Genomic DNA, 55,350 nt, shown 5'->3' with positions numbered 1-55,350 from the left:
GGCGCTGTTGCGGATGGTGCGCAGGGCGCTGGCGAGCACCTCCAGGCGGTTGCTGGTCTCGGGCGTTTCCAGCCACAGCAGGGCCATGCGGGAGAGTGCCGAGATCTCGGCACAGCCTTGCTGCACCAGGCGGTCCACCTCGGTCACGACCTGGGTGAAATGCTCGGCGCTGGGTGGGGGTCTGGGTGTCATGGCTCGGCTCTCCATGCAAAGGTGAGGCGGGCCATCGAGATGGATGCGATGTACATGGTTCCGTGCTCCTATTCGAGACTGAACCACCAGGCCGGGTTTTCAAGCACAGCAATGGTGGACGGGATGTTGAAAACACGAGAATAGTCGTGCGGGCAGCCTTGCGGTGAGCCCCATCCCGTCCCAAACCGTTCGGATGCAGGCAAGCGCCCACGATCCAAGCAAATCAGACGTGACAAGGCCTCGCTATCGGGGAGGCCGCTCCGCTATTCTTCAAAGGTGTTTTCAAGCACCGGCCCCGTGACAGGGGGCTGGTGCGGATTGTGGCATAGCGACTGGAGTTGCTCCAGCGGGGCTGGCATGACCTGGCAGGTCATGGACGCGGGGGGCGGTGGCGGCGGAGCATCGGCAGGGCCGGCTTGCGAGGTGCATGCCCGGCAATCCACAAGGAGTGCTGATGCCGATGTTTTCCCATGCCCGTTTCCTGCCCCGCACCCTGTGGGCCGACGCCATCTGCTGTGCCGCTGCCGGTGCTGTGCAACTGGCCTTCGCGCAGCCACTGGCCGTTGTCACGGGGTTGCCGCAGGCGCTGCTGCTGGGCACGGGGTGCTTCTTGCTGGCCTGGGCTTGCGTGGCTGGCTGGGGCGCGTGCCGCATGCCGCGCAGCCGGGGGCTGGTGGCCATTGCCGTGTTCGGCAACTTCGGCTGGGCCCTGGCCTGCGGGGTTGTGCTGTACAGCGGCGTGCTGGAGCCTGCGCCCGCAGGCTGGGCATGGGTGCTGGGCCAGGCGGCCATCGGCGTGGCGCTGGGCGATCTGCAGTGCGCGGGGTTGTGGCGCAGCAGGGCTTCGCTGGCCGGTTCGATGACAGCCCTGTGAAAGCCTGCCGCTTTTTCCGCGCGGACAGCGTTGTCCGCGTGTGACTATCGCCAATGGACCACAGCATCCGCGGGCACTTCTGGGCACAATGGAAATCAGAGTCTTGGTGCATGCCCAGCAGCCCGGAAAAAAAGGCGGCGCGCATGTGCCTTCCCAGAGTTTCATCCAGGAGTCTCACGATGCGCCACGAATATGAAAACACCCTCAAGACCTTTGCTGCGGCGGGGGGCAAGAAGGGCAAGTTCTTTTCCCTGCCTGAACTGGCAAGGCAATATCCACAGGTCCGGCGATTGCCCGTGTCGTTGCGCATCGTGCTGGAGTCCGTGCTGCGCAACTGCGATGGCAACAAGGTGACGCGCGAGCATGTGGAGCAGCTGGCGAACTGGAAGCCCCAGGCCGAGCGCGTGGACGAGATCCCCTTCGTGGTATCTCGCGTGGTGCTGCAGGATTTCACGGGCGTGCCGCTGCTGGCCGACCTGGCCGCCATGCGCAGCACGGCCGCCAGGCTGGGCAAGAAGCCCAAGTCCATCGAGCCGCTGGTGCCCGTGGACCTGGTGGTGGACCACTCCATCATGGTGGACTACTTCGGCACCAAGAAGGCGCTGGACCTGAACATGAAGCTGGAGTTCCAGCGCAACAAGGAGCGCTACCAGTTCATGAAGTGGGGCATGCAGGCCTTCGACACCTTCGGCGTGGTGCCTCCGGGCTTCGGCATCGTCCACCAGGTGAACCTGGAGTACCTGGCGCGCGGCGTGCACAAGACCAAGGACGGCGTGCATTACCCCGACACCCTGGTGGGCACGGACAGCCACACGACCATGATCAACGGCATCGGCGTGGTGGGCTGGGGCGTGGGCGGCATCGAGGCCGAGGCCGCCATGCTGGGCCAGCCCGTGTACTTCCTCACGCCCGATGTGGTGGGCTTCGAGCTGTCGGGCCAGCTGCGCGAGGGCGTGACGGCCACGGACCTGGTGCTGTCGGTGACCGAGATCCTGCGCCGCGAGAAGGTGGTGGGCAAGTTCGTGGAGTTCTTCGGCGAAGGCACGCGCACCCTGGCGCTGCCCGACCGCGCCACCATCGGCAACATGGCGCCCGAGTACGGCGCCACCATGGGTTTTTTCCCCGTCGATGAAAAGACCATCGACTACTTCAGGGGCACGGGCCGCAGCAAGGCCGAGATCGAGGCCTTCGAGGGCTATTTCCGCGCACAGGAACTGTTCGGCGTGCCGGCCGCCGGCGAGATCGACTACTCGCATGTGGTGCGCCTGGACCTGGGCACGGTGGCGCCCAGCCTGGCCGGACCCAAGCGCCCGCAGGACCGCATCGAGCTGGGCAATGTGTCGTCCAAGTTCGATGAGCTGTTCAGCGCCCCTGCTGCGCACAACGGGTTCAACCAGCCGATCGAACGGCTGGGCCGGAGCTTTCCCGTAGGCGGTGGCGGCGAGGGCGAGGTGGCGCCCGAGACGCCGGCCCATCCGCCGGGCGCGCAGCGCTCGCTGGCCGAGATGGAGGCCAACAAGCCCAAGCTGGAGGCCGCCCACAGCGAGGCGCCGGTCGATGCCCCAACGCCACCCAAGCGCCTGAGCATCGCCAACGGCGACGTGCTGATTGCCGCCATCACCAGCTGCACCAACACCTCCAACCCCAGCGTGATGCTGGCCGCCGGCCTGCTGGCCAAGAAGGCGGTGAAGGCCGGGCTCACGGTGCAGCCGCACATCAAGACCTCTCTGGCGCCGGGCTCGCGCGTGGTGACCGAGTATTTGACCGAGGCCGGCCTGCTGCCCTACCTGGAAAAGCTGGGCTTTGCGCTGGCCGGCTACGGCTGCACCACCTGCATCGGCAACGCGGGCGACCTCACGCCGGAGCTCAACGAGGCCATCACCAGCAACGACCTGGTCTGCGCGGCCGTGCTGTCGGGCAACCGCAACTTCGAGGCGCGCATCCACCCCAACATCAAGGCCAACTTCCTGGCCAGCCCGCCCCTGGTCGTGGCCTATGCCATTGCCGGCACGGTGCGCCGCGACCTGATGACCGAGCCCGTGGGCCAGGGCAAGAACGGCCGTGACATCTACCTGGGCGACATCTGGCCGACCAGCGAAGAGATCCACGCGCTGATGAAGTACGCCATGAACGGCAAGGCCTTCCGCGAGAACTACGAGAAGGTGCGCTCCGAGCCCGGCAAGCTCTGGGAAAAGATCCACGGCGTGACGGGCGCCACCTATACCTGGCCCGAGAGCACCTACATTGCCGAGCCGCCGTTCTTCGACGGCTTCCGGCTTGAGCTGGAAGCGCCTGCCGCCGGTGCTGCCGGCGCCGAGGGCTCCAACCCCTACGTGGTGCACGGCGCGCGCGTGATGGCGCTGTTCGGCGACTCCATCACCACCGACCACATCTCGCCGGCCGGCTCCATCAAGGAAAGCTCGCCCGCAGGCCAGTGGCTGCTGGCCCACGGCGTGCAAAAGGCCGACTTCAACAGCTACGGCTCGCGGCGCGGCAACCATGAGGTGATGATGCGCGGCACCTTTGCCAACGTGCGCATCAAGAACCTGATGATTCCCGCGCAGGCCGATGGCTCGCGCGAGGAGGGCGGCCTGACGCTGTACCGCGACGGCACGGGCCAGGTCACCAAGATGCCCATCTACGACGCGGCCATGAAGTACCAGGCCGAGGGCCGTGCCACCGTGATCTTTGCAGGCGAGGAATACGGCACGGGATCGAGCCGTGACTGGGCCGCCAAGGGCACGCAGCTGCTGGGCATCAAGGCCGTGGTGGCGCGCAGCTTCGAGCGCATCCACCGCTCCAACCTGGTGGGCATGGGCGTGTTGCCGCTGCAGTTCCTGGGCACGGACAGCTGGCAGACCCTGGGCCTGACGGGCGAGGAGTTCGTGGAAGTGATTCCCGCCGCCGACCTGGCACCGCAAAGCGAGGCCCAGCTGGTGATCACGCGTGCCGACGGCAGCAAGCAGACCGTGGTGGTCAAGCTGCGCATCGACACGCCCATCGAGGTGGACTACTACCGGCACGGCGGCATCCTGCCGTACGTTCTCAGGCAGCTCCTGGAATGAAGTTGGAAACCCCGTGAGCCGCTATGCGGCTTCCCCCTGCAAGGGGGACGACACCCTGGCGGCGGGGCGGCCCTTGCTCGGTGTCCCTCGCTTTTGGGTCACGCCGGTTTTGGACAGAGTGAACTGAGCAAGGGTGTGGCGTTTAGGGCTGCTGCCCCAGCCTGCCCACGCTGTCGCGCAGGTGGGCCAGCAGCGATTCGACCAGGGGCTGCACATGGCCCGGGTGCCACATGGCCTGCATCTGCGACTGCGGGTGCCGGCCCTGGATGGGCACGAAGGCCAGCCCCGGAAAGCCCACGCGCTGCAGGCAGGACGGAACCAGGGACACGCCCTGGCCCAGCGACACCATGGACAGCACCGACAGCCAGTGCCGCACCTCGTGGTGCAGCTCGGGCGTGAAGCCCTCGCTCTGGCAGATCTGCCATATCTGCTGGTGGTAGTCGGGCGAGACCTGGCGCGAGAACAGCACCATGCGTTCGCCCGCCAGCTGGCGCACCTGCAGCTTGCGCAGTCCGGCCAGCGCGTGGCTGTCCGGCAGGCAGGCCATGAACGGCTCGCTCACCAGGGTGTGTGATTGCAGGCCTGGCGCGGGGCGCGTGGCGTGCAGCAGGCCCAGGTCCAGCCGCTCCTGCTGCAGGCCGGCGATCTGCTCTGCGCTGTTGAGCTCCAGCATGTCGATGCGCACCAGCGGGTGCCGGGCGCGAAAGCTCTCCAGCGCCTCGGGCAGCCCGCGGTAGATGGCCGAACCCACAAAGCCCAGCCGGATGCGGCCCTGCACGCCGTCGGCGATGGCGCGCATGTCCTGGCGCACGCGCTGGGCCTGCTCCATGATGTCCTGGGCCTGCACGCGCAGGTGCTTGCCGGCGGCCGTGAGCCGCACCTCCTTGCTGGTGCGCTCGAACAGCTGGGCGCCCAACTCCTCCTCCAGCTGGCGGATGGCCACGCTCAGCGGCGGCTGGGAGATGGACAGGCGCTGGGCTGCGCGGCTGAAGTGCAGCTCCTCGGCCAGCACCAGAAAGTACCTCAGTTGTCTCAGCTCCATGGCGTTCTATCCGGTTTGACTATTGATCAATACGTTATCGATATTTGACTCGAATAGAACTGTTTCCAAGAATGGGGGCATCCCCAAGACCCGGAGCCCATGCGCCCGGGCCCGGTTCCCGCACAGGAGACAGACCATGAACCCCGAACCGCAGGCGCTGGCCGCCATGCAGTCTTCCCCCGCCCAGGCTTTCCAGGCCGTGCCCGACCGCCACGGCAGCAACCTGTACACCACCGATTCGCAGTTGCAGCCGCTGTTGGCGCTGTACCTGCCGCCCGAGGTGAACGCGCACCTGCAGCCCCATCTGGAGCGCATGGGTGCCCTGGCCGGCCGCGAACTCGATGAATGGGCGCTGACCGCCGACCGCAACCCGCCCGAGCTGGAGCACCGCGACCGTACGGGGCGCGATGCGCAGCGCATCGTCAAGCACCCGGCCTATGTGGAGATGGAGCGCATTGCCTATGGCGAGTTCGGCCTGGCCATCATGTCGCACCGCACGGGCGTGCTGGGCTGGGATGGCAAGCTGCCGCCGCTGGCCAAGTACGCGCTGACCTATCTGTTCGTGCAGGCCGAGTTCGGCCTGTGCTGCCCGCTGTCCATGACCGACTCGCTGGCGCGCACGCTGCGCAAGTACGGCGAGCCGGCCCTGGTCGAAAAGTACTGGCCGCGCATGACGCAGCTGCGCTTCGAGGACCAGGCCCAGGGCGCCATGTTCATGACCGAGCAGGCGGCCGGCTCCGACATCTCCAACACCCAGACGCTGGCTCGCCCGGCCGCCGACGGCAGCTGGCGCCTGTCCGGCGACAAGTGGTTCTGCTCCAACCCCGATGCCGACTTCGCCATGGTGCTGGCGCGCGTGGAAGGCGCGCCAGCGGGCATGAAGGGCATCTCGCTGTTCCTGCTGCCGCGCCGGCTGGACGATGGCTCGGCCAACCACTACCGCATCGTGCGCCTCAAGCACAAGCTGGGCACGCGCTCCATGGCCAGCGGCGAGATCGTGCTCGACGGCGCCGTCGCCTACCTGGTGGGCGAGCAGGGCCGGGGCTTCGTGCAGATGGCCGACATGGTGAACAACTCGCGCCTGTCCAACGGCGTGCGCTCGGCCGGGCTGATGCGCCGTGCCGTGGCCGAGGCCGAGTACGTGGCGCGCGAGCGCCGCGCCTTCGGCAAGGCCCTGCAGGACATGCCGCTGATGCAGCGCCAGCTCGACAAGCTGCGCATCTACTCCGAGCAGGCCCGCACCATGGTGCTGCAGACGGCCCAGGCGCTGCAGCGTTCGGACGCAGGCGAAGACGGCGCCTACGCGCTGCTGCGCATCCTCACGCCCATGATCAAGTTCCGCGCCTGCCGCGACGCGCGCAAGGTCACGGGCGACGCCATGGAAGTGCGCGGCGGATGCGGCTACATCGAGGAATGGAGCGATCCGCGCCTGGTGCGCGACTCCCACCTGGGATCGATCTGGGAAGGCACCAGCAACATCGTGGCGCTGGACGTGATCCGCGCCATCAAGCGAGAAGGCTCGCTGCCCGTGCTGTGCGACCACGCGGCCCAGCTGCTGGCCCAGACCGAGGCGGCCACGGAATTCAAGGCCGCGCTGTCGGCCAGCATGGACAAGGCTGCGGCCCTGGCCCTGCGCGCGGCCGAGGAGGGCGGTGACCGCCTGGCGCGCGCCGCCGCCTCGGGCCTGTACCACTGCTTCACGGCCACGGCCATGGCCTGGGAGGCCTCGTGCACCGGCAGCGCCGAGCGCATGCGCTGGGCCCAGCTGGTGCTGCTGCACCGCGTGCTGCCGCGCGACCCGCTGGCGGCAGGCGACCTGCCCGAAGGCTGGACACGCTGAGCCCATCGACCGCACCGACCCAGAACACACATCCCGTCCACAGGGATGACCGCACAAGTACCGGAGACAAACACCATGCCTTGCACTGACCCGAAGCCGTCCTTCCAGAAACGCCGATTCCTGTGCGCCTGTGCGCTCGCCGCCACCGCCGCGCTGCCGGCCGCCGCACTGGCCGAGCGCTTTCCCGAGCGGCCCATCAGCTTCGTCGTTCCCTTCCCGCCCGGCGGGCCTACGGACGCCATGGCACGCGTGCTGGCCACGGCGCTGACCGAGACGCTGGGCCAGAGCGTGATCGTGGAGAACAAGGCCGGCGCAGGCGGCAACATCGGCGCCGACTTCGTGGCCCGCGCCAGGCCGGACGGCTACACCATCATGTTCGGCACCTCGGGGCCGCTGGCCATCAACAAGCACCTGTACCGCAAGATCAACTACGACCCGCAGACCAGCTTCGCGCCCATCATCCGCGTGGGCCACCTGCCCAACGTGCTGGTGGTCAATCCGGCGACCAAGGCCACCACCGTGCAGGAGCTGATTGCGCAGGACAAGGCCAAGCCGGGCAGCCTGGACTATGCATCCTCGGGCAACGGTGCCTCCTCGCACCTGGCCGGCGTGCTGTTCAACAAGATGGCCGGCACCTCGCTGCAGCACATCCCCTACAAGGGCACGGGCCCGGCGCTCAACGACCTGCTGGCGGGGCAGGTGAACATGACCTTCACCGACATCCTCACCGCCATGCCCTACATCAAGGCCGGCAAGTTCAAGGCCATTGGCGTGGCCACGGAAAAGCGCTCCCAGGCCATGCCCGATATTCCCACCATCGCCGAGCAGGGCCTGCCCGGCTACGACGTGAGCGTGTTCTTCGGCGTGGTGGCACCTGCCGGCACGCCGGCCGACCGCATCGAGACGCTGAACGCGGCCTTCCGCAAGGCCCTGGGCAGCGAGCGCATCCGCAAGACCTTTGCCGACCAGGGGCTGGAGCCGGCTTCCGATCTTTCGCCAGCGGGGCTGTCGACCTTCATCGCGCAGGAAGTGACCAAGTGGAAGGCCGTGGTCGATGCCTCCGGCGCCAAGCTCGACTGACGAGAGTATCCCCATGAACACAAATCAACGGGCGGGAGCGCTCCAGGGCATCCGTGTCCTCGACCTCTCCCGCATTCTTGGTGGCCCGCTGTGCGGCCAGATCCTGGGCGACCACGGCGCCGACGTGCTCAAGGTGGAGCCGCCGCAGGGCGACGATACGCGCGCCTGGGGGCCGCCGTTCCAGGACGGAGTGTCCTCCTACTACCGGGGCCTGAACCGCAACAAGCGGCTGCAGTTCCTGGACCTGTCCCTGCCCGAAGGCCAGCAGGCCGTGCTGGCGCTGATGGGGCAGGCCGACGTGGTGGTGGAGAACTTCAAGATCGGCACCATGGAAAAGTGGGGCATTGGCTGGGAGCAGGTGCGCGAGCGCTTTCCGCGCCTCATCTGGTGCCGCGTCAGCGGCTTCGGCGCCGATGGTCCGCTGGGTGCCTGGCCCGGCTATGACGCGGCCATCCAGGCCATGACGGGGCTGATGAGCGTCAACGGCGAGGCCGGCGGCGATCCGCTGCGCGTGGGCCTGCCCGTGGTGGACATGGTCACGGGCATGAACGGCGTCATCGGCGTGCTGCTGGCGCTGCAGGAGCGCCAGCGCAGCGGCCTGGGCCAGCTGGTCGATGTCTCGCTGTACGACAGCGGCATCTCGCTGCTGCATCCGCATGCGGGCAACTGGTTCATGAGCGGCAGGACGCCAGGGCGCTCGGGCAACGCCCATCCCAACATCTATCCCTACGACAGCTTTGCCACGGGCACCACGCCGGTCTTCCTGGCCGTGGGCAACGACCGCCAGTTCCGCCTGCTGTGCGAGCACCTGGGATGCCCGCAACTGGTGGCCGACGAGCGCTTTGCCACGGCCGGCCAGCGCTCGCACCACCGCGATGCGCTCAAGCCGCTGCTGGAGCAGGCCCTGCAGTCCTGCGACGGCCCCGCCCTGGCCGATGCGCTGATGGCCATCGGCGTGCCCGCCGCACCCGTACTGGGCGTGGACGCGGCGCTCAACCACCCGCATACCCTGCACCGCGAGATGGTGGTGGAGATGGAGGGCGGCTACCGGGGCCTGGGCGCGCCCGTCAAGCTCAGCCGCACGCCGGCCAGCTACCGGCATGCGCCGCTGGCCGAGGGCGACAGTTTCGAGTGATTTGCGTGGTGCGCTCAGGGCACGATGGGGCGCAGTTGCGCGTCAGCCATGCCCACCAGCAGCGCACGCCCGTCGGGTTCCACGCGGAACTCGCCGTAGCGGGCCTGCTCCCAGCGCTGGCCATCGCCTTCGCGGAAGTACCAGGCATCCGTCACCAGCGTCCACCGGCCGCCGCGCGGGGTGAGTTCAAAGCGCTGTTCGCCGGGCGCCAGCGGCTCGCTGGCCGTGCCGGTGCGCAGCCACTGCACCACGCCCTGCTCATCGAGCTTGCCGATGGCGTAGAGGCGTCCGCTGCGCAGGTTCTCTTTCTCCACGTCCCTGTCCTCGGAAGGCAGGCGGAAGTTCAGGCGCATGTAGTCGCCCTGCATCAGGGAGCGCGGGTCCACCGGCGCCAGTTCCACGAACACCTTGCGGCCCTGGGCGATGGTGCGCTCCTTCTGCGCAATGCCGATATTGGCCACCGCCAGCGTGCAGGCCGCCGTCAGCACCACCAGCCACGGCGCCCAGCGCTGCAGGGGCGCCGCGCCCGATGCGGCGGCGGTCTCCGCGCTGCCCGGCAGGACTGCGGCGCGCGGCCCTGCCCAGGCCAGCAGGCCCAGCAAGGCGCCGCAGCCGGCCAGCACCAGGGCCTTGGTGGCCAGTGGCCAGGCCAGCTGGTAGTAGAAGCTGCCCACGATCCAGGCCGCAGCCAGGGCGGCCGCTGCGGCCTGCCGCCAGCGGCCGCTGGTGCCGGTCACCGCCAGCGCCAGCAGGCAGGCGCCCAGCCAGGGCAGGAAGGCACTCAGCACGGCCAGCACCACGGCAGCCACGGCGGCGCGCGGCTGCCGCAGCGTGGGCCATGCGCGCTGGGCGAACCAGGCGGCTGCCAGGGCCAGCACGGCCGAGCCGGCCTGCGTCAGAACGCCCATGGAGATGTTCGGGGCGGCTTCCTGCGCCAGCTCGCCCGCCAGGCCGCCGCCCAGCACGCCGGCCACCATGAAGCTCCTGCCGGACAGAAAGGCCAGGCCAGCCAGCACCGCCAGCAGCCAGCCCGTGGCAAAGGGCTCCAGCGCCGCCGCCATGCGGGTCTGTGCCGCAGACTGCCCCAGCGCGCGCCACTGGGCTGCCAGCAGCATCCAGAGCAGCAGTGCCGCATGCACGATGACCCAGGTCGGCAGGCCTGCGTACAGGGTGGATGGATCGTTGTCCGGCCAGAGCATGGTGCAAAACAGCAGCGCGCAGGCGGCGCCCAGCAGCACGCGCAGCCAGGGCCTTGCAATGGCGGCCGTGCAGGCCAGCGCAATGGCCAGGCCTATCGCGGCCGCAGCCTGCCCCGACAGGTCGCGCGCCAGGCCAAAGCCCAGCAGGCCGGCGCCGGTCAGCATGGCAGGCAGGGCCAGCTGCTCCAGGAAGACGGGCAGCTCCTCGGCGCGCAGCACGGCCACGGCTGCGGCCAGCATCATGGCGCCGATCACATAGGTGCCGGCGCCGCGCTCTATCCAGTCGGACAGGGCAAACGCAAACAGAATCAGCAAGGGAAGAAGGGCCAGCCAGGCGCCCAGCGCCGTGAGCAGCACCACCGCCCAATGGCGGTCGTTGGCGGCAGGGCGGCGGTCCTGCAAGGCGGCAGGCGGCAGGATGCCCTGGTCCACGGCCTGGCGCAGCAGGGTGTCGTGTTCGTGGCTCATTGAAGGCCTCCTTCCGCGTTGCGTGACATTCGAAGCACCAGGCTGACCGTGGCCGCCAGCAGGCACGCAGCGCCCAGGCCGACGAGCAGCAGCATGCCCGTGAAGTCCGCCCCCAGTTTTTCCAGCAGCAGATAGACCAGGCCGCACACCAGCAGCACGTTCAGGCCCAGCGCCGCACCGCTGAGCAGGAAGATGTCGAAATGCCTGCGCAGGCCCGCCAGCGCCGCCGCGCCTGCCAGCAGCACCAGCCCCAGCGGGTACTGCGGCGCCACCGTGCTGTGGAACAGCCCGCTGATGGCGGTGGAGGTGATCATCGCCAGCGCCAGCGCGCCCGCGCCGCGCAAGGCCCACAGCCCCGCGCCCGTGAAGCGCCGCAGGGCCGGTGCCATGACTGCGGTGACGGCAAGGGCGGCGCCCAGGGCCACGGCATGCACGCCCAGGTCGCGCGACTCCACCTCCCAGAACTGCGGCGTATGGGCCTGCGCCCACAGCGCGATGCCCGTCATGGCAACCACCACCCAGGGCACCCAGACGCCATCGCTGCGCGCCGCCAGGGCCAGCGGCAGGGTCAGCGCTGCCCACAGCGCAAACAGCTGCCAGGGGTCCGCTCCCGTCTGGTAGGTCTGCCCGAAAAAGGCGAACAGCGCACCCGTGCCCAGCAGCGCCAGCACGGACAGCGGCACGCGCGCCGCCGCGCGCCATGCCGCGCCAAGACACATCACGAGCACGAAGCCCTGCAGCAGGGCAAAGCGCTGCATGCGGCCCATGCTCTCCCAATTGGCGGCAATCCACAGCACGATGCCCAGCCCGCCCAGCGCCGCGCCCAGCAAGGCCACCACGGGCCACAGGCGGGTTCTGAGGGCGGCCGGTTCCTGCTCGAATCCCGCCAGTGCAAACAGCTGCACGGCGGCCTTGCGGTCCAGGCCATGCTGGCGGACAAGCTCATGCAATAGGGGGCGCAGGTTCATGGTGTGGATGTTCCTTGGCTTGAAGATGCGGATGCCCGACTTTGCCAGAACCTGTCCGGGATGGATTGCAACGCGGCAGCCCGGTGCCGGTGCAACCTGCTATCTTCCTCCCACTCTCCGGAACACTGCCGCCATGCATCCTGCGCCTGCCCCTTTTTGCCGACCTCGCATGTACCCCGCCAAGCCGCTGGCATGCCCTCTGAACGCAACGGCGTTGCTGGCGCCATGAAGCGCGGCGCAGACCTCGAGGATTCCGACGACCCGGTCGAATGGACGCCGGTCACACGCCCTGCCGCCATCGCGCTGACGGCTTTCGGCGCCTGGATCATCTGGGGCCACTTCTTCAGCGAGGACCGCTGGCTGATGCTGCTGGACAACGCCAACCTCGCGCTGCACGAGGCCGGGCACCCGCTGGTGGCCCTGTTCTCGCAGCATCTCTCGGTCTACGGCGGCACGCTGTTCCAGTTGCTGTTCCCCGCCCTGTTCATGCGCCATTTCCGCAGGCAGGGCCAGCGCACGGGCTGGATCGCCTCGCTGATGTGGCTGGGCGAGAACCTGATGAACGTGGCCCGCTACATGAAGGACGCGCGCGCCCAGGTCCTGCCGCTGGTGGGCGGCGGCGACCATGACTGGACGGAGATCTTCAGCCGCTGGGGCGTGCTCCAGGCCGATGTGCGCATTGGCACGCTGACGTCGCTGCTGGGGCTGTGCCTGGTGGCGTGGGGGTTGCGGCTGGCGGTGCCGCGTCTTCGTGCTCCCCAGGCCTGAAGCTCCATCTGATACGGTCGAATTCACCGCATCTGCTGCTACCCGCGGAGCAGGGCGCTGGGCATAGTCCAGGCAGTCCCCGGCAATTCATGACAAGCCCGCATCACGGGCGCACCGGCCGGGGCGAAGGCCCCGCATGTCAGAACGACCGAAACCGCTTCCCGATGAAACCGCCGCAGCCCCCCGGCCGCGGCCCGCGCCGCGCAAGGTGATTCCCATCGCCGACGCCAGCGCGGATTCCCCGCTGTTCGAGTCACGCCGCAAGATCCAGCCGCGCTCCATCTCGGGGCGCTTCGCCAACTGGCGCTGGGCCATGGTCTGGCTCACGCAGCTGTTCTTCTACGGCATACCCTGGCTGCAGATCCACGGCCGGCAGGCCCTGCTGTTCGACCTGGAGCAGCGGCGCTTCTACATCTTCGGCTGGCTGCTGTATCCGCAGGATTTCATCTACCTGGCCGTGCTGCTCATCGTCTCGGCGCTGGCGCTGTTCCTGTTCACCACGGTGGCGGGGAGGCTGTGGTGCGGATTTTCCTGCCCGCAGACGGTCTACACCGAGCTGTTCATGTGGGTGGAGCGCCTGCTCGAAGGCGACCGCAGCGCACGCCTGCGCCTGGATGCCAGCGGCTGGGGTCCGGAGAAGATCGCGCGGCGTGGCGGCAAGCATGCGCTGTGGCTGCTGATTGCGCTGTGGACGGGGCTGACCTTCGTGGGCTACTTCGTGCCCATCCGCAGCCTGCTGCCCGAGGTGCTGGCGCTGACCGGCGCGTGGCAGATCTTCTGGGTGCTGTTCTATGCGCTGGCCACCTACGGCAACGCGGGCTTCCTGCGCGAGCAGGTCTGCAAGCACATGTGCCCCTATGCGCGCTTCCAGAGCGCCATGTTCGACAAGGACACCCTGGTCGTCACCTACGACACCGCACGCGGCGAATCGCGCGGCCCGCGCCACAAGGGCGTGGACTACCGGGCCCAGGGCCTGGGCGACTGCATCGACTGCACGCTGTGCGTGCAGGTCTGCCCGGTGGGCATAGACATACGCGACGGCCTGCAGTACGAGTGCATCGGCTGCGGCCTGTGCATCGACGCCTGCAACAGCGTCATGGACCGCATGCACTACCCGCGCGGGCTGATCCGCCTGTCCACGCAGAACGGCATGGCCCGGGGCTGGCGCCAGAGCGAGCTGGTGCGCCGCATCTTCCGCCCGCGCGTGCTCATCTACGGCACGGCGCTGGTGGCCATCTCCACGGCCATGGTGGCCAGCCTGGCGCTGCGCACGCCGCTGAAGGTGGACGTGGTGCGCGACCGGGGCACGCTGTCGCGCATCGTGGCCGGCGGCCAGATCGAGAACATCTACCGCGTGCAGATCGGCAATGCCACGGAGCAGGACCAGCGCTATGTGCTGTCGGCCTCGGGCATCGAAGGCCTGCGCGTGGCTTCGGAGACCGAGGTGGACGTGGGCGCGGCCCAGGACCGCTGGGTCGTGGTGCGGCTGCAGGCGCCCTATGGCGCGGCCGGCCCTGGCTCGCACGGCGTGGAGATCACCGCCACGGCGGTGGGTGATCCGGCGCTTACCAAGCAGGCGCACAGCACGTTCCTGGTGCCGCGCTGAAGGGCCCGTTGGATGGATTGATTCAGGAGTACAGCGCAGTTGTTGTGCACGATGCCTGGTCCGCTGCAGCGCGGGCGGGCATCGGTTTTGAGGCCCCGGAAGTTTGTTCCGGGGCCTTTTTTTATCGTGTCTTCCCGACAAGGCGGACAAGCGGGCTGGCAGTCAGGCCAAGGAGAAACGACAGGGGCTTGAATGAGGCAGGCACGAGGCAGCACTTCAAATTCGCAGGCTCTACCCTGTGGTGATATGTATGAAGGTGAAATACATACCCGTAACGGGTATAGTTGGGAGGCTGGCATGGCGCGCGTTCTCAAACGCAAGGACTTTTCCCGATGGCAGGCGAGCGAGAAACTGCCCGATACCGCGCTGTGCAAGGCGGTCAGGGAGATGGAAAGAGGGCTGATCGACGCGGACCTGGGGGGCTTTCTCTACAAGAAGCGGGTGGCGCGTCCAGGCGCGGGCAAGAGTGGGGGTTATCGAACGCTGTTGTCGGCACGAATCGGCAACCGATACATCTTCCTGCATGGTTTCACCAAGAACGACAAGGCGAACATCACACAGGAAGAACAGAGGGCTTTGAGGTTTGCAGGCAAGCTGTTTCTGGACCTGTCCACCCAGGCCTTGTCGGCGGCCTTGCAGTCAGGCGTTTTGTTGGAGGTGCATTGTGAGCAAGATCATTGAATCCCTGCGCGGCGATCTGGCTGCGCTGTACGAAGCGGGCGCCATCGACAAGGTGACGATGCGCGAGTTCGACGCGATCTGTCCTCCCCCGGTGCGGGAGTTCGAGGCGGCCGACATCAAACAGCTGCGCGAGACTTTGAAGTTCAGCCAACCGGTGTTCGCGCTGCATTTGCACACCACGGCTTCCACGGTGCGCAAATGGGAGCAGGGCGAAACCCGTCCCGCCGGACCGGCGCTCAAGCTGCTCAACGTCATCGCCGACAAAGGCCTTCAGGCCATCCTCTGAGCCGGGGCGACACAAGGGTGGTATGCGGGCGACTCCCGGGCGACACGATCTGGTGTAAATGCTCATAGGGAAATCCGCAGACCCCGCTATGGTGGGCGGCTGTTTTCCGTCCCGCGTATGAACAAGAAACCTGCCTCCCCCGACAACGTCTTTTCCGAGTCCAGCGCCTCCGCATCGCTGGCCGCCTCCACCTCCACAGCCGGCGCCACCGGCAGCAGCCCGGCAGCGGCCACGCCCACGCCCACGCCCACGCCCTTTCGCTCCGCCCTGATCCGCTCCGGCACCATCCGTGCCACCACGCGCAGCTTCCTGCATGCCCTGGGCCAGGACGACGAAGACATGGAGCGCCCGCACATCGGCGTGTTCCACACGGGCGGGGAGATGAGCCCCTGCAACCTCAACCTGCGCGACCAGGCCCAGCATGCCAAGACCGGCATCTATGCCGGGGGCGGTACGCCGCATGAATGCCCGGTGGTGTCGGTCAGCGACGGGCTGACCATGGCGCATTCGGGCATGCGGTTCTCGCTGGTCTCGCGCGAGCTGATCGCCGACAGCGTGGAGGCTTCGGTGCGCGGCCACCAGTGGGATGGCATCTTCGCCATCGGCGCCTGCGACAAGAACCTGCCGGGGCTGATGATGGGCATGGTGCGCTGCAATGTGCCCAGCGTCTTCGTGCATGGCGGCTCGGCCCTGCCGGGGCAGGCGCCCGGCGTGCACGGGCGCGACCTGAACGTGGTCGATACCTACGAGACCATCGGCCAGGTGCTGGCCGGCACCGCCACGGCGCAGGACCTGGAGGCCATGAGCCGCGCCTGCCTGCCCACGGCCGGCGCCTGCGCTGGCCAGTTCACGGCCAACACCATGGGCATGGTGAGCGAGGCGCTGGGCCTGGCGCCCATCGGCTCCAGCATGGTGCCCGCCGTGTTCAGCGAGCGCGCACCGCTGATGCGCCGCGCCGCGCGCCAGCTCATGCAGGCCGTGTGGGCCAGCGCCGAAGGCGGCGGCCCGCTGCCGCGCGACATCATCACGCGCCGGGCGCTGGAGAATGCCTGCGCCGTGGTCAGCGCCACGGGCGGATCGACCAATGCCGCCCTGCACCTGCCGGCCATCGCGCATGAGGCCGGCATCCGCTTCCACCTGGACGACGTGGCCGAGATCTTCGCGCGCACGCCGCTGATCGCCGACCTGCGCCCCGGCGGGCGCTTCCTGGCGCGCGACGTGTACTACATCGGCGGTGCCGGCGTGATCCTGCGCACGCTGATGGAGCAGGGCTTTGTCCATGGCGATGCGCTCACCTTCACGGGCCGCACCCTGGCCGAAGAACTGGCCGATGCCGCGCCGCCCGATGGCGAGGTGGTGCGCACGCCCGGCAACCCCATCACGCGCGACGGTGGCCTGACCGTGCTCAAGGGCAACCTCTGCCCCGATGGCGCGTTGCTGAAGACGGCCGGCCTCAAGACCCTGGTACACCGGGGCCCCGCGCGCGTCTTCGAGTCCGAGGAACAGGCCCAGGCCGCCGTGCAGGCCATGCAGTACACGGCCGGCGATGTCATCGTCATCCGCAACGAAGGCCCGCGCGGCAGCCCCGGCATGCGCGAGATGCTGGGCATCACGGCGCTGCTGTATGGCCAGGGCATGGGCGACAAGGTGGCCCTGCTGACCGATGGGCGCTTCTCTGGTGCCACGCGCGGCCTGTGCATCGGCTACGCAGGTCCCGAGGCCGCCGACAACGGCCCCATTGCCGCACTGCGCGACGGCGACCTCATCGCCATCGACGCCCGCGCCGATGCGCGCAGCATCACGGTGGAAATCGGCGAGGCCGAACTGGCCGCACGTCTGGAACAATCGGCCGCCGCGCGCCGCCAGATGCCGCCGCTGGGCGGCGTGCTGGAAAAATACGCGCTCACCGTGCGCCCGGCCCACCAGGGAGCGGTCACGCATTCGGGCCAGGTGGTCTGGCTGCGCGACGACAGTTGAAGCCGCCGGGCTGGCACGCATTTCCCCCGCTGTTCCCCCACTGTTTTTTTTCAGAGTTTCAATTTCAACCGGAGACATACGCATGAACATCGACCGCCGCCAATGGCTGGGCACCGCTGGAGCGGGTGCGCTGCTGGCCAGCCTGGGCCAGCAGGCCTGGGCGCAGGCCCAGGGCCCCATCGAGACCCTGAACATCATCACCGGCTTCGCGGCCGGAGGCACCTCGGACGCCATCTGCCGCCGCGTGGGCACCAAGCTGTCGGGCTATGCCAAGACCGCCGTGGTGGAAAACCGCACGGGCGCGGGCGGGCAGATCGCCATCAGCTACGTCAAGGGCCGGCCCGCAGACGGCGCCACCCTGCTGCAGACGCCCACGTCCATGCTGTCCATCTACCCGCACATCTACAAGAAGCTGCCCTATGACCCGGTGGCCGACCTGGCGCCGGTCACCGTGGGCTGCATCTTCGACTTCGGCTTTGCCGTCGGCCCCGCCGTGCCCGCCAGCGTGACCACCGTGCCCGAATTCTTCGCCTGGGCCAAGGCCAACCCCGCAGGCGCCAACTTCGGCTCGCCTGCGCCCGGCTCCACGCCGCACTTCATCGGCGCCCTGCTGGGCCAGCATGCCGGCGTGGACTTCAAGCACGCCGGCTACCGCGGCACCCAGCCCGCGCTGCTGGACATGCTGGGCGGCAACGTCTCCGCCGTCTGCGGCCCCGTGGGCGACATGCTGCAGCACCTGGCCGGCGGCAAGATGCGCATCCTGGGCGTCAGCGGCGCCAAGCGCAGCCGCTTCGCACCCCAGGTGCCCACGCTGGTGGAGCAGGGCTACAAGGACATGGCGCACAGCGAATGGTTCGCCTTCTTCGTGCCCGCCAAGACCCCCGCCGAGACCGTGCAGCGCCTGAACGGCCACATGCGCAAGGCCCTGGCCACGCCCGACGTGGTGGACAGCCTGGCCACCTTCGGCCTGGACGCCCAATCCTCCACCCCCGCCGAACTGGCCGCGCTACTGCAGTCCGAACTCGCCAAATGGGGCCCCATCGTCAAGCGCGTGGGATTCACGGCAGAAGGCTAAAAAGAACAAAACGGGCCGAGCGAAGCGACGGTCCGCTCCATGCCCACTCCCCACTCCCCGTATGTCAGCGCAGGTTGCCCGCAGCAAAGCGGAGGGTCGCGGACATTCGGGTCGCCTTCTTTGATCTGACCTTTCTTGGCGAATCAAGAAAGGGCAGTCGGCCGCCGGACCGAGACCCGGCCTCAGAAAAATACCACCCGGCAGGGTCAAAAACAGACCCACGTAAACCAAAGCCTCAGAACGGCAACGTCCCCTGCACATACAACGTCCGAGGCATCCCCACATACTTGCCCCCGTTGTTGTCCGTAGACCGCGTGTAGTACCTGCGATCAAACAGATTCTTGACCCCCACGGCCATCCGCAGATTGCCCAGCGACTTGCCAAAGTCATAGCCCGCACGCAGGCCCACGGTTGCAAACCCGGGAATATCGCCCAGCCGCCCCGCAGCATCTTCCTGCGTCACATACTGCGTGCCCGACCCCGGAGAGCGCTGCTTCGATTGCGCGGCCAGGTCCGCATTCAGCGTCCACTGCCCCAGCGCATAGCGCGCCCACAGCTGGCCCGTGTGGCGCGAGTACAGCGGCAGGTCGCGCCCCGCGAAATCGCCGGCGCGCGAGACGGCCTCGGTATAGGTATAGGACACACCCGCCGTCAGCCCCTTGAGCGCGGCATTCCACTGGCCCAGGTCGTAGCGCAGCGAGGACTCGATGCCGCGGTGGCGCGTGGCGCCCAGGTCGGTCCAGATGCCGTCCACGCCCACGCGGGTCAGCAGCAGTTCCTTGTCGAAGTCGATGTTGAACAGCGTCAGCTCGGCGTTCAGCGCCGGGCTGTTGTAGTGCGTGCCCACCTCATAGGTCTTGGCCGATTCGGGATGCAGGCCGCGCTCGGTCTGGGCCAGCTGCGCATACTGCTGCGGTCCGAAGGACTTGCCCGCGTTGGCGAACAGCGACCACTGCGCATTCATGCGGTAGAGCACGGACAGCGTGGGCAGGAGCTCGCGTGCATCGGCCTTGGGGAACAGCTGGCTGGTGACGGTGCTGCCGTCGGCGCCCAGGTTGCTGACGTTGTTGAAGGAGTTGATGCGTTCGTAGCGCACGCCGGGCGTGATGGTCCAGTTGCCGATGTCGATGCGGTCATCGATGTAGAAGGCATGGGCCGTGGTGCCGCCCTGGCTGGTCTGGTAGGGCGTGATCGGCAGGGCCATGGCGTTGGCCATGGTGGCGGGGTTGTAGTAGGCGGTGCGCAGCGCGACCTCGGAGCTGCTTTCCTTGAGGTAGCGGTAGCCCACGCTGACTTCCTGCACCACGGAGCCGGTCTCGAACAGGCGCGAGTAGCGCGGCTCGATGCCGAAGTAGTGGTAGCTGCGCGGCGCGGCGGTCAGGCGGCGCTGGTTGGCGTTGTCCTGCTCGATGTGGCTGCCGCGGAACGAGTCCACGTAGTAGCCCAGCACCTCGAAGTTGTTGCGCCCGTCCTTGTGGTTGTACTTGAACGAGGCATCGGTGCGGCGGCCGTCGAAGCTGTCGTAGGAGCGCGTGGACTGCAACGGGTCGGCCGCGTACTGCGCCGTGGTCAGGCCGCCGGGCATGCGGCCCGAGCCCTCGAAGTGGTGCAGCGACACGGCGATGTCGTCCTGGGCCGAGATGCGGTAGGCACCCTTGAGCAGGATGTCGTCGATATCGGTCTTGTCATTGCCTGCGCGCCAGCCGTCGCCATGCGTGCCCGAGTACAGCAGGGCCAGGCCCAGGCCGGATTCGCTGGTGCCGCCCACGAAGAGGCTGGGCGTGGTCTTGGCATTGCCGCCGTGGCTGTAGAACTCGGTGCCCACCGAGGCCTCGGCCGCGAAGGTCTTGGGAATGGCGCGCGTGACGAAGTTGATGATGCCGCCCACGTTCTGGGGGCCGTAGCGCACCGAGCCCGCGCCGCGGATCACGTCCACCGACTCCAGGTTGCCCAGCGAGACGGGCGCCAGCGACAGCTGGGGCTGGCCGTAGGGCGCGTAGGAGACGGGCACGCCGTCCATCAGCACATACGAGCGCGGCGACAGGCGTGCCGTCAGGCCGCGCACGCCGATGTTCAGCGACACATCGCTGCCGCCCGTGCCGTTGCTGTCCTGCACCTGCACGCCGGGCACCAGGCGCAGCACGTCGCGCAGGCTGGAGGAGCCGGTTTCCTCGATGCGCGCCCGCTCGACGATGGTGCGCGCGCCGGCATGGTCCAGCACTTTTTCCTCGCTGGGGTTGTCCAGCCAGTTGCCCGTGACGGTGATGGTGGACAGGCCGGCCTCGGGTGCGGTGGTGGTGGGCGATGGTGCCTGTGCCGACGCCTGCAGCGACAGCAGGGCGGCGGCGACAGCGGCCGCGCAGCGTGTGAGCGTGGCGCAGTGATTGCTGGAAACCATGGAAAACTTCCTTTGTGCCTCTGGGAATGGTGCAGCGCTGAAGGGTCGGCTGGCAGGCTGCAGGACGCGTGGCGGCGGGCGAGGCGGAAGCAGGAGACAAGGACCGGTCAGCATGCATGGCGGCAATGCCGGTTCGGTGCGCGAGTCTAAATGAGAATCATCCAGCCGGCACCAGGCTGGCAGCAGCTGCGCGGGGTCGCGTTGCCCGGGCGCTACAGCGCAGCAGGTGCCGCCAGCGCAGCGGGCGCTTACCCTGCTGCTTTTGCTGCTGGAAGGGACTGCATTGCGCGGGCCAGCTCGCCCAGCGTGGCCAGGGCCTGCCCGGTCTCGTCGCTCCAGTCATGGCCGTAGTTCAGCCGCAGGCAATGGCCGAAGGCCTGCGAGGCCGAGAAGATCGGCCCCGGCGCCACGCTGATGCCGCGCGCCAGCGCTGCGCGGTGCAGGGCCAGCGCATCGCAGTACGGCGGCAGCTCTATCCACATGAAGTAGCCGCCCTCGGGCCGCGTGGCCCGCGTGCCTTGTGGAAAGTGGCGGGCAATGGCCGATGCCATGTGGTCCCGCTGCAGGGCCAGGCTCTGGCGCAGGCGGCGCAGGTGGCGGTCCACGCCACCGCTTTCCAGGTAGTCGGCCAGCGCCTGCTGGCTGGGGGCATTGGTGGCCAGCGTGGTGGTGAGCTTTTGCCGCGCCACGGCGCGCGTGAAGCGGCCCGGAGCGGTCCAGCCCACGCGCCAGCCGGGCGCTAGGCACTTGGAGAACGAGGCGCAGTGCAGCACCCAGCCCTCGGTGTCGAAGGCCTTGGCCGGTGGCGGGCGGTGTTCGCCAAAGTACAGCTCGCCGTAGACATCGTCCTCGATCAGCGGCAGCTGGTGGCGCGTGGCCAGTTCCACCAGGGCCTTCTTGCGCGCCTCGGGCATCAGGCTGCCCAGCGGATTCTGGAAGCTGGTCATCAACCAGATGGCCTGGGGCCGGTGACGCTGCACGGCGGTCTCCAGCGCGGCCAGGTCCATGCCTTCGCCGGGATGCGTGGGCACCTCGATGGCGGACAGCCCCATGCGCTCCAGAGCCTGCAGCGCGCCATAGAAGCAGGGCGATTCGATGACCACGGCGCCACCGGGCCGCGTGACGGCGGCCAGACACAGGTTCAGTGCCTCCAGCGCGCCATTGGTGATGACCAGGTCGGACGGTGACAGTGCCAGACCGTCGGCCAGGTAGCGCCGCGCGATCTGGCGTCGCAATGCCATGCTGCCGGGCGTGAGGTCATCGAGGGCGCTGCGCGGATCGGCCTGGCGCGCGGCGCGGGCCAGGGCCTGGCCCAGGCGCTGCAGCGGGAACAGGCGTGGCGAGGGAAAGGCCGAGCCCAGCGGCACGACATCGCGGTCCATGGACGATTCCAGAACCTCGAACACCCGCTCGCTCACATCGACCACGGCAAAGCGCTCGCCCGGGGGGGCCGACAGCTGCGTGGGCTCGGGCGGGGCGCTGTGCGGCCGCGCCGCGACGAAGTAGCCCGAGCGCTCGCGCGCGCGCACCAGGCCGCGTGCCTCCAGCAGGTAGTAGGCCTGGAACACCGTGGAGGCGCTGACGCCGCGCCGCTCGCTGGTGTGACGCACGGAGGGCAGCTTGTCGCCCGCGCGCAGCACGCCTGCGGCGATGGAGGCCTCGATATCGTCGGCCAGTTCCTGGTAGCGCGTCATGCCTGGGGAGGTCGCGGCCCGGGGATCAGCCCTGTTCGGCCAGCAGTTCCTGCAAGGCCTTGATCTGCTGGCGCAGGCGCTCGTTCTCGGCTTCAAGTTCGTTCACGCGCTGCTGCAGTTCCTCGGGCGAGGCGGTCACGGCCGCACCTTCGCCGTCGGCAGCGTCGGCTTCGGGCTTGGCGGCCTTGGGCTTTTTCTTCGCATCGCGCACGCGCTTGGCGGCCTGCTTGAGTTCGTCGGCGCCGGCGGCGGCCACGGCCTGCTGCTCATCCACGGGCAGGCTGGCGACCACGGCGGCGGTGCTCAGCGAGATGTCGCCCGAGCGCACGGCGGCCACCACTTCGGGCGCGGCCTTTTGCTGGATGGTCTCGATCAGCTTGACCTGGCTGCTGGACAGGCGGGCCACGCGGGCCAGGGCCTCGCGCGTGTCCAGGGCCTCATCGGGCACCTTGGCCACGCTGGCCAGGGCGGCGGCGACCACGGGGTCGGTCTCGCCTTCCCAGGGCGCTTCGCCTTCGGGCTGGGCCGGCGCCTCGGCCTTGGCCGCCATCACGGCGGCGGCAGCGGCCGAGCGGCGGGCCGCAATGATCTCGCGCTTGCGCAGCGCCAGCACGCCGCGCTGGAAGTCGGACACGCTGCGGCGGCCCAGGTGCTGGTCGATCATCCACAGGTGCACGTCGTCCATGTTCTTGAACTGCGTGGCCTGGATGGTGTTGAAGGGCAGGCCGTGCTTCTGGCAGATGGCGTAGCGGTTGTGGCCGTCGATGAGCAGGTCGTTCCAGAGCACGAGCGCATCGCGGCAGCCCTCGGCCAGGATGCTGCGCTCCAGCGCGTCGAGTTCATCGGGGGTCAGCGGGTCGATGTAGGCCTTGAGTTCTTCGTTGACGACGATGTCCATGGCAGTGCAGAAATGAGGAATGAAAGAAAAAGGCGCCCGCTCCAGGCCATTGCGGCAATGGACCTGGACGGCCGCCAAGAAGAAAAACTGGAAGCAGGGGCGAAGCCCGCCCTCAGAGCAGGCGCGAGATCAGCGCGCCTTCAGCCGGGCCTTCCAGGGGGATGCGCACGCGGATCGGGTTGCCCTGGGCGACCTGCACGGGCTCGCCGTCGAGGTTGAACATCTTCTCCAGCAGCACCTGGCGGTTGCCCTGCGGGTGGATGATCTCCAGCGTATCGCCCACCGAGAAGCGGTTCTTGGTCTCCACCTCGGCCATGCCGTCGGCATAGCTGCGCACCTCGCCCACGAAGTGGCTGCGCTGCAGCACCGAGTGGCCGGTCTCGTAGTTCTGGTAGTCCTGCGAGGGACGGCGCTCCAGCAGGCCGCCCGTGTAACCACGGTTGGCCAGGCCTTCGAGCTCGGTGATCAGGTGGGGGTTGAAGGGGCGGCCGGCCACGGCATCGTCGATGGCGCGGCGGTAGACCTGGGCCGTGCGTGCCACGTAGTACAGGCTCTTGGTGCGGCCCTCGATCTTGAGCGAGTCCACGCCGATCTTCACCAGGCGCTCCACATGCTCCACGGCGCGCAGGTCCTTGGAGTTCATGATGTAGGTGCCGTGCTCGTCTTCCATGATGGGCATCAGCTCGCCGGGGCGGCCCTTTTCCTCCAGCAGGTAGACCTGCTCGGCCTTGGGGTGGCGCGCGCCGTCGCCGCAGGTGCTGGTGAACTGGCTGTCGGCTTCCTCGCGGGCCTTCTCGAAGCTGAAGTCCTGCTCCATGGTCTGGGCCAGGGCCTCGCCGGTATTGGGGTCCACGGCCGCGTCATGCGTCTTGTAGTCCCAGCGGCAGGCATTGGTGCAGGTGCCCTGGTTGGGATCGCGCCGGTTGAAGTAGCCCGACAGCAGGCAGCGGCCCGAGTAGGCGATGCACAGCGCGCCGTGCACGAAGACCTCGATCTCCATGTCCGGGCATTCCTGGCGGATCTTCTCGATCTCGTCCAGCGACAGCTCGCGCGACAGGATGATGCGCGAGACGCCGGCCTTCTGCCAGAACTTCACCGTGGCCCAGTTGGTGGTGTTGGCCTGCACCGAGAGATGGACCTCGGTCTCGGGCCACTTTTCCTTGACCATCATGATCAGGCCGGGGTCGGCCATGATCAGCGCGTCGGGCTTGCACTCGATCACGGGCTCGATGTCGCGGATATAGGTGCGCACCTTGTCGTTGTGGGCGATCAGGTTGCTGGTGACGAAGAATTTCTTGCCCCGCGCATGCGCCTCGGAGATGCCCTGGGCGATCTGTTCGAGGCGGAATTCGTTGTTGCGTGCGCGCAGGCTGTAGCGGGGTTGCCCGGCGTAGATGGCGTCGGCGCCAAAGTCGTAGGCCGCGCGCATCTTGTCGAGCGAGCCGGCCGGCAGCAGCAGTTCGGGGGCTTTGAGGGTCATGATCCCCGTATTGTCCTGCATAGCGCTTTCCAACATGGTTCGCTAAGGCTCAGGCGAGCCAAGCCCTTGCAGATGCACCAGCAACTGCCTGGCATGGGCGGGCAACTGGTCTTCCCGGACGGTGCACAGCAGCAGCTGGCGCCGGGCCCAGGCATCGCTCAAGGGCACGGCGCGGGCGCCGCTGGCCGGGGCCAGGCGCTGCGCGGCTGCCGCCGGCATGACGGCCACGCCCACGCCCTGGCCCACCAGCTGGCAGATGCTGTCCAGGTGCTGCAGCTGGGCGCGCCAGCGCAACTGCCCTTCCGACGGCCCCCCCAGCAAGGCGGCCTGCTGGCGCACCAGCATCTGCAGGGCGGCATCGTGCGGCAGGCCCACCCAGTCTTCGGCCAGCAGCTCCTGCAAGGCCAGGCGCGTGCGCCGGGCCAGGCGGTGGCCGCGCGGCAGCACGGCCACCAGCGGGTCGGGGCGCCAGGGCGTGGCCTGCAGGCCGGTGGTGTCCTGCGCATCGCTGGCCACGCCGATGTCGCACAGGCCCTGGCGCAGCCGGTCCAGCACTTCGGCGCTGCCGCATTCCTGCAGCTCCAGCGCCACGCGCGGGTGGCTGCGCAGAAAGCCCGCCACGGCCAGGGGCAGGTGCTCGCCCACGGCCGAGGTGTTGCCGCAGACGCGCACATGGCCGGCCAGCCCCGCGCCGTATTCGGCCATGTCGCCGCGCAGGCGCTGCATCTGTGCCAGCACGCTGCGCGCATGCTGGCCCAGCGTGTGGCCGGCCGCCGTGGGCCGCACGCCGCGCGCCTGGCGCGCGAGCAGGGCGCAGCCCAGTTGCGCCTCCATGCCGCGCACGCGCTCGCTGGCCGAGGCCAGCGTCATGTGCGCGCGCCCGGCCGCCGCGGTGAGCGTGCCGCAGTCGAGGATGTGGACGAACAGCTGCAGGTCGGTGAGGTCGAATCGCATGGCCTGTGGTGCTGAAGGATCAGGCCATGCCTGAGCCTTGGTTTGAAGATTCCCGATTGTGATCCCTTTGTTGGTACACGAGCATGGCGCCATGAGGTTCAGGAAGGGCCTGAGCCAGGTCAGTGAAAGTGCAGGGTGGCCGTGATGTGGGATGCGTGGTGGGTGCTGGCGGCGGCGGTGGCCGTGTTCGGGCTGGCCGGTGTTGTCAAGGGGGTGGTGGGCCTGGGCCTGCCCACGGTGTCCATGGCGCTGCTGGCGCTGTTCATGCCGGCCGGGCAGGCGGCGGCCTGGCTGCTGCTGCCGTCCCTGGTGACCAATGTGGTGCAGATGCGGCCCCTGCCATCGCTGCGGCCGCTGCTGCGGCGCCTGGGCTGGATGCAGCTGGGCATTGTCGCGGGCACGGTGGGCGGCATGCTGTGGTGGGGCCCGGTGGGCGAGGCCGCCGTGGCGCGCACGGCGCTGGGCGTGGCCCTGGTTGTGTATGCCCTGTGGGGCCTGTGGGGGCCGGGCCTGCAGTTGCCGCAGAGGCATCAGGCCTGGCTGGGCCTGTTGTGTGGTCTGCTGACGGGCGGGATCACGGCGCTGACCGGCGTGTTCGTGGTGCCGGCCGTGGCCTTTTTGCAATCGCTGGCGCTGGGCCGGCAGGCGCTGATGCAGGCCATGGGCCTGTGCTTCACGGTGTCCACGCTGGCGCTGGGCGCGGGCATGGCGCTGGCGTTGGCGCAGGGGTCCGGGCCGGGCCATGCCGCTTCGTCCTGGACGGGGTGGGGTGCCACGGCCCTGGTTTCCGCGCTGATGCTGCTGCCCGCCCTGGCCGGCATGGCCTGGGGCGAGCGGCTGCGCCAGTCGCTGTCGCCCCAGGTCTTCAAGCGCGTGCTGATGCTGGGCCTGCTGGCCCTGGGCATCTACATGTGCGCCCGGGGCTAGCCCCGGGCGTTCAGGCGCGGAACACCTTCACGGGGCTGCCGCGCTCCACCTCCCAGTGCTGCTGGCTGCGCGTGCGCCGGGCCTGGCCCTCGCCCTGCGCGTTGAGGCGCGCCAGCTTCAGGGCCAGCAGCTCGCGCGCCAGCCGCTTGTTGGCGTGCTGGCTGCGCTCGCTCATGACCTTCACCGAGATCCCGCTGGGCACATGCAGGGCATGGACGGCGGAGTCCGTGGTGTTGACATGCTGGCCGCCCTTGCCCGAGGCCTTGCAGGCCTGGAAGACGATTTCGCCGTCTGCCGGCAATTGCCGGGGCGGCTCGCACTTCTGCACGGCAACAAACCAGTTCCTGCGCGGATGGTGGGGCCGCAGGGGACTGTCGAAGACCCACTGGATGGTGCCCAGCCAGGCGCCCAGCGTGCCGTGAAGCAGGCCGGTGTCGCCCTCGCAGCGCAGCAGCACGGACCTGTAGCCGGCCGGCGTGGGCGTTTCTTCCAGCACGTCCACGGTGATGCCGCTGGCAGCGCAGTCGCGCAGCAGCTCGCGCAGGGTCAGGCGCACGGCATGCTCGCACTCGGCGGGGCCGTGGGATGCGGTCAGCTGGATCAGCAGCATTGCATGGCTCCCTTCTTGTAGGTCAGCAGGGGGCGCAGCCGCGCCACCAGCTGCACCAGGCCGGCTTCCTGCAGGCTGGCGACGACGGAGTCCACGTCCTTGTAGGCCTGGGGGGCCTCCTCGTAGACCAGTTCGCGGTCGGCGCAGACCACGGCGCTGCCGAATTTTGTGCGCAGCAGTTCGTCCAGCGTGAAGCGCGGGCGCAGGCGGCCCATGCAATCGGTACGTGCCCACTTGCGGCCCGCGCCGTGCGCCAGCGAGTGCAGTGCCTCGTCACGCCCGGCCACGGGCCGCACAAGGTAGCTGTAGTCGCCGCGCGAACCCGGGATCACCACCAGACCCTGGTCGGCCGGCGTGGCGCCCTTGCGGTGCAAAAAGCCGTCTTCGCCGCGCCAGTGGTGGGCGATCACGTGGTTGTGGGTGATGTCCAGCAGGGCCTGGCCGCGCGTGCGCAGGGCGCGCAGCAGGCGTGCCGCAATGCTGGCGCGGTTCAGTTGGGCGAAGGCGATGGCGGCCGCGTGCTGGCGCAGGTACTGCGTGGCGGCATCGCTGCTGGCGGCCAGGCCGTCGTGGCTGAAGGCCTCCACATGGGCGCGCAGGATGGCGCCGCCCAGCCCGCGCGAGCCGCTGTGCACCATGAGGTGCACGCGTTTCCTGTCGAGCGCGCCGTCCTCGTACAGCGTGTCCACCACCTGCAGTTCGGCAAAGTGGTTGCCGCCGCCAATGGTGCCCAGGCTGTCCTGCAGATACGCCAGGTCGGCCACGCCGCTGGCCTGGGCGATGTGCTCCAGCTGCTGCATGTCCACGGCGTCCAGCAGTTCCTGGGGCAGGGGGCCGTCGATGTTGCCCACCGCCTTTTCCAGCTTGGGAGCCGAGGTCTTGTGCGCTGCCAGCTCCGTGCTGTACAGCGACATGCCGCAGCCGATGTCGCCGCCGACCAGGGCAGGGTAGAAGCGGCCGACGGAAAAGAAGGCCGCCCCTACCGGGTAGCCCCGGCCCGGGTGCAGGTCCGGCAGGCCCACGGCTGCGCGCATGCCGGCCAGGTTGCGGGCCGTCGTTTGAAGTTGTTGGATGGCGGCGTCTTCAATCCAGACGCCGCGGTTGGCGAACACCTGAAGATGGATGTCCGGCCCCCCTGAGTCGCTGCGCGCCTTCCCCCCTCTCGCTTCGCGGGGGGAGACGACACCCTCGGTGCGGGGCGGCCCTTCCTCGGTGTCTCTGGCTTGAGTGATTGCGGGTGCCGCGTTTGCGCCACGGAATACTATGGAATTGCCCATGAATGGCTTTCGATCGAGTGCTTGGGGCACATTCCGGCAGATGCGGAATGCGCAATGGGCAGTCGCCGCAAGCTCGATGGACAGGCATCAGGAAAAGCGCACGCGCAGCCGAAAGCCGGGCCTCTTGCGGGGCCGGGAATCAGGTCTGCAGCGTGGCCTGGAGGCGCTAGGGCTTCAAGCGTGCACGACTGCAAAGGGACGTGTCGAATGGGACATGGGTTCTCTCCTTTGCGATGGTGGACGGGTGCCGCGAATGCGGCAAAGACGGGGATGCTAGGGACAAGCGGCCGGTGCCGCAAGCGAAGTCGCAGGCGCGTGGCGGATTGCATACAACGCAAGATGGAAAAAGCCCCAACGGCAGGTACCGGCGGGGCTTTTTGATGAAGGGCCTGTGCCCGTTCAGTCCTGCGGGCGGAATCCGATGACCAGGTCCGAAGGCACGCGGCCATCGATGTCGCGCGGCAGCGTCTCGGTCTTTTGCAGCGCGCGGATGACGGCGTCGTCCCAGGCCTTGTTGCCGCTGGACTTGGCGATGGTGGCGCCGGTGATGGTGCCATCGGGTGCGGTGCGCACGCGCACCTCGGCCCGCGGGTTGCCACTGATGGCGTCCGGGTAGACGATGTTGGGCTTGACGCGCGCGGCCACCTTGGCGCCATAGCCGGCCGAGGGGCCTCCGGCGGAGCTGCCCGAGCCGCCGCTCTTGCTGCCACCGGCGCCTTCGCCGGCCGAGCCGCCGCTGCCGGCCAGGCCCTGCATGCGGCGGATGTTCTCCAGGCGGCGTGCCTCGGCTTCCTTGGCCTCGCGCGCTTCCTTGGCGGCCTGTTCCTTCTTGCGCTTGTCCTCGGCGGCCTTCTTCTCGGCTTCTGCCTTGGCGGCCTTTTCTTTCTCCGCCTTCTCGGCTTTCTCGCGCTCGGCCTTGTCCTTGGCAGCTTTTTCCTTGTCCGCCTTTTCCTTTTCGGCCTTGTCCTTCTTTTGCTGCTCCAGGCGTTCCTTGCGGTCCTGCTCGGCCTTGTCCTTTTTCTGCTGCTCGAGCTTGTCGCGGCGGTCCTTCTCGGCTTTTTCCGCCTTCTCGCGCTCGGCCTTGTCCTTGGCCGCCTTCTCGGCCTTTTCCTTGTCCAGGCGCTCCTGGCGTTCCTTCTCGCGCTGCTCGCGGGCGGCCTGTTCGGCGCGCTCCTTCTTTTGCTGCTCGATCTTGCGCTTCTTCTCCAGCGCGATCTCGGCCTCGCGGTCGTCGTCCACGGCCTGCGGCTTGGGAGGTGGGGGCGGTGCAATCACGGGCGCGGGCGGCGGCGGTGGCGGCTGGGGAACGGGCTCGGGCGCAGGTGGCGGGGGAGGCGCGGGCACGGGCAGGGCAGGGGCCGGCGCGGCCGTGGACCAGAACTCGGCCTCGACCATGGGCTCGTCGGCCTGCTTCGGGGGGCGCACGGTCCACAGCATGGCGGCCACGAGCAGCCCGTGCGCGGCCACGGCCATGGCCCACGAACGGGTGCGGCCGCGCGTGCGCGGCGGTGCGAACTGGTCGTGGTCTTGCAGGTTGGGCATGGAGTCGAAGGCGGGCGGCGCTGCTTACTGGGAGGACTTGACGCCGAAGGCCACGCGCTTGACGCCGGCCGATTGCAGGGCCGACATGGCGGCCATCACGGTCTCGAAGGGCAGCTTCTTGTCGGCCGAGATCAGCACGGCGCTGTCGTCGCTTTGCTGGTCCTGCCAGCTCCTGGCGACCGCGCCCAGTTCCTGGATCGTGACGGTCTTGTCGGTGCTGCCGGCCTTGATGCGGATGCCGCCGTCCTTGTCGAGCATCACGTCGGCGCGCTTCGGGGGCGTGCGCGCGGCCTTGCCGGCACTGGGCACGTTGATGGAGCCCGGCGTGAGCATGGGCGCCGTCACCATGAAGATGATGAGCAGCACCAGCATCACGTCGATGAAGGGCACCATGTTGATCTCGTTGACGGTGCGGCGGCTGCGGCCGCCGCGCGAGGCTACTGCGGGCATGTGCTCACTCCTTGCAAACTGTGCGCGACTTCAATGGCCGGACGGGGTGCTGGAGCCGGTCGCACCCACGTTGCGCTGCAGGATGTTGGAGAACTCTTCGATGAAGGTTTCCTGCTGGCTGGCCACGCGGTCGATCTGGTGGGCGTAGCGGTTGTAGGCCGTGACGGCCGGGATGGCGGCGAACAGGCCCATGGCCGTGGCCACCAGCGCCTCGGCAATGCCGGGGGCCACGGTGGCCAGCGTGATCTGCTCCATGTTGGCAAAGCCGGTGAAGGCGTGCATCACGCCCCAGACGGTGCCGAACAGGCCCACGTAGGGAGAGACCGAGCCCACGGTGCCCAGGAAGGACAGGCCCGATTCGACCTCGTCCATCTCGCGCTGGAAGCTGGCGCGCATGGCGCGGCGGGTGCCGTCCATCAACTGGTTCACGTCGGCGATGCGGCGCTCGCGCAGCTTCTGGTACTCGCGCATGCCGCTGGCGAAGATGCGTTCCATGGGGCCGCCCTGCTTGGCATGGTGGGCCGCCGAGGCATAGAGGTCGTTGAGGCTGGTGCCCGACCAGAAGTCCTGCTCGAAGCCGTCGTTGAGCGTGCGCACGCGCTTCAAGGTCTGCGACTTGCGGAAGATGGTGGCCCAGCTGGCCACCGAGGCGCCCACAAGGATCAGCATGACCAGCTGCACGACCCAGCTGGCCTGCAGCACGAGGCTGAGTATGGACATGTCATGGGAGTTCATGAGAGTTGCTCCAGGATGCGGTTCGGAATTCTTGCGGGGCGCATGGTCGAGCCATCCACCCATCCAATGCGGATCGTGCCTTCGCACAACAGGGGCGGCGGCGCATTGCCATCGCCGGCGGATGCCAGCAGCGCCTGCTGGCGTATTGTCAGCGAAGCGCGGCCACTGCTTTGCAGCTCGGCGGTAACAAGGAGTTGGTCATCCAGCCGGGCCGCCCGCAGGTATTGCAGCTGGGCCTGGGTTACGACAAACATGCCGCCCGTTTGTTCCCGCAGCTGCTGCTGGCCTATGCCCAGGGCGCGCAGCCACTCGGTGCGGGCGCGCTCGAAGAACTTGAGGTAGTTGGCGTAGAACACGATGCCGCCGGCATCGGTGTCCTCCCAGTAGACGCGGATGGGAAATTCGAAGGCCATGTGCGGCGGGCCTCAGGCCAGCAGGCGCTGCAGGCGGCGCACGGCCTCCTGCAGCTGTTCCATGGAGTTGGCCGTCGAAAAGCGCACGAAGTCGGCGGTCTCGAACGTGCCGAAGTCGCGGCCCGGCGTGATGGCCAGGTGGGCGCGCTCCATGACGGCGTAGGCAAAGTCCCAGCTGCCCTGGACGCCGAGCCTGGCGGCAGCGGCACGGCAGTCGGCCCAGGCGTAGAAGGCGCCGTCGGGCTGTACGGGCACGGGCAGGCCCAGGGCCTCGAGCGCGGGGATGAAGAAGTCGCGCCGGGCCTTGAACTCGGCGCGGCGGCGTTCGTACTCGGCAATGGACTCGGGCTCGAAGCAGGCCAGGGCGGCGCGCTGCGAGACGGTGCTGGCGCAGATGAAGAGGTTCTGCGCCACGCGCTCGACCACGGGCACCATGGCCTCGGGCACCACCATCCAGCCCAGGCGCCAGCCCGTCATGTTGAAGTACTTGCTGAAGCTGTTGATGCTGATCACGTCCTCGCCCAGCGCCAGCGCGGTCTGGCCGAAAGCCGCATCGTACGAAAGGCCCAGGTAGATCTCGTCGATGATGGTCAGCCCGCCCCTGGCGCGCACCACGTCGAGGATGCGGCGCAGTTCGGCCGGCGCAATCGAGGTGCCGGTGGGATTGGAGGGCGAGGCCAGCAGCACGCCGCGTGTGTGCTCGTTCCAGGCGGCCTCGACCTTGTCGGCGCTCAGCTGGTAGCGCTCGGCCGCCGTGGTCGGCACCATCACGGCCCGGCCTTCGGCTGCGCTCACGAAGTGGCGGTTGCAGGGATAGCTGGGGTCGGGCATGAGGATTTCGTCGCCCGCGTCGATGGTCGCCAGGCAGGCCAGCTGCAGCGCGGCCGAGGCGCCGGCCGTGACCACGATGCGCCGCGCCGGCACATCCACGCCGAAGCGCTGCGCATACCAGTGGCTGATGCGCTCGCGCAGCTGGGGCAGGCCCAGGGCCGGCGTGTACTGCGTGGCGCCGTCCTGCACGGCACGGGCCGCAGCCTCCTGCACCAGCGGGGGCGCGGTGAAGTCGGGCTCGCCGATGTTCAGGAAGATCATCGGCGTGTCGCTGTCCGCGCAGCCGCGCGCCATCTCCTGCGCCGCCTTGGCGATCTCCATCACGTAAAAGGGCTCAATGCGGTCGGCGCGGGTCGAAAACTTCATGACGGGTGAAATCCTGAAAGAGGCGCCCGCGCCCGGCAGGCGCGGGCGGGCCAGGGACGGCCGGATGCGGCGGGGCCTGTGCCCCGGTGGATGCAGGCGCGTGGCAGGACGCGCTTCAGCCGGCCTGGCCGGCCGCGTCGTCGGCCGCAGGCGCTGCGCTGCTCTTTGCGGCGCGGTCGTGTGCCACCTCATCGGCGCGCAGCGTGGGCGCCAGGCCGTTGAGCACGGCGTTCACGTACTTGTGGCCGTCGGTGCCGCCGAATTCCTTGGCCAGCTCGATGCACTCGTTGAGCACCACGCGCCAGGGCACGTCCATGCAGTGCTGGAATTCATAGACGCCTATCCACATGCTGGCGTGCTCGATGGGCGAGATCTCGGCCATGGTGCGGTCCAGCTTGGGGGCGATCAGTGCGTCCAGGTCCACCTGGGAGTTGATGCAGCCGCGCAGCAGCGCGTCGTAGTGCACCGAGTCGGCCTTGTGAAAGCCCGACAGGTCGCGCGTGAAGCGGTCGATGGCCTCCACGTCGTTGCCGCCCACCAGGTGCTGGTACAGGGCCTGCAGCGCGAATTCACGCGCGCGGCTGCGGTTGGACTTGGAGGCGGCCTTGCGCGCGCCGGTGCTGGTCAGGCCGGTGCGGCTCTGGCGGGGAGGGCGTGCGGAGGCCGGTGTGGAGTGTTCGTCGCTCATGGTCGGTCAATGGTTTGGAGCAGGTTGGCCATTTCCACGGCGACCCGGGCCGCGTCGCGTCCCTTTTCGGTCTGGCGTGCAATGGCCTGCTCGGTGTTCTCGGTGGTGATGATCGCGTTGGCGATCGGCAGCTGGTAGTCCAGGGCCAGGCGCGTGACACCCGCGCCCGATTCGTTGGCCACCAGCTCGAAGTGGTATGTCTCCCCACGGATGATGCAGCCCAGCGCCACCAGGGCGTCGTAGCGGTCGGACTCGGCCATCGCCTGCAGCGCCACGGGCACTTCGAGGGCGCCGGGCACGGTGACGTGGTCGATGTTTCCGGCCTGCACGCCCAGGGCCAGCAGCTCTTCGCGGCAGGCCTGGGTCAGGCTGTTGGTGATGCTTTCATTGAAGCGGGCCTGCACGATGCCAATGCGCAGTTGCGCACCATCAAGATTCAGGGCCTGGCCCTTTTCTGCGTTCAACATTTCTTATTCCTTGGGGATGTAGCCGCTGATTTCGAGGCCGTAGCCGGCCATGCTGGGCAGGCGGCGCGGCTGGCCCATGAGCTGCATGCGCTGCACGCCGCACTCGCGCAGGATCTGCGCGCCCACGCCATAGGTGCGCAGGTCCATGCGGCCGCGCTCGGGCGCCTGGGCGGCGCGTGCGCTGCCGTCGAACTGGGCCAGCAGCTGGTCGCCGCTTTCGCCGCAGTTGAGCAGCACGGCCACGCCGTGGCCCTGGCGGGCGATGTATTCGAGGCTGGTGTCCAGGCTCCAGGAATGCAGGGTGCGGCCGGTCTCCAGCGCGTCCAGCACGGACAGCGGCTCATGCACGCGCACGGGCACGGGCGTGTCGGCATCCCACTGGCCCTTGACCAGGGCCAGGTGCACGGACTGGCTGGGCAGGTCGCGGAAGGCATGGGCGATGAACTCGCCATGCGCCGTCTGCAGCGGGCGCTCGCCGACCTTGCTGAGCAGAGTTTCGTTGCGGCTGCGGTACTGGATCAGGTCGGCAATGGTGCCGATCTTCAGGCCGTGCTCGGCCGCGAACAGCTGCAGGTCGGGCAGGCGGGCCATGGTGCCGTCGTCCTTCATGATCTCGCAGATCACGGCGGCGGGGCTGCAGCCGGCCAGGGCGGCGAAGTCGCAGCCGGCCTCGGTGTGACCGGCGCGCATGAGCACGCCGCCGTCGACGGCCTGCAGCGGGAAGATGTGGCCCGGCTGGACCAGGTCCGTGGGCTTGGAGTCCTTGGCCACGGCGGCCTGCACGGTACGGGCGCGGTCGGCGGCGGAGATGCCGGTGGTCACGCCCTCGGCCGCTTCGATGGAGACGGTGAAGGCCGTGCTGTACACGGTGCCGTTGCGCGCGGCCATGGGCGGCAGCTTCAGGTATTCGCAGCGCTCGCGCGTGAGCGTCAGGCAGATCAGGCCGCGGCCGAAGCGCGCCATGAAGTTGATGGCCTCGGGGGTGACATGGTCGGCGGCCAGCACCAGGTCGCCTTCGTTCTCGCGGTCTTCCTCATCGACGAGGATGACCATGCGGCCCGCGCGCATGTCGGCAATGATGTCTTCCACCGGCGAGATGGGCACGGGGGACGTGGAGTTGTTCATGGAGTGCCTTCTGGAGGAGCCGGGTCGTGCGGACGGGGCGCGGCACACGCGCCGGCTCCCTCGGCCTGGCAGGCGTCAGAAGTGGGCTTCCAAAGAACGTGTGGCGCGGCGCAGCCGCTGTCGGCAATCGGCATGACCCGGAATGACCTTGCGAAAGCGCACATTCTATTCCAGCGGCCATCGGCCGCAGGCGGCGCGGGCTTTGGCCGGATTCAGGGGCCGGGGTCCTGCAGCACCACATCGCCTTCGGGATAGGCGATGCAGGGCAGCACGCAGCCCTCGGCCCGCTCCTCGCGCGTCACGCCCGGCCATTCGATCTCGTAGCGCACGCTGCCCGACACCAACTGCCCGATGCAGGTGCGGCAGGTGCCGTTGCGGCAGGAACTGGGCCAGTCCACGCCGCCCTGCTCCAGCGAGTGCAACAGCGGCTGGTCGGCCCAGGCATCGACCTGCAGACCGCTGGGCGTGAGGCGGGCGGTGAAGAAGGGCGGGGAAAAAGGGGAGGAGGCGGGGGAATCCTGGCTCATGGTTATCAAGGGGGGGGGGGCTGCAATTCTGTGGGGCGAAGGGTGTTTGTACCCTGTATCGGGCTCTGTATCGGGCCTATATCAGGCAATGTCTGGCGCCAGGGGCCGGGTTGAGGTGGGTCTCCCGGGCAGCGGTCAGCGGTGCGCTAGGCTTGGCGCCATGCATATCAAGCCCTACCTCCTGCCTGTGCTCGTTTTCCTGCTGGTCGGTCCCGGTGTGGGCGTGCTGACCGTGATGCTTGTGGGCGCGGACGGTGCGCCGGTCCTGCCGGTGAACTGGCTGCTCGTCGTGTTCGGCTATGGCATAGGTGCTGTTCCTGCCGCTTTGGCGGGGGTGATCTATGTGGTCGGCTGGCCTCTCAGGGGCCTGCTCCAGGTACTGAGCACCAGGGAGTTCGGCGCCGTGCTGGGTGCGGTGAGCGGTGTCGCCGCGCTGGCTGCGTGCTTTTCAGCGACCTCCGGCACGCCGTTTCCCAAATCCCTCGGCGTCTATGTCTTTCCCCTGGTTGCCGGTGCCGTCTGCGGGGCGCTTGCAGCGCATGCGCGTGATGAGGCCTGTGAGGGGAGCGGGTCGCAAGGCGTTTGAACGCGTCCGGCTGCGACGCACAGGTTTGCCTGTTTTTTGAGCAATTGACTGGCTTGTTTGTCAAATCAATGACTTATGTTGCGAATTCGGCATTTTTGGCGGCTTGTCCACATGCTTGTCCAGTACGAATGGGGGTAAATGCGTACATGCGGGTTGCGCGGTGGATAAGCGGGATGTGGCCCGAAAATCAGGGGTCTTCTGCCTATTTTTTAAGCGCTCCTTCTGTTTTTCTTTTGAATCAATGACTTGCGTGCCTTATCCCGCCCGCTGTGAAAGTTGTTCACAAGATTGTTCAGGGTGAGGCGGGATAAGTCGGGCACACGACTTGTGGATTTGATTAAAAAATAGGCAAAACGAAAAAATCGAATCAAAACAATTACTTAAGCAGCCAGTCCCGAGCCTGCACATGGTTTTCCACAGGCTTGTCACGAAATGATGGGGACAAGGCCGGCGGGCCTGCCGCAGTCGCTTCGGCAACCGGAATGCGGCCGGCGTCCGTCTACATTGCTGGGTGGCCGGTGCCCTGCCATCCGGAGGGCGCAACCGGCATCCAACGACACAAAGGGAGCATCTCCATGGCGATTGAGTTTGAAGGCCGCGTGGCCATCGTGACGGGGGCCGGCGGCGGCCTGGGGCGCCTGCATGCGCTGGCGCTGGCGGCGCGCGGCGCCAAGGTGCTGGTCAATGATCTGGGCGGTGCGGTCGATGGCAGCGGCGGTTCGGCCACGGCGGCCCAGGCCGTGGTGGACGAGATCCGCGCGGCGGGCGGCCAGGCGCTGGCCAACGGTGCATCGGTCACCGATTTCGAGGCCGTGCAGGCCATGGTGCAGCAGGCCGTCGATGCCTGGGGCCGCGTGGACATCCTGGTCAACAACGCCGGCATCCTGCGCGACAAGAGCTTTGCCAAGATGGGCATGGACGACTTCCGCCTGGTGGTGGAAGTGCACCTGATGGGCGCCGCCCATTGCTGCAAGGCCGTGTGGCCGCACATGCAGGCGCAGAACTACGGGCGCATCGTGATGACCACCTCGTCCACGGGCCTGTACGGCAACTTCGGCCAGGCCAACTACGGCGCGGCCAAGCTGGCCCAGGTCGGCCTCATGCAGACGCTGGCCATAGAAGGCGCCAAGCACGGCATCCATGTGAATGCGCTGGCGCCCACGGCGGCCACCCGCATGACGGAAGGCCTGATGCCCGAGGCCGTGCTGGCCGCCCTCAAGCCCGAGGCCGTGGTGCCCGCCATGCTGGTGCTGGCCCACGAAAGTGCGCCCACACGCACCACGCTGTGCGCAGGCGCGGGCGGCTTCGAGGCCGCCTTCATCACGCTGACCGAAGGCGTTTACCTGGGCCAGGGCGAGCAGGTGCCGGAACAGCTGGCCGCGCAGCTGGCCCAGGTGCTGGACCGCAGCGGCGAACAGGTGCCCGCCAGCGGCGCCGCCCAGGGCACGCTGGAAGTGGGCAAGGCCATGGCTGCAGCCCGTCGATGACCAGGGGCCGGCCAGAGGTTTCGCCGCTGGCCGGCCGTCCCTTGCCCGGTATCAAGGCAGCGCCGGCCGGGAGGGCAAAACTCTGACATATTCCTTTCGCTCGCGGCGATCCCATGCGGGGCAACAGGCCAAAACGCGTGGTTAAGCGGACAGGCGCCATCGCGTTTCCTGCCGTTTCTCTATCATTCGGCGTCCGGGTCGGGTCCGCCGGGAATCCTGGTGGTTTCCGTGTGGGCCGATGCCCATCAACGAATCGGTAAACAAGAATGAAAACATCGCAGGCATCCATGGCGGTTCCCGGTCCTGAGCGGCTCAAGGGCACACGCCGTGGCATAGAAAAGGAGGGCCTGCGCGTGCTGCCTTCCGGCAGCCTGGCACTGACGCCGCATCCCCTGGCGCTGGGCTCGGCGCTCACGCATCCGCACATCACCACCGACTACAGCGAATCGCAGATCGAGCTGATCACCGGCGCGCGGCTGGGCGTGCAGGAATGCCTGGACGAGCTGGTGCAGATCCACCAGTTCGTGCTGCGCAGCCTGCGCGATGCGGGTGGCGAGATGCTGTGGTCGTCCAGCATGCCCTGCCAGCTGCCCACGGACGAGACGATTCCGCTGGCGCGCTACGGCTCCTCGCACTCGGGCCGCTCCAAGAGCGTGTACCGCATGGGGCTGGGCCACCGCTATGGCCGGCGCATGCAGACGATTTCGGGCATCCACTACAACTGGTCGCTGCCCGGCGTGACCAGCGACCAGTATTTCTCGCTCATCCGCAATTTCCGGCGCCATGCCTTCGTGCTGCTGTACCTGTATGGCGCGTCGCCCGCGCTGTGTCCCTGTTTCGTCGAGGGGCGCGAGCACCGGCTGCAGCCGCTGGGCAATACGGGCCAGGCGCTGTACCTGCCCCACGCCACCTCGCTGCGCATGGGACGCCTGGGCTACCAGAGCGATGCGCAGGCCAGCATCAACGTCAGCTACAACGGCCTGGAAGGCTATGCGAATTCGCTGTACGACGCGCTGACCCAACCCTATCCCGCCTATGAGATGCTGGGCGTGCGCAACCCGGGCGGCGACTACAACCAGCTGGGCACGGGCCTGCTGCAGATCGAAAACGAGTTCTACGGCACCATCCGCCCCAAGCGCACCGTCAGCCGCGGCGAGCGCCCGCTGCACGCGCTGCGCGAGCGCGGCGTGGAGTATGTGGAAGTGCGCCTGATGGACCTCGATCCCTTCGAGGACGTGGGCATTGCCGCGCCCACCATGCGCATGCTGGACGTGTTCCTGCTGCACTGCCTGAACGCCGACAGCCCGCCGGATACGCCGGACGAGATCGCGGAACTCAAGCACAACCAGCACCTGACGGCCGAGCGCGGCCGCGAGCCGGGCCTGCAGCTGGTGCGCGCCGGCCGAGAAGTGCCGCTGCGCGACTGGGCCCATGAAGTGCTGGACCAGTGCCGACCCTACGCCCAGGCGCTGGACAGCACCCACGGCACGCAGGACTACAGCGCCGCCCTGGCCCAGGCGCTGGAGCGCCTGGAGCACCCCGAGCGCACGCCGTCGGCCCATGTGCTGGGCGAGCTGACGGGCGCATACGGCAACAGCTTTGCGAACTTCACGCTGGCCCGGTCCGAGCAGGCCCGCGACTCGCTGCTGGCCCTGCCCTGGAGCCAGGCGCAGCAGCAGCGCTTCGAGCAATGGTCGGCGCAGTCCGTGCAGGAGCAGCGCGACATCGAGGCCGCGGACACGCTGTCGTTCGAGGAATGGCGCCTGCGCTACATGGCGCCGGAGAACCTGCGCTGAGCGCGCTTCAACCCCGCCCGGCGCCCAGCGCCTGGCCTGCGTCCTCGCACCAGAACAGCACGGCGTCGTAGAAGCCCTCCCAGACGCAGCCGTTGCAGCCGCGGCCGCAGCAGCTCGTGGGCTGGGGCGGCGCAGGGCGCAGTGCAATGCCTGCGGCCTGGGCGCGCTGCTGCCACAGCTGGATCTGCGACAGCGCCTGCTCCAGCGGCCCCTGCACCATGCTCAGCGCCGCGCCTTGCTGCGGCGCACCGCAAACAGCACGATGAAGGCCGTGCCCAGCAGCAGGGCGAACCAGCCGACCAGGTACGACTGGGCCATCATCTGCACGATGCCCCCGGGCGCCATGAACTGTGGCGCCAGCAGAATCACCAGCCCGATCACGGCGCAGGTCACGCCCTTGATCAGCAGTTCGATGTCTGCCTTGCGCGAGGCGGAGCGGGACGAGGGGGTATCGGGCAAGGACATGGGCAGTGAGGCTGGGCGTAAAAGCGGGGGACAATTGCGGCTTGCGCAAGAAAAAATGGAAGTCTGCGGGTTGCGCCGGGGCGCCGCGCGTTGTTGCATCCTGTCTGCGCAAGCCATGAATTATCCTTGCGCCCCTGCCAGTCCCCCCGTTTCCCAGAAAGTAATCCCATGGCCATACAGTGGTTCCCCGGTCACATGAATCTCACGCGCAAGGTGATCACCGAGCGCGTCAAGGAAATCGATGTGGTCATCGAAGTGCTGGATGCGCGCCTGCCGGGGTCGAGCAGCAACCCGTTGCTGCAGGAGCTGACGGGCCACAAGCCGCGCCTGCAGGTGCTCAACAAGCAGGACCTGGCCGATGCCGCGCGCACGCCGCTGTGGCTGGACTGGTACAACGCCCAGAGCGACACGCGCGCCATTGCGCTGGACGCCTCCGAGCCCGCGCCCACGCGCCGGCTGATCGAGGCCTGCAAGCTGCTGGCGCCGAACCGTGGCGGCATGGCCAAGCCCATGCGCGTGCTGATCTGCGGCATCCCCAACGTGGGCAAGTCCACGCTGATCAACTCCATGAGCGGCAAGCGGCAGGCCAAGACGGGGGACGAGGCCGGCATCACCAAGCTGGAGCAGCGCATCGTGCTGGCCGACGACTTCTACCTCTGGGACACGCCCGGCATGCTGTGGCCGCGCATCATCGTCGAGCAAAGCGGCTACAACCTGGCCGCCAGCGGCGCCGTCGGCCGCAACGCCTATGACGAGGAACTGGTGGCGCTGGAGCTGCTGGGCTATCTGCAGAAGAACTACGCGGACATGCTGGAGGCGCGCTACAAGCTGGGCCTGGACAACGAACGCATCGCCGCCCTGCACGACGACGAGCTGCTGGACGCCATCGGCCGGCGCCGCGGCGCCATGATGGGCGGCGGACGTGTCAATGTGCAAAAGGCGGCCGAGCTGGTGCTCACGGATTTCCGCGCAGCGGTCCTGGGCCGCATCACGCTGGAGACTCCCGAGGAGTACGCGCAATGGCTGGCCGTGGGCCAGCAACGCGATGCCGAGCGCCAGGCGCGCAAGGACGCCGTCAAGGCGCGCAAGCGGCCGCCGCGCGAGCGCAAAAGCGCGCCCTGAACCGGCGCCCGCATACCCTGTTTGGTGCAAGAGCGCGTCCGACCGGGGCGGTGGCACAACCACCACAGCCGCAGGCGGCGCCGACCGCTAGCATGTTGAGTGTTCTTTCTCTGTTGGGGCTTTTTCATGCGGCGTCATCGAGTCGAGGCGGAAACCCATTTGTCCCTGCGCAGGGTGGTCCTGGTGGGCAGCATATGGATCACCAGCCTCACCGTGATGCTGGCCATGGCGCTGCTGATGCAGGACCCCGTTCCCTGGCTCAGCGTGCGGCTGAACCTGGTTGCCGCAGGCGTGAGCTTCGGTGCCGTGCTGCTGGGCTGGCGCCGGCACTGGCGGCTGGCCTCCAATGTGCTTGTCTGGGGCACCTGGACGGCGGCCGTGACCGTGGTGGCCGCCACGGGCGGCGTGCAAAGCGGCTCGGTGCTGGCCTTTCCTGCCCTGCTGGTCATGTGCGCCTGGGTGCTGGGCGTGCGCACCACGCTGGTCATGCTGGTCCTGTCCGTGCTGACCATGGCCGGTTTCTGGGTGGCGGGCCGGGAAGGCGTTGACTGGATCGGCCAGCGCGAGACCTCGCCCGTGTTCTCCATGCTCTACTTCGTGGGCATGCTGGGACTGACGGGCACGGTCACGCTGATGGCGCGGCGCAGCCTGATCCGCCGCGCCCAGGAGCTGCAGGACACACTGGGCGCGCTGGAGCAGCACCAGGACGATCTGCGCAAGTTCTACCGCGCCGTGGAGCAGAACCCCGAGAGCATCGTCATCACCGACGTGCACCAGAACATCGTCTATGTGAACGAGGCCTTCTTGCAGCGCACGGGCTTTGCGCGCAACGAAGTCCTGGGCCAGCCCACGCACCGCTACTCCACCATGGGGCTGGATGCTCCGGCCTGGGAAGAGGCGCTGCACCAGTTGGGCCGGGGCGCGCTGTGGCGCGGCCAGATGACCAACCGCACGCGCCAGGGCGAGGACCTGCCCGAGGCCGTGCTCGTGGCGCCGATACGGGCCTCGGACGGCAGCATCGTCAACTATGTGGAGCTCAAGCAGGACCTGTCCGAGCGCATGCGCGCGGAGCGCCAGATCCATGCGCTGGCGCATTTCGATGCGCTCACCGGCCTGCCCAACCGCCTGTCGCTGACCCAGCGGCTGCGCGCGCTGGCGCGCGAGTTCCGCGAGGGCGGCAAGGGGGGCGAGCCGCGCCACGGCCTGCTGCTGCTGGACATGGACCGCTTCACGGCCTTCAACGACGTGCGCGGCACGGTGCGCGGCGACGCGCTGCTGGGCGCGCTGGCGCTGCGCCTGGCCGATGCCCTGCCCGACGGCGTGCTGCTGGCCCGCATGGGCGCCGACGAATTCGCCGTGCTGCTGGAGAAGGCAGGCCACGAGGCCGCCGAGGTCGACCAGCACATGCGCGCCCTGGCCCAGGTGCTGCAGGACGCGCTGGAGCGGCCGCTGTGGCTGGAGGAAACCGGCGAGGAAGTGCAGGCCAGCTGCAGCATTGGCGCGGCCAGCTTTGCCGCCTCGCGCACCGACAGCGGCGGCCATGACGTGCTGCGCCGCGCCGGCGTGGCCCTGCACCAGGCCAAGCAGGCCGGTCTGGGCCAGGTCGTCATCTTCCAGCCCGACATGGCCGAGGCCGTGGGCAAGCGCTTTCGCATCGAAAAGGACCTGCGCCGCGCCATCCCGGCCGGCGAGCTGCAGCCCTACCTGCAGTCCCAGGTGGACCGCATGGGGCGCTGCGTGGGCGCCGAGGTGCTGGTGCGCTGGAACCATCCGCGCCTGGGCATGGTCGAGCCCGGCGACTTCATTGCCGTGGCAGAGGAGTCGGACCTGATCGTGCAGCTGGGAGACTGGATGCTGGAGCAGGCCTGCCGCATGCTGGTGCGGCCCGAATTCGTGCAGCACGGCTGGCGGCTGTCGGTCAACGTCAGCTGGCGGCAGTTCCGCCAGCCCGATGTGGTGAACAAGCTCAAGCGCATCCTGGCCACCACCGGCGCCGACCCGCGCCGGCTGACGCTGGAGGTCACGGAAAGCGTGGTCATGCGCGACGTGGACGAGGCGCGCGAGCGCATGACCGAGCTGCAGCTGCTGGGCGTGGAGATGGGGCTGGACGACTTCGGCACCGGCTATTCATCGCTGGCCTATCTGCAGCGGCTGCCGTTCCGTGAACTCAAGATCGACAAGTCCTTTGTGCAGGACTGCCATGCCTCGCCCGGCAATGCCGCCATGGTCGAAGCCATTTTGCTCATGGCCCGTCGCCTGCACCTGCGCGTGGTGGCCGAAGGCGTGGAGACCGAGGAGCAGGCCGGCACCCTGCGCGCCTGGAACCAGGATGTGCTGTTCCAGGGCTACCACTACGGCCGGCCGCTGCCTGCCGCCGAGTGGGTGGATCTTCAAGTGGGGGCGGCCGGCGTCTGAGGCCGTAGGCACGCCAGGGTCGCGGCGCTGGCGCGGCCTGTCTCAGTCCCTGGCCTGGTTGGCGGGCTGCTCCAGCCAGCGGCGCGCCAGCAGATCCCAAAAGCGTGCGCCACGTCCCAGGTTGTCGTCGTTGAAGTCGTAGCCGGGATTGTGCAGGCCCACGCCGGGCTGGCCCGTGGCGGGACCGTTGCCTATCCAGCCATAGGCGCCGGGCACGGCCTCGAGCATGAAGCCGAAGTCCTCGGCCGTCATGGCCGGCAGGATGTCGGCGTGGGTGCGGTCCTCGCCCACCGCCTCGCGCATCACATCGGCCATGAAGCGGGCCTCGTGCGCGTGGTTGGTGGTGTTGGGGTAGCCGGGCTTGAGGATGAACTCGGCGCGGCACAGATGGGCGGCCGCCACATGCTCGCTGATGCGCTGCATGCCTTCGATGAACATCTGCTGCGTCTCGGTCCTGAGGGCGCGCACCGTGCCGAAGATGCTGGCCTCGTCGGGAATGATGTTTTCCACCGTGCCGCTGGTGATTTTGCCCACGGTGAGCACGGCGCTGTCCAGCGGATCGGTGCTGCGCGACACCAGGGTCTGCAGCTGGCCGACGATGGCGCAGGCCACGGGAATCGGGTCCAGCGTGGTGTGGGGCATGGCAGCGTGCCCGCCCTTGCCGTGCACGCGGATCTCGAAACGCAGCGTGGACGCCATGATGGGCCCCACGCGCACCGCCATTTCGCCGGCAGGCAGGGCAGGCCAGTTGTGCAGGGCGAACACGGCCTCGCAGGGGAATCGCTCGAACAGGCCATCGTCCATCATGGCCTTGGCGCCTGCGCCGCCTTCCTCGGCGGGCTGGAAGATCAGGTGCACCGTGCCATCGAAATCGGGCTGCTGCGCCAGCAGCGTGGCCGCACCCAGCAGCATGGTGGTATGGCCGTCATGGCCGCAGGCATGCATGCAGCCCGGGTTCTGGCTGGCGTGGCCGAAGGCATTGAGTTCCGTCACCGGCAGCGCATCCATGTCGGCACGGATGCCGAGGCTGCGGCCCGGGTTGGCGGCGCTGCGCCCCCGGCCGTGGATGCTTGCCACCACGCCGGTCCTGCCCAGCCCGCGGTGCACCTGCAGCCCCAGCGCCTGGAGATAGGCCGCCACCTTGTCGCCGGTGCGGTGCTCCTCGTAGCGCAGCTCGGGGTGGGCATGCAGGTCGTGGCGGAACTTCAGCAGGGAGCCGAGATGGGGGGTGATGTCGGGTGTGGATCGCATACAGGGGCCGCGACGGCCTGCACGCCAAGCGGGTCCGCAGGCGGTCGCAGCAATTCAATGACAAGGCGGACATGATAGGTCCTGGGGTTTGCCTATGCCGTCTGCCGCGCCGATAGGCCTTGTGCTGCCGCGGCTTTGCGCTACGTTCTTTGATAGCTGCCCGCGCAATGCCCTGGCCTGGGAGTTGGCGCAGATGCAGGGGAATGGCGCCAGGACCGACAATCGCCCCCATCATGAAAAACACCATCCTGCCCCTGCAATTGTTCGTGCGCCCCGAGCATGACGATCCCCAGCCCCTGATCCTGTACCACGGCCGCCGCTGCCCGGACGGCTATGGCGCGGCGCTGGCGGCCTGGCTGTTCTACGGCGGGCAGGCCGAATTCCGCGGACTGGACCATGGCGAGATCCAGACGGCCGACGACCTGGGCGAGCTGGCCGGCCGCGCGGTCTACGTGCTGGACTTCGCCTTCGAGCCCGAGCTGATGGCCGAGATCGAGTCGCGCGTGTCCAAGCTCGTGGTGCTGGACCACCACAAGAGCGCTGCCGAAAAGCTCACCGGCTACCAGTGCCGCTGCGGCGTCGTGCACTTCGACATGAACAAGTCCGGCGCGCGCCTGGCCTGGGAGTTCTTCCAGGCCGACAAGCCCGTGCCGGGCCTGATCCGCTTCATCGAGGACCGCGACATCTGGAAGTGGGAATTCGCCGAGAGCGCGGGCTTTCTCGCGGCGCTGGACATGGAGCCGCGCAGCTTCGAGCGCTGGGCCGAGATCGCGGCCTTCACGCCCGAGCAGGAAGCTGCCTTCATGGCACGCGGCGGCGCCATGGACGAGAAATTCCAGAAGCTGTGCGCCGACATTTCCGAGTCCGCCCAGCCCCTGGTCTTCAACGGCATGCAGGGCCTGATGGTCAACTGCCCCGGCATGTTCCACAGCCAGGTCGGCGACCTGCTGGCGCGCCAGAGCGGCAGCTTCGCGCTGATGTGGCATGCCAGCACCAAGGGCGTGAAGGTCGGGCTGCGATCGCGCTCGGAGTTCAACTGCATTGCGCTGGCCGAAAGCTTCGGCGGCGGCGGCCATGCCCAGGCCTGCGGCTTCAAGATGGGCAACGAGCGTCTGGTGGAGCTGCTGTCGGGCGTGCTCAAGGCCGATGCCTCGGCCGACTACGCCTACGTGGCCGCGCCGCTGATGGAGCAGCCTGAAACGGGCGCGCCTGCCGAAGCTGCCTGATCCAGCCCGGCCGTCGCCGGCAGGCCCGCACAGGCCTGCCAGCCGGGCAGGGCGCACAGCGCGCGCCAGTGCTGCACATCGGGCACATGGCCCAGCCGGCTCCAGTCGGCCTCCAAGCGCAGCGGCTCGCCCGTCATCGGGTGCGCCAGCTCCAGCGCATGGGCATGCAGCCACAGCCGCTGCAGGCCCAGGCGCTCGGCCCACCAGCGGTTCAGCGGCCCCTTGCCATGCGTGGCGTCGCCAATGATGGGATGGGCCACATGCTTGAGATGGCGGCGTATCTGGTGGCGGCGGCCCGTGGCAGGCAGCGCCTGGACCAGCGAAATCCGCGTGGCCGCATGGCGCGGATCAAAGGCCTCGGGCCATTCGAGCCGGGCCAAGCAGCGCAGCGAAGTCCGTGCGGGCTGGGCTGGCGCGTCCTCGGGCGCATCGTCGGGTCGGAGGGCATGGTCCACCTCCACCGCATCGGGCAGCCAGCCGCGCACCAGCGCCAGGTATTGCTTGCGCACTTGCTGCCCGGCAAACGCCTGGCCCAGCCGCTGCGCGGCCTGGGCATGCAGGGCCATCACCAGCACGCCGCAGGTGCCCTTGTCCAGCCGGTGCGCAGGGTGCACATGGCAGCCCAGCTGGTCGCGCAAGGTCTGCAGCACGAAGCGCGTCTCGTGCGCGTCCAGTCCCGTGCGGTGCACCAGCCAGCCTGCGGGCTTGTAGACCGCCACCAGGTGCTCGTCGCGCCAGAGGATGTGCAGCGGTGCGTCGCCGCACTCCGAGGGCAGCGGCTGGGCGATGGGGGATGAGGGCTGGGACATGAGGGCGTGAGTGTAGGCGCTGCTGTCCACCACGGCCCACGACCCTCTCCCAATACCCCTGCCCAACATCGCCGCTCAGTACCCCCGCGCAGGGCAACGCAGTGCTGCCCGGCAGTGCACGACTGGCTGCTCCTTGGCGATGCAAGATCGCGCCTGGTTCTGCGCTGGCGCATGGACCTCATTTTCGAGCCGCAGTTTTTGAACCTCATCGCAAAGGCACCGCACCGCATGGACCATCGCAGCACCGCTCCCATCCGCATCGCCATCGTCGGCCACGGCAACCTGGGCCGTGGCGTGGAGGTGGCCATTGCCCGCAACCCCGACATGGTGCTGGCCGGCATCTACACCCGCCGCGATCCGGCGCAGCTGCGTCCGCTGCAGCCCGGCACGCCCGTGCACGGCATGGACAGCCTGCTGGCCCATCGCGCAGGCATCGACGTGCTGGTGCTGTGCGGCGGCTCCAAGGACGACCTGCCGCAGCAGTCCCCCGCGCTGGCCGCGCATTTCAGCCTGGTGGACAGCTTTGACACGCATGCGCGCATTCCCGGGCATTTCGAGCTGGTCGACGCGGCGGCCCGCGCGGCGGGCACCACGGCGCTGATCTCGGCCGGCTGGGACCCGGGCATGTTCTCCCTGCAGCGCCTCATGGGCGAGGCCCTGCTGCCAGATGGCGCCACATACACCTTCTGGGGCAAGGGCCTGAGCCAGGGGCACTCCGACGCCATCCGCCGCATTCCCGGCGTGGCCGGCGGCGTGCAGTACACCATTCCCGTGGACGAGGCCGTGCAGCGCGTGCGCAGCGGCGTGCGGCCCGAACTGTCTGCGCGCGAGCGGCACCGGCGCGAGTGCTTTGTGGTGCTGGAGCATGGGGCCGATGCCGACGGCGTGCGCCAGGCCATCACCGGCATGCCGCATTACTTCGACGAGTACGACACCACGGTGCACTTCATCAGCGCGCAGGAGCTGGCCCGTGACCATGCGGCCATGCCGCATGGCGGCTTCGTCATCCGCAGCGGCAGCAGCTCCGATGGGCTGCGCCATTCCATTGAATACCGGCTGCAGCTGGACAGCAACCCGGAGTTCACGGCCAGCGTGCTCGTGGCCTACGCGCGCGCCGTGCACCGGCTGCAGCAATCGGGGCAGACGGGCTGCAGGACCGTCTTTGACGTGGCGCCCGGCCTGCTGTCGCCCAAAACTGCGCAGCAGCTGCGCGCCGAGCTGCTTTAGCCCTGGCCCACGCGGGCCGCGTCTTCCAGCCGGTCCACGTCGCGCAGCGGCTTGAACAGGGTCATCCAGCTGCCGACCACGCCCAGCGTGCACAGGCTGCCCACCACGGCAGCGGGCACCGCGCCCAGCCAGGCGGCGCTGGTGCCGGCACGGAACTCGCCCAGTTCGTTGGACGAGCCGATGAACAGCATGTTCACCGCGTTCACGCGCCCGCGCATGGAGTCGGGCGTGGAAAACTGCACCAGGGCCGAGCGGATGTACACGCTCACCATGTCGGCCGCACCCGCCAGCATCAGCGCCGCCATGGACAGCCAGAACCAGTGCGACAGCGCAAACACCAGATTGGCCACGCCGAAGATGGCCACGGCGGCGAACATCACGCGGCCCACATGGCGCTGTATGGGGCGGGCCGACAGCCACAGGCCCATGGCCACCTCGCCCACGGTCATGGACGAGCGCAGCAGGCCCAGGCCTTCGGGCCCGACCTTGAGCACCTCGTGCGCGTACACGGGCAGCAGGGCCACCACGCCGCCCAGCAGCACGGCGAACAGGTCCAGCGAAATCGTGCCCAGGATGATGGGGCGCGTGCGGATGAAGTGGATGCCTTCGCCAAAGCGCAGCCACAGCGAGCCGCCGGCCGGCGCCATGGCTTCGGCATAGCGCACGGGCACCGTGCCCAGCAGCAGCACGGCCAGCACCAGGGACACGCCGCAGACCGCATAGGTCAGCACGGCGCCGCCCCAGGCGTAGAGCAGGCCGCCCAGCACGGGCGCCGCGATGGCGGCCGTGCGCATCAGCATGCTGTTGGTGGCCAGCGCCTGGGCCAACTGCTCGCGCGGCACGATCTGCGGCAGCAGGCTTTGCAGGGCCGGCCCCGTGAAGGCGCGGCTGCAGCCGAACAGCACCAGCACGGCGTAGATCCAGTGCACATCGTGCGCGGCCGCGCCCTCGTGCCAGGACAGCCACAGCAGCAGCAGGGAGCACAGCGCCGCCACGGTCCAGCTGCCCGACAGCAGGCGCTTGCGGCTCATGCGGTCGCTGAGGTCGCCGGCCGGAATCAGCAGCGCCAGCATGGGCAGGAACTGGGCCAGTCCCACATAGGCCAGGGACATGGGGTCGCGCGTCAGGTCATACACCTGCCAGGCCACGACCACCGCTTGCATCTGCTGGGCGAACATGGACAGCATGCGCGCCATGACGAAGGGAACGAAGGCGCTGCTGCGCAGGCCGGCAGCGGGGCTGTCGGCCGATGAGGGGGGAAGCGGGGAGGAGGGCAAGATCGGATATCCGTGGAGGAGCACGCGCAGTATCTGCGAAATGCCGGCGCCTTGCTGGCCGTTGTGCCCGCTCCACGCTGCCGACGAAGGCATGCGGTCTGCTCCCACAAACACCCGCGGCGCGGCGCGAGAATATGCCATCACGGGTCAGGCCAGAACCCCGCATCAGAGGAGCAACACACCATGTCCATGTTGTCCATGCAATACGCCGGCACCTTGATCGGGCGCGAAGCGGTCATCGACTTCCCCGACAGCAAGGCTGATGTGCGGTACACGCCGCAAGGCCAGATGGTCTGGCATGTGGTCGATTCCCTGGGCCATGTGTCCGACGGCTGCGAACGGCTCAGCTACCTGCAGGTCAGCGACAGCCTGCACTTCCTCAACTGGATCGAGAAAACCGGTTTCACCGTCAGCCAGGTCATAGACACGGCGCAGGGAACGGTGCAGGCCTTCTGGTCCTTTGCCGATCCGGCCAGCGAGGGCGGCCACCGGTCCTCCATGTTCGTCGAAGGCCGTTTCCGCTTTCGCTGAGAACCCTGCCGGTGCTGCGTGAAACATTGCGGCGGCGGCGCAACATGCCTGTTTTTTGAGCGCCACCGGCAAAGCCAAGGCTGGCGCCGCAAACACGGGTTGTCCCGAAGCTTGTCCACAGGCAGGCCCACAGTCGCTGGGCATAACCGTCACGCCATCGTCATTTTCTTCATCCAACGGAAAAATTTCGTGGGATGTGTGCGTGTACTTTCGTCATGATTCAGGTTTTTCGTGGAATTCTGTTCCTGGATCCATCACCGGTGTGCAGCCGCCCGCCGCAGATCAAGGCCCGTGCCCCCGTGAAACATTGCGCGCCTGAGAAACAGGTCCGCAATGCCGCCGCTATGCTGGCCGCATGACCTGGCTGCTTATCGCATTGCATCTGCTGCTCATCGCGGGTTTCGGCCTGCGCATCCTTTTGCGTGACGATGTGCGCCCCGACGTTCGCATGGGCTGGCTCACCGTCATCGTGCTGCTGCCCTACGTCAGTTGCGCGCTGTACTACCTGTTTGGCGAAGTCACGCTGCGCCGCCGCGGCCGGGCCCGGTACCGCAAGGTGCAGGACTTCGCCGCAGGCGCTGCCATGGACCACGGCGCCGCCGTGCCGATAGCGGGCATCGCCCCGCAGTGGCAGGCTGCCTTCGGCTATGCGGCCTCCATCAACCGCTTTGCCGCGCAGCCGGGCCACACCGCGCAGCTCATGGCCGATGGCGCCGAGGCCCGCGCCCGCATGCTGGCCGACATGGACGCCGCCCAGCATGAAATCAACGTGCTGTACTACATCTGGCTGGCTGATCACACGGGCACGGCCGTGGCCCAGGCGCTGGTGCGCGCGGCACGGCGTGGCGTGGTCTGCCGCGCCATGGTGGACGGCCTGGGCTCGCGCGCGCTGCTGCGCACCGACCTCTGGCAGCAGATGGCCCAGGCGGGCGTGCAACTGGCCGTGGCCCTGCCCACCAGCCATCCGATCCGCGTGATGTTCACCAGCCGCCTGGACCTGCGCAACCACCGCAAGATCACCGTGATCGACCAGCGCATCACCTACTGCGGCAGCCAGAACTGCGCGGATGAAGCCTTTGCCGTCAAGGCCCGCTATGCGCCCTGGGTCGATGTCATGCTGCGCATGCAGGGTCCTGTGGTGGCGCAGATGCAGCAGGTGTTCGCCAGCGACTGGGCGCAGGCACGCAGCGTCGCCCAGGTTCCTCCCATGCCGTTGGCTGTCCGGTCCGCAAACGGTCTGCCCGACCGGCCTGCAGGCGGCTTTGCCGCCGTCGTCATTGCCGAAGGCCCGGCCGAGCGGCCCCGCTCCACCTCGCAGCTCGTGTCCACGCTGCTGGCCAGCGCACGGCGCGAGGTCGTGATCTCCACCCCTTACTTCATTCCCGACGCCACGGTGCTCGAGGCCCTGTGCGCCGCCGCCTGGCGCGGCGTGCAGGTCAGTCTCATCCTGCCCGCGCGCAACGATTCGTGGATCGTGGGCGCGGCCAGCCGCAGCACCTACCGCTACCTGCTGCGGGCCGGCGTCATCCTTCATGAATTCCGCCCCGGCCTGCTGCATGCCAAGACCCTGTGCGTGGACGGGCAGGTGGCCCTCGTGGGCTCCACCAACCTGGACCTGCGCAGCTTCGACCTGAATTTCGAGAACAACGTGCTGCTGCAGGACGAGGCCGTGACCCGCGCCATCCGCCAGCGCCAGGGCGAGTACATCCGCCAGTCCGACCGCATCACGGCCGCCCAGGTCCACGCCTGGCCCTGGGGCCGGCGCATCTGGAACAACCTGCTGGCGATGCTCAGTCCGGTGCTGTGAGGCGCAGCCCACAAAAAAGGCCTGCGCAGTGCAGGCCTTCAGGGCTGTGGGGCAGCAGGCGCGCTCAGCGGCCCACGCGCTCGCTTTCGACCACCATGTCCAGCACATAGGCGTAGGCCGATGCGTCGGCCGGCACGTTCTGGCGCTTGTAGCGCTGGATGCGCAGCACGTTGCGGATGCCGGGCTCGTGCTTGTAGCCCTCGATCTCGCTGTAGAAGTTCTCCCACTCGCCGGTGGAGGTCTTCACGCCGTTGTCGCCGTAGCGGATCTCGCGCACGCGCAGGCACTGGAAGTCCTTGATCAGCGGGTGGTTGCAGGCCGTGCGCTGGGGCGCCACTTCCAGGAAGATGCGTTCGCCTGCGCTGCCGTACTGGGTCTGGGCCGTGGGCGAGCCGTCGAGCTGCCAGCGCGTGCCGTCGATGAAGGTGAGCGTCAGGCGAGGCGGTTGCTTGCCTTCGCCCAGTTGCACGGACCATTGCTTGGCCGTGGGCAGGATGCGGGCCACCTTTTGCTCCAGCGCCATCAGCTGGTCGTCGTCGCAGGCCATCAGCGTGCTGGCGGCGCGTTGGGTGGCGATGCGGTTGCCTTCGGTGCGGTAGCCCGTGGTCACCACGTTGCACAGGTTCTTGACGGCCAGGCGCTGGTCGGCGAACTCCAGTTGCAGGGGCCGCTTGCGCGAGGCGGCCGTCAGGAACCAGCTCTGGTCCTCGGTGCCCTGTGGCGTGAAGGCCTGGCGAAGACTCCAGTGGTAGGCGGTCAGCGATTGGGCGTCACCGGGCGGGCCGGCAGGAGCCGACACCTGGGGCTTGGCGCCGTCTTCGGCGTTGCCGCCCTTGTCGATATGGCTGCAGGCGCCGAGCCCCATGGTGACGATCACGGGCAGGCACCAGGTCCAGCTTGGCTTCATGTTGAGTTCCTTGGTTGATGGGTACAGGTACAGGCGCAGCGGCGGCAGGCTTGGGCAGCCCGGGTGCGGCATGAGCCGCACCGGCCCTTGCCGAACCGGGGCACCATAACGCAGATGCGCGGCGGCGCTTGTCAGAACGGGGCGCTATTCACATTCGTTTGCATCTATTTGATGCAGACGGAAAAACCGATTGCTGCAAAGTTGCCGGCCATTGCATTGCGCTCGGGTGAGAATAGGCGGCCAGCCGCCACGCCATCCGCAGGCTGCGGCACCGGAGCAAGGAGCAGGTTCGTGTATCGACGTTGGAGTGCAGCAAACAGGGTGCGTGGCATGCGCTGCGCAGGGGCTTTGGCCGTCATCATGGTGCTGGCGGGCTGCGGCTCGACGATTCCCCAGCATGTGCCGGTGCAGGAGAGCTTCGGCTCCACCGAGACCTTCTCGCGCATGTTCGATGCCTCGCCGGCCCAGACCTGCGAGGCCGCGCGCCGCGCGCTGCTGAGCCAGGGCTACATCGCCATGGCGCGCACGGCCGAACTCATAGAAGGCAGCAAGAGCTTCCAGCCCGACCCGGAGCTGAACCTGCAGATGAACATCCGCGTGGTCTGCGTGCCGGAGACCGCCGACGGCCAGGTCAGCATCGGCTTTGTCACGGCGCTGCAGGACCGCTATACCCTGAAGAAGAGCGCCAACTCGGCCAGCCTGGGCGTGGGTGCGCTGGGGTCCGTGTCGCTGCCGTTCTCCTCGGGCAGCGACTCCATGGTCAAGGTGGGCAGCGAGACGATTGCCAAGAGCGGCTTCTACGACAGCTTCTTCGAGCTGGTCTCGCGCTACCTGGCGCAGGACCGCGACTCCATCGCCGTGCCCACGCCGGTGGCGCCGCAGAACACGATTCCCTCGGCCGACCACTGACGCCGGCGGGCGCCACAGCCCCGTTCACGCCGCCAGGAACAGCGCCGGGTCCACCATGCTGCGGTTGAGCATCACGCCCCAGTGCAGGTGCGGGCCGGTGACGCGGCCCGTGGCGCCGACCTTGCAGAAGGCCTCTCCCGTGTCCAGCTGATCGCCCAGCTTGCACTGCACGCTGCTCAGGTGGCAGTACATGCTCAGCAGGCCACCGCCGTGGTCCAGCCACACGGTGCCGCCGTTGAAGAAATAGTCGCCCACATCCACCACCTTGCCCGGCAGCGGCGCGACGACGTTGGTGCCCGTAGCTGCCGCGATGTCCATGCCGCTGTGCGGATTGCGCGGCTGGCCGTTGAACACGCGGCGCAGGCCGAAGCTGCTGCTGCGCCGGCCCGGCACGGGCTGGCGCATGCGCAGGTCGCCGGGGCGTGCGGGCGGCTCGGTGAACAGCGCCATGATGGTCTGCTGGTGGGCGCGCTCACGCTGGTAGCGCGCATCGTCCTCGGGCGACAGGTCCACGGTCTTGGGCGAGACCTTCAGGCGCTGCTCGGTGTACTTCTTGTCACGCACCTCGTAGGCCAGGGAGCGCGCTGCGCCTTCGCCCTTCACGGTCACGCTGTGGGTGCCAGGTGCGGCCGACAGCGCAATGCCGACCACGGCCGTCCATTCGATCATGTCGCCCACCACCAGCACGGGCACGTCGCCGGCCAGTACCTGGGGTCGCTGGGATGCGGGCCCCAGCGACAGACGGGCCACGCCGCCGGGCACGCGGCTGTCATGGGGCCAGGGGGATTCGCTGGAGGGCGCTGCGGCCTTGGCGGCCCAGGAGGGAAGGATCAGGCCCGCGCCCGAGGCGCACAGGGATTGCACGAACAGTCGGCGGGAGCGGGGATTCGTCGTCGGTATCTGCATGGATGAAGCGGCGGGCTTGGCGCCGGCATGGGGCCGTTATCGATCGCCCCATTGTCCGCCAAGCGTGCGCCAAGCCAAACCTCTGCCGGGCCGTTCAGCGGTCCCGGCGTTCGTCACGTCCGCCGCGCCGTTCCTGCGGGCGGGATGCGTTGGCCATGCGCTGCTGCTGTTGGCGCTGCTCCTGCTGCGCGCGGGCCTGCTGCTGCTGGGCGCGCGCCTGGGCCTGCTGTGCCTGCTGGAGCTGCATGCGTTGCTGCTGCGCCTGACGCTCCTGCATCTGGGCCTGTCGTTGCGCTTGCTGCTGCGCCTGTTGTTGGGCCTGCATTCTGGCCTGCATCTGTTCCTGCGCACGGGCTTGTTGCTGTTGCTGTTGTTGCTGCAACTGCTGCTGGCGGGCCTGCATCTGCGCCTGTTCGCGGGCCTGGTCCCTGGCCTGCATCTGTGCCTGGCGCTGGGCCTGTTGTTGCTGCCGTTGTTGCTGTTGCTGTTGCTGTTGCTGCCGCGACTGCTCCTCGCCACGCAGGCGGGCGGTCTGCATCTCCATCTGCTGTTGCTGCTGCTGGCGCATGCGCGCGGCATCGGCCATGGAACGGTCGCGGTCCTGCCGGTCCTGCTGCCGCATGCCCTGCTGCGCGGCGGCAGACGACCACGAAGGCACGCGGGAATCGCGGCCCCGCTCGCCCGGCATGGCGGCAGCGGGCAGGGCGGCTGGCGGGCGCTGCACCCCTGCAGCCTGGGTCGAATGCGGAGCCTGCGGCCACTTGCCGAACTGGCCCGGCTGCGAGGCCGGCACCGGGTTCATCCTGGGCTGCAACGCTGCCTGCGGCCGGTCATCGGGCCGCAGGCCCGGGCGGCCGCGATCGGCGCCGTCATGCCGGGCAGATCCTTGCGTGGCGCCGGGCGGCAGCATGCCTTGGGAAGTGTACTTTTTTGACGAGTTCGACTCGCTGGGAATGCAGCGGGGGGGGCAGCATGACGTTGCAGAGATGCG

The 55,350-nt window shown here is 68.4% G+C and carries 50 protein-coding genes (1 of these 50 only partly in view); 23 read left to right on the top strand and 27 right to left on the bottom strand.

Annotated elements, in window-relative coordinates:
- A protein-coding gene (locus tag PO605_RS26245; protein WP_016450207.1) for a hypothetical protein crosses the window boundary here: on the bottom strand, window positions 1–192 show its 5' portion. It extends 81 nt beyond the left edge of the window; only the first 192 of its 273 coding nucleotides appear in the window; its start codon is at window positions 190–192; its stop codon lies beyond the left edge, outside the window.
- Window positions 193–646: 454 nt separating this feature from the next.
- Here PO605_RS26245 and PO605_RS26240 point away from each other — a divergent pair, with 454 nt between their 5' ends.
- Together PO605_RS26240 and PO605_RS26235 are read left to right on the top strand one after the other, a co-directional pair.
- Window positions 647–1,066 carry a hypothetical protein gene (locus tag PO605_RS26240; RefSeq protein WP_016450208.1) on the top strand — a complete coding sequence of 140 codons (420 nt, stop codon included), beginning with the start codon at window positions 647–649 and terminating at the stop codon, window positions 1,064–1,066.
- A 179-nt stretch (window positions 1,067–1,245) separates the two neighbouring features.
- The gene (locus PO605_RS26235; RefSeq protein WP_047471287.1) at window positions 1,246–4,131 is read left to right on the top strand and encodes an aconitate hydratase; all 2,886 of its coding nucleotides are present in this window, start codon (window positions 1,246–1,248) and stop codon (window positions 4,129–4,131) included.
- Between the two features lie 142 nt (window positions 4,132–4,273).
- Here the strand turns inward: PO605_RS26235 and PO605_RS26230 are convergent, their stop codons facing one another.
- Window positions 4,274–5,173, bottom strand: coding sequence for a LysR family transcriptional regulator (locus PO605_RS26230; RefSeq protein WP_047471289.1), 900 nt, complete (start codon window positions 5,171–5,173; stop codon window positions 4,274–4,276).
- A 136-nt stretch (window positions 5,174–5,309) separates the two neighbouring features.
- On the opposite strand from PO605_RS26230, the gene PO605_RS26225 reads away from it, so the two are divergent.
- The 3 genes from PO605_RS26225 (at window position 5,310) to PO605_RS26215 (ending at window position 9,228) form a co-directional block, all read left to right on the top strand.
- Window positions 5,310–7,013 (top strand): acyl-CoA dehydrogenase family protein, encoded by a 1,704-nt coding sequence (locus PO605_RS26225; RefSeq protein WP_047471291.1) that lies wholly within the window; start codon window positions 5,310–5,312, stop codon window positions 7,011–7,013.
- A gap of 75 nt (window positions 7,014–7,088) precedes the next feature.
- Entirely contained in the window at window positions 7,089–8,093 is a 1,005-nt protein-coding gene (locus tag PO605_RS26220; protein WP_016450211.1) for a Bug family tripartite tricarboxylate transporter substrate binding protein, read from the top strand.
- A gap of 13 nt (window positions 8,094–8,106) precedes the next feature.
- Window positions 8,107–9,228: a CaiB/BaiF CoA transferase family protein gene (locus tag PO605_RS26215; protein ID WP_047471293.1), complete on the top strand. Its 1,122-nt coding sequence runs from the start codon at window positions 8,107–8,109 to the stop codon at window positions 9,226–9,228.
- Window positions 9,229–9,242: 14 nt separating this feature from the next.
- Here the strand turns inward: PO605_RS26215 and PO605_RS26210 are convergent, their stop codons facing one another.
- On the bottom strand, window positions 9,243–10,895 hold the full coding sequence (locus PO605_RS26210; RefSeq protein WP_272207111.1) for a GDYXXLXY domain-containing protein: 1,653 nt from the start codon (window positions 10,893–10,895) through the stop codon (window positions 9,243–9,245).
- Complete coding sequence (locus PO605_RS26205) at window positions 10,892–11,863, bottom strand: DUF2157 domain-containing protein (protein WP_016453918.1); 972 nt, start codon at window positions 11,861–11,863, stop codon at window positions 10,892–10,894. The genes PO605_RS26210 and PO605_RS26205 overlap by 4 nt, the downstream gene beginning before the upstream one ends.
- Before the next feature lie 192 nt (window positions 11,864–12,055).
- Here PO605_RS26205 and PO605_RS26200 point away from each other — a divergent pair, with 192 nt between their 5' ends.
- From PO605_RS26200 to PO605_RS26175, 6 genes are all read left to right on the top strand, one after another.
- Window positions 12,056–12,631 carry a hypothetical protein gene (locus PO605_RS26200; protein ID WP_016450215.1) on the top strand — a complete coding sequence of 192 codons (576 nt, stop codon included), beginning with the start codon at window positions 12,056–12,058 and terminating at the stop codon, window positions 12,629–12,631.
- 136 nt (window positions 12,632–12,767) lie between these two features.
- On the top strand, window positions 12,768–14,237 hold the full coding sequence (gene ccoG, locus PO605_RS26195; protein ID WP_052195789.1) for a cytochrome c oxidase accessory protein CcoG: 1,470 nt from the start codon (window positions 12,768–12,770) through the stop codon (window positions 14,235–14,237).
- Window positions 14,238–14,534: 297 nt separating this feature from the next.
- Window positions 14,535–14,918 (top strand): type II toxin-antitoxin system RelE/ParE family toxin, encoded by a 384-nt coding sequence (locus tag PO605_RS26190; protein ID WP_016450217.1) that lies wholly within the window; start codon window positions 14,535–14,537, stop codon window positions 14,916–14,918.
- On the top strand, window positions 14,902–15,204 hold the full coding sequence (locus PO605_RS26185) for a helix-turn-helix domain-containing protein (RefSeq protein WP_016450218.1): 303 nt from the start codon (window positions 14,902–14,904) through the stop codon (window positions 15,202–15,204). Before PO605_RS26190 ends, PO605_RS26185 begins: the two co-directional genes overlap by 17 nt.
- A gap of 117 nt (window positions 15,205–15,321) precedes the next feature.
- The gene (ilvD, locus tag PO605_RS26180; RefSeq protein WP_052195790.1) at window positions 15,322–17,181 is read left to right on the top strand and encodes a dihydroxy-acid dehydratase; all 1,860 of its coding nucleotides are present in this window, start codon (window positions 15,322–15,324) and stop codon (window positions 17,179–17,181) included.
- An 82-nt stretch (window positions 17,182–17,263) separates the two neighbouring features.
- Window positions 17,264–18,256: a Bug family tripartite tricarboxylate transporter substrate binding protein gene (locus PO605_RS26175; protein WP_012204371.1), complete on the top strand. Its 993-nt coding sequence runs from the start codon at window positions 17,264–17,266 to the stop codon at window positions 18,254–18,256.
- Window positions 18,257–18,491: 235 nt separating this feature from the next.
- Here PO605_RS26175 and PO605_RS26170 read toward each other — a convergent pair whose 3' ends face one another.
- The 5 genes from PO605_RS26170 to PO605_RS26150 form a co-directional block, all read right to left on the bottom strand.
- Window positions 18,492–20,654 (bottom strand): TonB-dependent receptor family protein, encoded by a 2,163-nt coding sequence (locus tag PO605_RS26170; RefSeq protein WP_272207110.1) that lies wholly within the window; start codon window positions 20,652–20,654, stop codon window positions 18,492–18,494.
- 248 nt (window positions 20,655–20,902) lie between these two features.
- Window positions 20,903–22,348: an aminotransferase-like domain-containing protein gene (locus tag PO605_RS26165; RefSeq protein WP_016450445.1), complete on the bottom strand. Its 1,446-nt coding sequence runs from the start codon at window positions 22,346–22,348 to the stop codon at window positions 20,903–20,905.
- A gap of 25 nt (window positions 22,349–22,373) precedes the next feature.
- Complete coding sequence (locus PO605_RS26160; RefSeq protein ID WP_016450446.1) at window positions 22,374–23,246, bottom strand: hypothetical protein; 873 nt, start codon at window positions 23,244–23,246, stop codon at window positions 22,374–22,376.
- 112 nt (window positions 23,247–23,358) lie between these two features.
- A complete protein-coding gene (trhP, locus tag PO605_RS26155; RefSeq protein WP_272207109.1) occupies window positions 23,359–24,747 on the bottom strand; it encodes a prephenate-dependent tRNA uridine(34) hydroxylase TrhP in 1,389 nt (462 codons plus the stop codon).
- A gap of 21 nt (window positions 24,748–24,768) precedes the next feature.
- The gene (locus tag PO605_RS26150; RefSeq protein ID WP_272207108.1) at window positions 24,769–25,680 is read right to left on the bottom strand and encodes a LysR family transcriptional regulator; all 912 of its coding nucleotides are present in this window, start codon (window positions 25,678–25,680) and stop codon (window positions 24,769–24,771) included.
- A 144-nt stretch (window positions 25,681–25,824) separates the two neighbouring features.
- Between PO605_RS26150 and PO605_RS26145 the strand changes: the two genes are divergently transcribed.
- The gene (locus tag PO605_RS26145) at window positions 25,825–26,607 is read left to right on the top strand and encodes a sulfite exporter TauE/SafE family protein (protein ID WP_272207133.1); all 783 of its coding nucleotides are present in this window, start codon (window positions 25,825–25,827) and stop codon (window positions 26,605–26,607) included.
- Window positions 26,608–26,617: 10 nt separating this feature from the next.
- On the opposite strand, the gene prfH is transcribed toward PO605_RS26145, so the two are convergent.
- The 11 genes from prfH to PO605_RS26090 form a co-directional block, all read right to left on the bottom strand.
- On the bottom strand, window positions 26,618–27,217 hold the full coding sequence (gene prfH / locus PO605_RS26140; RefSeq protein WP_043792355.1) for a peptide chain release factor H: 600 nt from the start codon (window positions 27,215–27,217) through the stop codon (window positions 26,618–26,620).
- Window positions 27,208–28,494, bottom strand: coding sequence for an RNA ligase RtcB family protein (locus tag PO605_RS26135; RefSeq protein WP_016450451.1), 1,287 nt, complete (start codon window positions 28,492–28,494; stop codon window positions 27,208–27,210). The genes prfH and PO605_RS26135 overlap by 10 nt, the downstream gene beginning before the upstream one ends.
- Window positions 28,495–28,893: 399 nt before the next feature.
- Window positions 28,894–30,036 (bottom strand): cell envelope integrity protein TolA, encoded by a 1,143-nt coding sequence (gene tolA / locus PO605_RS26130; protein ID WP_017406058.1) that lies wholly within the window; start codon window positions 30,034–30,036, stop codon window positions 28,894–28,896.
- A 24-nt stretch (window positions 30,037–30,060) separates the two neighbouring features.
- Window positions 30,061–30,486 (bottom strand): biopolymer transporter ExbD, encoded by a 426-nt coding sequence (locus PO605_RS26125; RefSeq protein ID WP_272207107.1) that lies wholly within the window; start codon window positions 30,484–30,486, stop codon window positions 30,061–30,063.
- Between the two features lie 30 nt (window positions 30,487–30,516).
- A complete protein-coding gene (gene tolQ, locus PO605_RS26120) occupies window positions 30,517–31,221 on the bottom strand; it encodes a protein TolQ (protein WP_016450454.1) in 705 nt (234 codons plus the stop codon).
- Window positions 31,218–31,634, bottom strand: a complete 417-nt coding sequence (gene ybgC / locus PO605_RS26115) for a tol-pal system-associated acyl-CoA thioesterase (RefSeq protein WP_016450455.1) — start codon at window positions 31,632–31,634, stop codon at window positions 31,218–31,220. Before ybgC ends, tolQ begins: the two co-directional genes overlap by 4 nt.
- A gap of 12 nt (window positions 31,635–31,646) precedes the next feature.
- Entirely contained in the window at window positions 31,647–32,831 is a 1,185-nt protein-coding gene (locus PO605_RS26110) for a pyridoxal phosphate-dependent aminotransferase (RefSeq protein WP_061289592.1), read from the bottom strand.
- 115 nt (window positions 32,832–32,946) lie between these two features.
- A complete protein-coding gene (gene nusB, locus PO605_RS26105) occupies window positions 32,947–33,519 on the bottom strand; it encodes a transcription antitermination factor NusB (RefSeq protein WP_272207106.1) in 573 nt (190 codons plus the stop codon).
- On the bottom strand, window positions 33,516–33,986 hold the full coding sequence (gene ribH / locus PO605_RS26100; protein WP_016450458.1) for a 6,7-dimethyl-8-ribityllumazine synthase: 471 nt from the start codon (window positions 33,984–33,986) through the stop codon (window positions 33,516–33,518). Before ribH ends, nusB begins: the two co-directional genes overlap by 4 nt.
- Window positions 33,987–33,989: 3 nt before the next feature.
- Complete coding sequence (gene ribBA / locus PO605_RS26095; protein WP_016450459.1) at window positions 33,990–35,111, bottom strand: bifunctional 3,4-dihydroxy-2-butanone-4-phosphate synthase/GTP cyclohydrolase II; 1,122 nt, start codon at window positions 35,109–35,111, stop codon at window positions 33,990–33,992.
- A 212-nt stretch (window positions 35,112–35,323) separates the two neighbouring features.
- The gene (locus PO605_RS26090; RefSeq protein ID WP_016450460.1) at window positions 35,324–35,638 is read right to left on the bottom strand and encodes a 2Fe-2S iron-sulfur cluster-binding protein; all 315 of its coding nucleotides are present in this window, start codon (window positions 35,636–35,638) and stop codon (window positions 35,324–35,326) included.
- 160 nt (window positions 35,639–35,798) lie between these two features.
- Between PO605_RS26090 and PO605_RS26085 the strand changes: the two genes are divergently transcribed.
- The 3 genes from PO605_RS26085 (at window position 35,799) to gshA (ending at window position 39,507) form a co-directional block, all read left to right on the top strand.
- Window positions 35,799–36,224, top strand: a complete 426-nt coding sequence (locus PO605_RS26085) for a hypothetical protein (RefSeq protein ID WP_016453902.1) — start codon at window positions 35,799–35,801, stop codon at window positions 36,222–36,224.
- Between the two features lie 575 nt (window positions 36,225–36,799).
- Window positions 36,800–37,711, top strand: coding sequence for an SDR family NAD(P)-dependent oxidoreductase (locus PO605_RS26080; RefSeq protein WP_016453901.1), 912 nt, complete (start codon window positions 36,800–36,802; stop codon window positions 37,709–37,711).
- A gap of 266 nt (window positions 37,712–37,977) precedes the next feature.
- Complete coding sequence (gshA, locus tag PO605_RS26075; RefSeq protein ID WP_047472798.1) at window positions 37,978–39,507, top strand: glutamate--cysteine ligase; 1,530 nt, start codon at window positions 37,978–37,980, stop codon at window positions 39,505–39,507.
- Window positions 39,508–39,514: 7 nt separating this feature from the next.
- Here the strand turns inward: gshA and PO605_RS26070 are convergent, their stop codons facing one another.
- Both PO605_RS26070 and PO605_RS26065 read right to left on the bottom strand, forming a co-directional pair.
- Complete coding sequence (locus PO605_RS26070; RefSeq protein WP_016450464.1) at window positions 39,515–39,727, bottom strand: oxidoreductase-like domain-containing protein; 213 nt, start codon at window positions 39,725–39,727, stop codon at window positions 39,515–39,517.
- A gap of 2 nt (window positions 39,728–39,729) precedes the next feature.
- The gene (locus tag PO605_RS26065) at window positions 39,730–39,972 is read right to left on the bottom strand and encodes a hypothetical protein (RefSeq protein WP_013803403.1); all 243 of its coding nucleotides are present in this window, start codon (window positions 39,970–39,972) and stop codon (window positions 39,730–39,732) included.
- 168 nt (window positions 39,973–40,140) lie between these two features.
- On the opposite strand from PO605_RS26065, the gene ylqF reads away from it, so the two are divergent.
- Both ylqF and PO605_RS26055 read left to right on the top strand, forming a co-directional pair.
- Window positions 40,141–41,094: a ribosome biogenesis GTPase YlqF gene (ylqF, locus tag PO605_RS26060; RefSeq protein WP_016453899.1), complete on the top strand. Its 954-nt coding sequence runs from the start codon at window positions 40,141–40,143 to the stop codon at window positions 41,092–41,094.
- 126 nt (window positions 41,095–41,220) lie between these two features.
- Window positions 41,221–43,509, top strand: a complete 2,289-nt coding sequence (locus PO605_RS26055; protein ID WP_026062425.1) for a putative bifunctional diguanylate cyclase/phosphodiesterase — start codon at window positions 41,221–41,223, stop codon at window positions 43,507–43,509.
- Window positions 43,510–43,551: 42 nt separating this feature from the next.
- On the opposite strand, the gene PO605_RS26050 is transcribed toward PO605_RS26055, so the two are convergent.
- Window positions 43,552–44,760, bottom strand: a complete 1,209-nt coding sequence (locus tag PO605_RS26050) for a M20 aminoacylase family protein (RefSeq protein WP_160855472.1) — start codon at window positions 44,758–44,760, stop codon at window positions 43,552–43,554.
- Between the two features lie 233 nt (window positions 44,761–44,993).
- Here PO605_RS26050 and PO605_RS26045 point away from each other — a divergent pair, with 233 nt between their 5' ends.
- On the top strand, window positions 44,994–45,986 hold the full coding sequence (locus PO605_RS26045; protein WP_016453896.1) for a DHH family phosphoesterase: 993 nt from the start codon (window positions 44,994–44,996) through the stop codon (window positions 45,984–45,986).
- On the opposite strand, the gene PO605_RS26040 is transcribed toward PO605_RS26045, so the two are convergent.
- A complete protein-coding gene (locus tag PO605_RS26040) occupies window positions 45,926–46,795 on the bottom strand; it encodes a pseudouridine synthase (protein ID WP_272207105.1) in 870 nt (289 codons plus the stop codon). The two genes, PO605_RS26045 and PO605_RS26040, sit on opposite strands and share 61 nt — an antisense overlap.
- 228 nt (window positions 46,796–47,023) lie before the next feature.
- Here PO605_RS26040 and PO605_RS26035 point away from each other — a divergent pair, with 228 nt between their 5' ends.
- On the top strand, window positions 47,024–48,022 hold the full coding sequence (locus tag PO605_RS26035) for a diaminopimelate dehydrogenase (RefSeq protein WP_047469775.1): 999 nt from the start codon (window positions 47,024–47,026) through the stop codon (window positions 48,020–48,022).
- On the opposite strand, the gene PO605_RS26030 is transcribed toward PO605_RS26035, so the two are convergent.
- Complete coding sequence (locus PO605_RS26030; protein WP_047469750.1) at window positions 48,019–49,392, bottom strand: MFS transporter; 1,374 nt, start codon at window positions 49,390–49,392, stop codon at window positions 48,019–48,021. The two genes, PO605_RS26035 and PO605_RS26030, sit on opposite strands and share 4 nt — an antisense overlap.
- A gap of 90 nt (window positions 49,393–49,482) precedes the next feature.
- Here PO605_RS26030 and PO605_RS26025 point away from each other — a divergent pair, with 90 nt between their 5' ends.
- Window positions 49,483–49,830: a MoaF-related domain-containing protein gene (locus PO605_RS26025; protein WP_012204400.1), complete on the top strand. Its 348-nt coding sequence runs from the start codon at window positions 49,483–49,485 to the stop codon at window positions 49,828–49,830.
- A gap of 355 nt (window positions 49,831–50,185) precedes the next feature.
- Window positions 50,186–51,637, top strand: coding sequence for a cardiolipin synthase (gene cls, locus PO605_RS26020; RefSeq protein WP_272207104.1), 1,452 nt, complete (start codon window positions 50,186–50,188; stop codon window positions 51,635–51,637).
- A 64-nt stretch (window positions 51,638–51,701) separates the two neighbouring features.
- Here cls and PO605_RS26015 read toward each other — a convergent pair whose 3' ends face one another.
- Window positions 51,702–52,544 carry an META and DUF4377 domain-containing protein gene (locus tag PO605_RS26015; RefSeq protein ID WP_272207103.1) on the bottom strand — a complete coding sequence of 281 codons (843 nt, stop codon included), beginning with the start codon at window positions 52,542–52,544 and terminating at the stop codon, window positions 51,702–51,704.
- A 330-nt stretch (window positions 52,545–52,874) separates the two neighbouring features.
- On the opposite strand from PO605_RS26015, the gene PO605_RS26010 reads away from it, so the two are divergent.
- Window positions 52,875–53,453: a DUF2242 domain-containing protein gene (locus PO605_RS26010; RefSeq protein ID WP_016450474.1), complete on the top strand. Its 579-nt coding sequence runs from the start codon at window positions 52,875–52,877 to the stop codon at window positions 53,451–53,453.
- A gap of 24 nt (window positions 53,454–53,477) precedes the next feature.
- On the opposite strand, the gene PO605_RS26005 is transcribed toward PO605_RS26010, so the two are convergent.
- A complete protein-coding gene (locus PO605_RS26005; protein ID WP_016450475.1) occupies window positions 53,478–54,359 on the bottom strand; it encodes a peptidoglycan DD-metalloendopeptidase family protein in 882 nt (293 codons plus the stop codon).
- A gap of 64 nt (window positions 54,360–54,423) precedes the next feature.
- Here PO605_RS26005 and PO605_RS26000 point away from each other — a divergent pair, with 64 nt between their 5' ends.
- Window positions 54,424–55,293, top strand: a complete 870-nt coding sequence (locus tag PO605_RS26000) for a hypothetical protein (protein WP_272207102.1) — start codon at window positions 54,424–54,426, stop codon at window positions 55,291–55,293.
- Window positions 55,294–55,350: the final 57 nt, after the last annotated feature.

It is taken from the genome of Delftia sp. DT-2 (genome assembly GCF_028401915.1).
Taxonomy (GTDB): Bacteria; Pseudomonadota; Gammaproteobacteria; order Burkholderiales; family Burkholderiaceae_C; genus Comamonas; species Comamonas tsuruhatensis.
The sequence above is the reverse complement of the archived record's forward strand: the minus strand, read 5'-3'. Positions and strand labels throughout refer to the sequence as shown.

Bases quoted from the DNA above. Each gene is read 5' to 3' on its own strand.
- PO605_RS26065 (WP_013803403.1), bottom strand. From the start codon at position 39,972: ATGTCCTTGCCCGATACCCCCTCGTCCCGCTCCGCCTCGCGCAAGGCA.
- PO605_RS26205 (WP_016453918.1), bottom strand. From the start codon at position 11,863: ATGAACCTGCGCCCCCTATTGCATGAGCTTGTCCGCCAGCATGGCCTG.
- ribBA (WP_016450459.1), bottom strand. From the start codon at position 35,111: ATGAACAACTCCACGTCCCCCGTGCCCATCTCGCCGGTGGAAGACATC.
- nusB (WP_272207106.1), bottom strand. From the start codon at position 33,519: ATGAGCGACGAACACTCCACACCGGCCTCCGCACGCCCTCCCCGCCAG.
- PO605_RS26230 (WP_047471289.1), bottom strand. From the start codon at position 5,173: ATGGAGCTGAGACAACTGAGGTACTTTCTGGTGCTGGCCGAGGAGCTG.
- ribH (WP_016450458.1), bottom strand. From the start codon at position 33,986: ATGTTGAACGCAGAAAAGGGCCAGGCCCTGAATCTTGATGGTGCGCAA.
- gshA (WP_047472798.1), top strand. From the start codon at position 37,978: ATGAAAACATCGCAGGCATCCATGGCGGTTCCCGGTCCTGAGCGGCTC.
- PO605_RS26200 (WP_016450215.1), top strand. From the start codon at position 12,056: ATGCCCTCTGAACGCAACGGCGTTGCTGGCGCCATGAAGCGCGGCGCA.
- PO605_RS26215 (WP_047471293.1), top strand. From the start codon at position 8,107: ATGAACACAAATCAACGGGCGGGAGCGCTCCAGGGCATCCGTGTCCTC.
- PO605_RS26175 (WP_012204371.1), top strand. From the start codon at position 17,264: ATGAACATCGACCGCCGCCAATGGCTGGGCACCGCTGGAGCGGGTGCG.
- PO605_RS26240 (WP_016450208.1), top strand. From the start codon at position 647: ATGCCGATGTTTTCCCATGCCCGTTTCCTGCCCCGCACCCTGTGGGCC.
- prfH (WP_043792355.1), bottom strand. From the start codon at position 27,217: ATGCTGCTGATCCAGCTGACCGCATCCCACGGCCCCGCCGAGTGCGAG.
- ylqF (WP_016453899.1), top strand. From the start codon at position 40,141: ATGGCCATACAGTGGTTCCCCGGTCACATGAATCTCACGCGCAAGGTG.
- PO605_RS26055 (WP_026062425.1), top strand. From the start codon at position 41,221: ATGCGGCGTCATCGAGTCGAGGCGGAAACCCATTTGTCCCTGCGCAGG.
- tolQ (WP_016450454.1), bottom strand. From the start codon at position 31,221: ATGAACTCCCATGACATGTCCATACTCAGCCTCGTGCTGCAGGCCAGC.
- PO605_RS26025 (WP_012204400.1), top strand. From the start codon at position 49,483: ATGTCCATGTTGTCCATGCAATACGCCGGCACCTTGATCGGGCGCGAA.
- PO605_RS26040 (WP_272207105.1), bottom strand. From the start codon at position 46,795: ATGTCCCAGCCCTCATCCCCCATCGCCCAGCCGCTGCCCTCGGAGTGC.
- PO605_RS26235 (WP_047471287.1), top strand. From the start codon at position 1,246: ATGCGCCACGAATATGAAAACACCCTCAAGACCTTTGCTGCGGCGGGG.
- PO605_RS26005 (WP_016450475.1), bottom strand. From the start codon at position 54,359: ATGCAGATACCGACGACGAATCCCCGCTCCCGCCGACTGTTCGTGCAA.
- PO605_RS26085 (WP_016453902.1), top strand. From the start codon at position 35,799: ATGCATATCAAGCCCTACCTCCTGCCTGTGCTCGTTTTCCTGCTGGTC.
- PO605_RS26150 (WP_272207108.1), bottom strand. From the start codon at position 25,680: ATGCGATTCGACCTCACCGACCTGCAGCTGTTCGTCCACATCCTCGAC.
- PO605_RS26160 (WP_016450446.1), bottom strand. From the start codon at position 23,246: ATGGACATCGTCGTCAACGAAGAACTCAAGGCCTACATCGACCCGCTG.
- PO605_RS26015 (WP_272207103.1), bottom strand. From the start codon at position 52,544: ATGAAGCCAAGCTGGACCTGGTGCCTGCCCGTGATCGTCACCATGGGG.
- PO605_RS26010 (WP_016450474.1), top strand. From the start codon at position 52,875: ATGCGCTGCGCAGGGGCTTTGGCCGTCATCATGGTGCTGGCGGGCTGC.
- PO605_RS26110 (WP_061289592.1), bottom strand. From the start codon at position 32,831: ATGAAGTTTTCGACCCGCGCCGACCGCATTGAGCCCTTTTACGTGATG.
- PO605_RS26135 (WP_016450451.1), bottom strand. From the start codon at position 28,494: ATGGGCAATTCCATAGTATTCCGTGGCGCAAACGCGGCACCCGCAATC.
- ilvD (WP_052195790.1), top strand. From the start codon at position 15,322: ATGAACAAGAAACCTGCCTCCCCCGACAACGTCTTTTCCGAGTCCAGC.
- tolA (WP_017406058.1), bottom strand. From the start codon at position 30,036: ATGCCCAACCTGCAAGACCACGACCAGTTCGCACCGCCGCGCACGCGC.
- PO605_RS26035 (WP_047469775.1), top strand. From the start codon at position 47,024: ATGGACCATCGCAGCACCGCTCCCATCCGCATCGCCATCGTCGGCCAC.
- PO605_RS26045 (WP_016453896.1), top strand. From the start codon at position 44,994: ATGAAAAACACCATCCTGCCCCTGCAATTGTTCGTGCGCCCCGAGCAT.
- PO605_RS26070 (WP_016450464.1), bottom strand. From the start codon at position 39,727: ATGGTGCAGGGGCCGCTGGAGCAGGCGCTGTCGCAGATCCAGCTGTGG.
- cls (WP_272207104.1), top strand. From the start codon at position 50,186: ATGACCTGGCTGCTTATCGCATTGCATCTGCTGCTCATCGCGGGTTTC.
- PO605_RS26225 (WP_047471291.1), top strand. From the start codon at position 5,310: ATGAACCCCGAACCGCAGGCGCTGGCCGCCATGCAGTCTTCCCCCGCC.
- ccoG (WP_052195789.1), top strand. From the start codon at position 12,768: ATGTCAGAACGACCGAAACCGCTTCCCGATGAAACCGCCGCAGCCCCC.
- PO605_RS26190 (WP_016450217.1), top strand. From the start codon at position 14,535: ATGGCGCGCGTTCTCAAACGCAAGGACTTTTCCCGATGGCAGGCGAGC.
- PO605_RS26125 (WP_272207107.1), bottom strand. From the start codon at position 30,486: ATGCCCGCAGTAGCCTCGCGCGGCGGCCGCAGCCGCCGCACCGTCAAC.
- PO605_RS26030 (WP_047469750.1), bottom strand. From the start codon at position 49,392: ATGCCTTCGTCGGCAGCGTGGAGCGGGCACAACGGCCAGCAAGGCGCC.
- PO605_RS26090 (WP_016450460.1), bottom strand. From the start codon at position 35,638: ATGAGCCAGGATTCCCCCGCCTCCTCCCCTTTTTCCCCGCCCTTCTTC.
- PO605_RS26210 (WP_272207111.1), bottom strand. From the start codon at position 10,895: ATGAGCCACGAACACGACACCCTGCTGCGCCAGGCCGTGGACCAGGGC.
- PO605_RS26165 (WP_016450445.1), bottom strand. From the start codon at position 22,348: ATGACGCGCTACCAGGAACTGGCCGACGATATCGAGGCCTCCATCGCC.
- PO605_RS26050 (WP_160855472.1), bottom strand. From the start codon at position 44,760: ATGCGATCCACACCCGACATCACCCCCCATCTCGGCTCCCTGCTGAAG.
- PO605_RS26220 (WP_016450211.1), top strand. From the start codon at position 7,089: ATGCCTTGCACTGACCCGAAGCCGTCCTTCCAGAAACGCCGATTCCTG.
- ybgC (WP_016450455.1), bottom strand. From the start codon at position 31,634: ATGGCCTTCGAATTTCCCATCCGCGTCTACTGGGAGGACACCGATGCC.
- PO605_RS26145 (WP_272207133.1), top strand. From the start codon at position 25,825: ATGTGGGATGCGTGGTGGGTGCTGGCGGCGGCGGTGGCCGTGTTCGGG.
- PO605_RS26080 (WP_016453901.1), top strand. From the start codon at position 36,800: ATGGCGATTGAGTTTGAAGGCCGCGTGGCCATCGTGACGGGGGCCGGC.
- trhP (WP_272207109.1), bottom strand. From the start codon at position 24,747: ATGCAGGACAATACGGGGATCATGACCCTCAAAGCCCCCGAACTGCTG.
- PO605_RS26170 (WP_272207110.1), bottom strand. From the start codon at position 20,654: ATGGTTTCCAGCAATCACTGCGCCACGCTCACACGCTGCGCGGCCGCT.